The organism is Paenibacillus solani (assembly GCF_001277345.1).
Lineage (GTDB): Bacteria > Bacillota > Bacilli > Paenibacillales > Paenibacillaceae > Paenibacillus_AQ > Paenibacillus_AQ solani.
On the sequence record NZ_LIUT01000003.1, the window covers coordinates 84,285 to 141,746 of the forward strand.

At 47.5% G+C, this 57,462-nt stretch carries 57 protein-coding genes and 1 pseudogene (1 of these 58 cut by a window edge); 22 read left to right on the forward strand and 36 right to left on the reverse strand.

The window, feature by feature from the left end; genetic code table 11:
- A protein-coding gene (locus AM231_RS17685; protein WP_054403853.1) for a DNA polymerase III subunit alpha crosses the window boundary here: on the reverse strand, nt 1–149 show its 5' end (the start). Its footprint begins 3,556 nt before the window's first position; 149 of the gene's 3,705 nt are visible here — the first part of the coding sequence; its start codon is at nt 147–149; the stop codon falls past the left edge of the window.
- A 190-nt stretch (nt 150–339) separates the two neighbouring features.
- Here AM231_RS17685 and AM231_RS17690 point away from each other — a divergent pair, with 190 nt between their 5' ends.
- From AM231_RS17690 to AM231_RS17700, 3 genes are all read left to right on the forward strand, one after another.
- Nucleotides 340–666 carry a YtrH family sporulation protein gene (locus AM231_RS17690; protein WP_053491994.1) on the forward strand — a complete coding sequence of 109 codons (327 nt, stop codon included), beginning with the start codon at nt 340–342 and terminating at the stop codon, nt 664–666.
- A gap of 3 nt (nt 667–669) precedes the next feature.
- Nucleotides 670–1,173, forward strand: coding sequence for a sporulation membrane protein YtrI (locus tag AM231_RS17695; RefSeq protein WP_054403854.1), 504 nt, complete (start codon nt 670–672; stop codon nt 1,171–1,173).
- An 85-nt stretch (nt 1,174–1,258) separates the two neighbouring features.
- The gene (locus AM231_RS17700) at nt 1,259–1,576 is read left to right on the forward strand and encodes a YtpI family protein (protein ID WP_054404261.1); all 318 of its coding nucleotides are present in this window, start codon (nt 1,259–1,261) and stop codon (nt 1,574–1,576) included.
- A gap of 85 nt (nt 1,577–1,661) precedes the next feature.
- Here the strand turns inward: AM231_RS17700 and AM231_RS17705 are convergent, their stop codons facing one another.
- The 4 genes from AM231_RS17705 to AM231_RS17720 all read right to left on the reverse strand — a co-directional run bounded on the left by AM231_RS17705 (nt 1,662) and on the right by AM231_RS17720 (nt 5,164).
- Nucleotides 1,662–2,996, reverse strand: coding sequence for a DRTGG domain-containing protein (locus AM231_RS17705; RefSeq protein ID WP_054403855.1), 1,335 nt, complete (start codon nt 2,994–2,996; stop codon nt 1,662–1,664).
- 169 nt (nt 2,997–3,165) lie between these two features.
- Nucleotides 3,166–3,453 (reverse strand): hypothetical protein, encoded by a 288-nt coding sequence (locus AM231_RS17710; RefSeq protein ID WP_053491990.1) that lies wholly within the window; start codon nt 3,451–3,453, stop codon nt 3,166–3,168.
- A 134-nt stretch (nt 3,454–3,587) separates the two neighbouring features.
- Nucleotides 3,588–3,935: a YlbF/YmcA family competence regulator gene (locus AM231_RS17715; protein WP_009595776.1), complete on the reverse strand. Its 348-nt coding sequence runs from the start codon at nt 3,933–3,935 to the stop codon at nt 3,588–3,590.
- Between the two features lie 62 nt (nt 3,936–3,997).
- A complete protein-coding gene (locus tag AM231_RS17720) occupies nt 3,998–5,164 on the reverse strand; it encodes a DUF445 domain-containing protein (RefSeq protein WP_054403856.1) in 1,167 nt (388 codons plus the stop codon).
- 137 nt (nt 5,165–5,301) lie between these two features.
- Here AM231_RS17720 and AM231_RS17725 point away from each other — a divergent pair, with 137 nt between their 5' ends.
- From AM231_RS17725 to AM231_RS17750, 6 genes are read left to right on the forward strand one after another with little or no spacing between them, the layout of a single operon-like run.
- Nucleotides 5,302–6,696 carry a YheC/YheD family endospore coat-associated protein gene (locus AM231_RS17725; RefSeq protein WP_054403857.1) on the forward strand — a complete coding sequence of 465 codons (1,395 nt, stop codon included), beginning with the start codon at nt 5,302–5,304 and terminating at the stop codon, nt 6,694–6,696.
- A 13-nt stretch (nt 6,697–6,709) separates the two neighbouring features.
- Nucleotides 6,710–7,846 carry a YheC/YheD family endospore coat-associated protein gene (locus AM231_RS17730; protein ID WP_054403858.1) on the forward strand — a complete coding sequence of 379 codons (1,137 nt, stop codon included), beginning with the start codon at nt 6,710–6,712 and terminating at the stop codon, nt 7,844–7,846.
- Complete coding sequence (locus AM231_RS17735; protein ID WP_053491986.1) at nt 7,843–9,216, forward strand: YheC/YheD family endospore coat-associated protein; 1,374 nt, start codon at nt 7,843–7,845, stop codon at nt 9,214–9,216. Before AM231_RS17730 ends, AM231_RS17735 begins: the two co-directional genes overlap by 4 nt.
- Nucleotides 9,213–10,319 (forward strand): YheC/YheD family endospore coat-associated protein, encoded by a 1,107-nt coding sequence (locus tag AM231_RS17740; protein WP_082341736.1) that lies wholly within the window; start codon nt 9,213–9,215, stop codon nt 10,317–10,319. The genes AM231_RS17735 and AM231_RS17740 overlap by 4 nt, the downstream gene beginning before the upstream one ends.
- A 50-nt stretch (nt 10,320–10,369) precedes the next feature.
- Complete coding sequence (locus AM231_RS17745; RefSeq protein WP_054403859.1) at nt 10,370–10,909, forward strand: N-acetyltransferase; 540 nt, start codon at nt 10,370–10,372, stop codon at nt 10,907–10,909.
- Nucleotides 10,891–12,039, forward strand: a complete 1,149-nt coding sequence (locus tag AM231_RS17750) for a YheC/YheD family endospore coat-associated protein (protein ID WP_054403860.1) — start codon at nt 10,891–10,893, stop codon at nt 12,037–12,039. Before AM231_RS17745 ends, AM231_RS17750 begins: the two co-directional genes overlap by 19 nt.
- A 67-nt stretch (nt 12,040–12,106) precedes the next feature.
- Here AM231_RS17750 and AM231_RS17755 read toward each other — a convergent pair whose 3' ends face one another.
- The 11 genes from AM231_RS17755 to AM231_RS17800 form a co-directional block, all read right to left on the reverse strand.
- Nucleotides 12,107–12,802, reverse strand: a complete 696-nt coding sequence (locus AM231_RS17755) for an HAD family hydrolase (protein WP_054403861.1) — start codon at nt 12,800–12,802, stop codon at nt 12,107–12,109.
- 274 nt (nt 12,803–13,076) lie between these two features.
- Nucleotides 13,077–13,646, reverse strand: coding sequence for a manganese catalase family protein (locus AM231_RS17760; RefSeq protein WP_053491982.1), 570 nt, complete (start codon nt 13,644–13,646; stop codon nt 13,077–13,079).
- 90 nt (nt 13,647–13,736) lie between these two features.
- Nucleotides 13,737–14,012 (reverse strand): spore coat protein CotJB, encoded by a 276-nt coding sequence (locus tag AM231_RS17765; protein WP_054403862.1) that lies wholly within the window; start codon nt 14,010–14,012, stop codon nt 13,737–13,739.
- A 6-nt stretch (nt 14,013–14,018) separates the two neighbouring features.
- The gene (locus AM231_RS28335) at nt 14,019–14,240 is read right to left on the reverse strand and encodes a spore coat associated protein CotJA (RefSeq protein ID WP_082341737.1); all 222 of its coding nucleotides are present in this window, start codon (nt 14,238–14,240) and stop codon (nt 14,019–14,021) included.
- Between the two features lie 150 nt (nt 14,241–14,390).
- Nucleotides 14,391–15,422, reverse strand: a complete 1,032-nt coding sequence (gene ytvI, locus AM231_RS17770; RefSeq protein ID WP_054403863.1) for a sporulation integral membrane protein YtvI — start codon at nt 15,420–15,422, stop codon at nt 14,391–14,393.
- Between the two features lie 34 nt (nt 15,423–15,456).
- Nucleotides 15,457–16,782 (reverse strand): hemolysin family protein, encoded by a 1,326-nt coding sequence (locus tag AM231_RS17775; RefSeq protein ID WP_054403864.1) that lies wholly within the window; start codon nt 16,780–16,782, stop codon nt 15,457–15,459.
- 26 nt (nt 16,783–16,808) lie between these two features.
- Nucleotides 16,809–17,948 carry a radical SAM/CxCxxxxC motif protein YfkAB gene (yfkAB, locus tag AM231_RS17780; protein WP_054403865.1) on the reverse strand — a complete coding sequence of 380 codons (1,140 nt, stop codon included), beginning with the start codon at nt 17,946–17,948 and terminating at the stop codon, nt 16,809–16,811.
- Nucleotides 17,949–18,097: 149 nt separating this feature from the next.
- A complete protein-coding gene (locus AM231_RS17785; protein ID WP_054403866.1) occupies nt 18,098–20,350 on the reverse strand; it encodes an MMPL family transporter in 2,253 nt (750 codons plus the stop codon).
- 18 nt (nt 20,351–20,368) lie between these two features.
- Nucleotides 20,369–21,466 (reverse strand): HD-GYP domain-containing protein, encoded by a 1,098-nt coding sequence (locus tag AM231_RS17790; RefSeq protein ID WP_053491976.1) that lies wholly within the window; start codon nt 21,464–21,466, stop codon nt 20,369–20,371.
- Nucleotides 21,467–21,569: 103 nt separating this feature from the next.
- Nucleotides 21,570–22,394, reverse strand: coding sequence for an undecaprenyl-diphosphate phosphatase (locus AM231_RS17795; RefSeq protein WP_054403867.1), 825 nt, complete (start codon nt 22,392–22,394; stop codon nt 21,570–21,572).
- 70 nt (nt 22,395–22,464) lie between these two features.
- Nucleotides 22,465–23,898 carry a bifunctional metallophosphatase/5'-nucleotidase gene (locus AM231_RS17800; RefSeq protein WP_242615228.1) on the reverse strand — a complete coding sequence of 478 codons (1,434 nt, stop codon included), beginning with the start codon at nt 23,896–23,898 and terminating at the stop codon, nt 22,465–22,467.
- 74 nt (nt 23,899–23,972) lie between these two features.
- Between AM231_RS17800 and AM231_RS30540 the strand changes: the two genes are divergently transcribed.
- Both AM231_RS30540 and AM231_RS17805 read left to right on the forward strand, forming a co-directional pair.
- On the forward strand, nt 23,973–24,305 hold the full coding sequence (locus tag AM231_RS30540) for a MoaD/ThiS family protein (RefSeq protein WP_082341738.1): 333 nt from the start codon (nt 23,973–23,975) through the stop codon (nt 24,303–24,305).
- Between the two features lie 316 nt (nt 24,306–24,621).
- Nucleotides 24,622–25,668 (forward strand): HD-GYP domain-containing protein, encoded by a 1,047-nt coding sequence (locus AM231_RS17805; RefSeq protein WP_054403869.1) that lies wholly within the window; start codon nt 24,622–24,624, stop codon nt 25,666–25,668.
- A gap of 238 nt (nt 25,669–25,906) precedes the next feature.
- Here AM231_RS17805 and AM231_RS17810 read toward each other — a convergent pair whose 3' ends face one another.
- From AM231_RS17810 to AM231_RS17840, 7 genes are all read right to left on the reverse strand, one after another.
- Nucleotides 25,907–26,524 carry a YhfC family glutamic-type intramembrane protease gene (locus tag AM231_RS17810; protein ID WP_082341739.1) on the reverse strand — a complete coding sequence of 206 codons (618 nt, stop codon included), beginning with the start codon at nt 26,522–26,524 and terminating at the stop codon, nt 25,907–25,909.
- 72 nt (nt 26,525–26,596) lie between these two features.
- Nucleotides 26,597–27,994 (reverse strand): Fe-S cluster assembly protein SufB, encoded by a 1,398-nt coding sequence (gene sufB / locus AM231_RS17815; protein WP_054403871.1) that lies wholly within the window; start codon nt 27,992–27,994, stop codon nt 26,597–26,599.
- A gap of 28 nt (nt 27,995–28,022) precedes the next feature.
- Complete coding sequence (gene sufU, locus AM231_RS17820; RefSeq protein ID WP_053491970.1) at nt 28,023–28,442, reverse strand: Fe-S cluster assembly sulfur transfer protein SufU; 420 nt, start codon at nt 28,440–28,442, stop codon at nt 28,023–28,025.
- Nucleotides 28,432–29,652, reverse strand: coding sequence for a cysteine desulfurase (locus AM231_RS17825; protein ID WP_053491969.1), 1,221 nt, complete (start codon nt 29,650–29,652; stop codon nt 28,432–28,434). The genes sufU and AM231_RS17825 overlap by 11 nt, the downstream gene beginning before the upstream one ends.
- Nucleotides 29,649–30,953, reverse strand: a complete 1,305-nt coding sequence (sufD, locus tag AM231_RS17830; RefSeq protein WP_054403872.1) for a Fe-S cluster assembly protein SufD — start codon at nt 30,951–30,953, stop codon at nt 29,649–29,651. The genes AM231_RS17825 and sufD overlap by 4 nt, the downstream gene beginning before the upstream one ends.
- Nucleotides 30,954–30,975: 22 nt before the next feature.
- On the reverse strand, nt 30,976–31,758 hold the full coding sequence (gene sufC, locus AM231_RS17835; protein ID WP_053491967.1) for a Fe-S cluster assembly ATPase SufC: 783 nt from the start codon (nt 31,756–31,758) through the stop codon (nt 30,976–30,978).
- Nucleotides 31,759–32,036: 278 nt separating this feature from the next.
- A complete protein-coding gene (locus AM231_RS17840) occupies nt 32,037–32,513 on the reverse strand; it encodes a Dps family protein (RefSeq protein WP_053491966.1) in 477 nt (158 codons plus the stop codon).
- Between the two features lie 306 nt (nt 32,514–32,819).
- On the opposite strand from AM231_RS17840, the gene mtnK reads away from it, so the two are divergent.
- Together mtnK and mtnA are read left to right on the forward strand one after the other, a co-directional pair.
- Entirely contained in the window at nt 32,820–34,043 is a 1,224-nt protein-coding gene (gene mtnK / locus AM231_RS17845) for an S-methyl-5-thioribose kinase (protein ID WP_054403873.1), read from the forward strand.
- Entirely contained in the window at nt 34,040–35,119 is a 1,080-nt protein-coding gene (gene mtnA, locus AM231_RS17850) for an S-methyl-5-thioribose-1-phosphate isomerase (RefSeq protein ID WP_054403874.1), read from the forward strand. Before mtnK ends, mtnA begins: the two co-directional genes overlap by 4 nt.
- Nucleotides 35,120–35,218: 99 nt before the next feature.
- On the opposite strand, the gene AM231_RS17855 is transcribed toward mtnA, so the two are convergent.
- On the reverse strand, nt 35,219–35,521 hold the full coding sequence (locus tag AM231_RS17855; RefSeq protein ID WP_054403875.1) for a YunC family protein: 303 nt from the start codon (nt 35,519–35,521) through the stop codon (nt 35,219–35,221).
- A gap of 223 nt (nt 35,522–35,744) precedes the next feature.
- Between AM231_RS17855 and AM231_RS17860 the strand changes: the two genes are divergently transcribed.
- Nucleotides 35,745–36,299 carry a hypothetical protein gene (locus AM231_RS17860; RefSeq protein WP_053491962.1) on the forward strand — a complete coding sequence of 185 codons (555 nt, stop codon included), beginning with the start codon at nt 35,745–35,747 and terminating at the stop codon, nt 36,297–36,299.
- Nucleotides 36,300–36,380: 81 nt separating this feature from the next.
- Here AM231_RS17860 and AM231_RS17865 read toward each other — a convergent pair whose 3' ends face one another.
- Nucleotides 36,381–36,761, reverse strand: coding sequence for a DUF423 domain-containing protein (locus tag AM231_RS17865; RefSeq protein WP_054403876.1), 381 nt, complete (start codon nt 36,759–36,761; stop codon nt 36,381–36,383).
- Between the two features lie 216 nt (nt 36,762–36,977).
- On the opposite strand from AM231_RS17865, the gene AM231_RS17870 reads away from it, so the two are divergent.
- The 5 genes from AM231_RS17870 (at nt 36,978) to AM231_RS17885 (ending at nt 42,386) form a co-directional block, all read left to right on the forward strand.
- Nucleotides 36,978–37,400, forward strand: a complete 423-nt coding sequence (locus AM231_RS17870; protein ID WP_053491960.1) for a hypothetical protein — start codon at nt 36,978–36,980, stop codon at nt 37,398–37,400.
- A 169-nt stretch (nt 37,401–37,569) separates the two neighbouring features.
- Nucleotides 37,570–38,730, forward strand: coding sequence for a sporulation protein YhbH (gene yhbH, locus AM231_RS17875; RefSeq protein WP_053491959.1), 1,161 nt, complete (start codon nt 37,570–37,572; stop codon nt 38,728–38,730).
- A gap of 330 nt (nt 38,731–39,060) precedes the next feature.
- Nucleotides 39,061–39,189 (forward strand): hypothetical protein, encoded by a 129-nt coding sequence (locus AM231_RS30260; RefSeq protein ID WP_278044640.1) that lies wholly within the window; start codon nt 39,061–39,063, stop codon nt 39,187–39,189.
- Nucleotides 39,173–41,383: an acyltransferase family protein gene (locus AM231_RS17880; RefSeq protein ID WP_054403877.1), complete on the forward strand. Its 2,211-nt coding sequence runs from the start codon at nt 39,173–39,175 to the stop codon at nt 41,381–41,383. The genes AM231_RS30260 and AM231_RS17880 overlap by 17 nt, the downstream gene beginning before the upstream one ends.
- Nucleotides 41,384–41,549: 166 nt before the next feature.
- On the forward strand, nt 41,550–42,386 hold the full coding sequence (locus AM231_RS17885; protein ID WP_054404263.1) for a sulfurtransferase: 837 nt from the start codon (nt 41,550–41,552) through the stop codon (nt 42,384–42,386).
- A gap of 107 nt (nt 42,387–42,493) precedes the next feature.
- On the opposite strand, the gene AM231_RS17890 is transcribed toward AM231_RS17885, so the two are convergent.
- The 8 genes from AM231_RS17890 to AM231_RS17925 all read right to left on the reverse strand — a co-directional run bounded on the left by AM231_RS17890 (nt 42,494) and on the right by AM231_RS17925 (nt 51,422).
- Nucleotides 42,494–42,724 (reverse strand): helix-turn-helix domain-containing protein, encoded by a 231-nt coding sequence (locus AM231_RS17890; RefSeq protein WP_023959480.1) that lies wholly within the window; start codon nt 42,722–42,724, stop codon nt 42,494–42,496.
- Between the two features lie 19 nt (nt 42,725–42,743).
- On the reverse strand, nt 42,744–43,361 hold the full coding sequence (locus AM231_RS17895; RefSeq protein ID WP_053491956.1) for a DUF2975 domain-containing protein: 618 nt from the start codon (nt 43,359–43,361) through the stop codon (nt 42,744–42,746).
- Nucleotides 43,362–43,877: 516 nt separating this feature from the next.
- The gene (locus tag AM231_RS17900; protein WP_054403878.1) at nt 43,878–45,008 is read right to left on the reverse strand and encodes an alpha/beta fold hydrolase; all 1,131 of its coding nucleotides are present in this window, start codon (nt 45,006–45,008) and stop codon (nt 43,878–43,880) included.
- 94 nt (nt 45,009–45,102) lie between these two features.
- Nucleotides 45,103–45,696: a TetR/AcrR family transcriptional regulator gene (locus AM231_RS17905; protein ID WP_054403879.1), complete on the reverse strand. Its 594-nt coding sequence runs from the start codon at nt 45,694–45,696 to the stop codon at nt 45,103–45,105.
- A 239-nt stretch (nt 45,697–45,935) separates the two neighbouring features.
- Nucleotides 45,936–46,961, reverse strand: a complete 1,026-nt coding sequence (locus AM231_RS17910) for a leucine-rich repeat domain-containing protein (protein ID WP_054403880.1) — start codon at nt 46,959–46,961, stop codon at nt 45,936–45,938.
- A 312-nt stretch (nt 46,962–47,273) separates the two neighbouring features.
- On the reverse strand, nt 47,274–48,458 hold the full coding sequence (locus AM231_RS17915) for a multidrug effflux MFS transporter (RefSeq protein WP_053491952.1): 1,185 nt from the start codon (nt 48,456–48,458) through the stop codon (nt 47,274–47,276).
- 242 nt (nt 48,459–48,700) lie between these two features.
- Nucleotides 48,701–49,708 carry an ABC transporter substrate-binding protein gene (locus AM231_RS17920; RefSeq protein WP_053491951.1) on the reverse strand — a complete coding sequence of 336 codons (1,008 nt, stop codon included), beginning with the start codon at nt 49,706–49,708 and terminating at the stop codon, nt 48,701–48,703.
- A 94-nt stretch (nt 49,709–49,802) separates the two neighbouring features.
- A complete protein-coding gene (locus AM231_RS17925; protein ID WP_054403881.1) occupies nt 49,803–51,422 on the reverse strand; it encodes a helix-turn-helix domain-containing protein in 1,620 nt (539 codons plus the stop codon).
- A gap of 262 nt (nt 51,423–51,684) precedes the next feature.
- Between AM231_RS17925 and AM231_RS17930 the strand changes: the two genes are divergently transcribed.
- Nucleotides 51,685–52,023: a VOC family protein gene (locus AM231_RS17930; protein WP_054403882.1), complete on the forward strand. Its 339-nt coding sequence runs from the start codon at nt 51,685–51,687 to the stop codon at nt 52,021–52,023.
- 164 nt (nt 52,024–52,187) lie between these two features.
- Here AM231_RS17930 and AM231_RS17935 read toward each other — a convergent pair.
- A pseudogene (locus AM231_RS17935) lies at nt 52,188–52,555 on the reverse strand (SMI1/KNR4 family protein); the annotation flags it as partial.
- A 108-nt stretch (nt 52,556–52,663) separates the two neighbouring features.
- Entirely contained in the window at nt 52,664–53,428 is a 765-nt protein-coding gene (locus AM231_RS17940) for an SDR family oxidoreductase (protein WP_054403883.1), read from the reverse strand.
- Between the two features lie 297 nt (nt 53,429–53,725).
- On the opposite strand from AM231_RS17940, the gene AM231_RS17945 reads away from it, so the two are divergent.
- On the forward strand, nt 53,726–54,562 hold the full coding sequence (locus AM231_RS17945; RefSeq protein ID WP_054403884.1) for a YitT family protein: 837 nt from the start codon (nt 53,726–53,728) through the stop codon (nt 54,560–54,562).
- 13 nt (nt 54,563–54,575) lie between these two features.
- Here AM231_RS17945 and AM231_RS17950 read toward each other — a convergent pair whose 3' ends face one another.
- Nucleotides 54,576–55,472, reverse strand: a complete 897-nt coding sequence (locus tag AM231_RS17950; protein ID WP_242615230.1) for a hypothetical protein — start codon at nt 55,470–55,472, stop codon at nt 54,576–54,578.
- 389 nt (nt 55,473–55,861) lie between these two features.
- Between AM231_RS17950 and gdhA the strand changes: the two genes are divergently transcribed.
- Nucleotides 55,862–57,241 carry an NADP-specific glutamate dehydrogenase gene (gene gdhA / locus AM231_RS17955; RefSeq protein ID WP_054403885.1) on the forward strand — a complete coding sequence of 460 codons (1,380 nt, stop codon included), beginning with the start codon at nt 55,862–55,864 and terminating at the stop codon, nt 57,239–57,241.
- The last annotated feature ends 221 nt before the right edge of the window (nt 57,242–57,462 follow it).

Sequence of the window (57,462 nt, forward strand, 5' to 3'; positions counted from 1 at the left end):
GGAATAGCACCATACATCACACCATGATCCGTGAGCGCCAGCGATTTCATGCCGAGCGCGGCCGCTTCCCGCACCAGGTCACCGATACGTGCCGCTCCATCAAGCAAACTGTATTCACTATGCACGTGCAAATGCACGAAAGAGCTCATCGTAACGCCTTCCTTTCGCAGGTACATGTATATTTTCAAGATATTTCAAAAATATCTTCATAGCTCTAAAAGTCTATATACCATTTTATCATAATCCTGATAGGACCGCCCATAGAATGAAACAAGGGAGAATGTGGACAGGCGAAAAGCCATGCACACCCCCACTGTCAGAAGAGAGGAGACAAAATGCATGAGCGTTTTTTTATCAAAAGCAATCCTGGACTTTTTTATAGCCTTCGGCATCGTGCTTGGAGGGGCCATGGTAGGGGGGGTAGGCGCTGTGCTGTCCCTGCAGCCCCCCGCACTAACCATGATTGAAGTGGCTGATCGAATTAAAATCTGGGCGCTTGCGGCTGCTATTGGAGGCACGATTGATCCGATGCGGGTTATTGAGAGCAATGTAGTAGTAGGCAATTTATCTCCTGCCATCAAGCAGGTTTTATATTTAGGCTTTGCATTTCTTGGAGCACATATGGGCAGCGAGCTGGTCAAATGGGTGTGCAACGGGAGGAGCTGAGCGATGCGCGTACCTCCAACCCACCGCTTCCGTCCCTTTTATCAGGTCGCTTCGATCTTCGTGCTGGGTATGGTCGTCGGGAGCATCGTATACAACTCGCTCTACCATGCCAGCTACAATAAATTATGGTTGATCAATGAACAGCAGCAGCTCAAAATTGCGCAATATGAAGAAGATATCAAATCGTTAAAAAAATACAGCAAACAATCCACGGTGATCAAAGAGATTAAGATTCGAAACGAACAAAACGATAAACAACCACTGGATCCTTTAATCATCAAGGAGCTCGTCAGGCTGATGGGTGAGGATCTGGCAGCCCTTCGCGGGAGAAACGTGTTTGATATCGACACGGACAGTAAGCTGACACGCTCCCTCCTCAGCGACAAAATTTATACAGTCCGTGAGAAAGATTACAAGGTTCAAATCAAGACCATGCTCGTCATGGAAGGCGTGCTTCAAATCTGGGTTAGCATCGATCATGTAGATGCAAAGTCAACCGGAGCATGATACAATACCGATAGCATAAATGATTAAAATCGGCATGCTTGACGCGAGCATCGTTAAGCTAGTAATGAAAGTAAAGGAGCCTTCCATGTTAACTGTCATCCACTATATCCTATATATCATTCTGGTACTGTCCGTAATAGCAGCCGCGCTGTACAGTATTCGCGCCCGACGTACGGCTGATCCGGCCGACCGTGGTATATACATGTCCATGATGAACATCTGTATGGGCATGATGCTGATCTCTCTTTCACTTGTGTGCATGTTTCTGTTCAGCGGCTCCACGCCAGCTGTCATTGTAGAAGCGGTATTTCTGGTGCTTGGGGCATTTAATATATTTGCTGGCATCCGAAGCCGCACCTATTACTCGAGACTGAAGAATTCACAGGCAGCCAAAGCCAACTGAATGATTTATACGCAAAGAAAGGGCATCCCGGAAAGGTCTATAAATACCTGCGGGATGCCCCTTTTATATATAATGTGCTGATTACCTAACCATGATCAATTGCCTGCAGGGTCATTACCGCTTTAGCAATCAGGCTGGACTGATGCTGAATCTCAATCTCCATCTTGCATGTGCGCCGGCTGTTCTCCAGGAGTTTAGGCATAATAACAATCGGATCCTCAATCTGTACAGGACGAATGAAATATGTCGATAAATGGTCCAGCACATGATCCCAGCCGCTGATATCCTTGGCCGCCTTAACGGCAGCTTGACTCATCACGGTCGTGAGCACCCCTTGTGAGATCGTTCCAAGTTCAGAGGCCATCTGAGGTGTGATAAAGCCGTGAAAAAACAATCGGCCTTCCTCGTCCCGATCCTCTGCAATTCCGTTCCAGATCAGCTGATCAAAAGTCTCGCCAAGCTGCGGCTGGTTCCGGGCATCCCGAAGCGCCCCAAGCACCTCTTTTCGCGTGATCGTAGCCAGCAGCTTGCGGTTCCGATCGACGATCGGCAGAAAATCGATTCCTTCCCACATCATAATCTGCGCCGCTGATGCCAAGGATGTCTTCATGCTTGCCGTAACAGGATTGCGAGTCATCGCTTTCTCAATCGGCTGGGATTCAGCCATTCCTTCCACATCCCGGACCCCGACGATGCCAATGACTCGGTTCCATTCGTCCGTAACCGGATAACGGATTTCCCCGCTCTCCTGCGATATCCGTTTAAATTCTTGAACGGTAACCGAGTTTTTCAACTGATGGCTCTTCGGCTTGTCACGGGCAATATCCTCCACCAACATAATTTTTTTCTTGATCAATCGGTCAAATATGGCACGGTTAATCATCGAAGCTACTGTAAAGGTATCATGCCGGGAGGAAATGATCGGCAGATGCAGCTGGTCAGCCAGCTGCTTTACTTCCCGGCTCGTACCGAAGCCGCCCGTAATCAGCACGCCTGCCCCCTGCTCAAGCGCCAGGGAGTGGGCATCTTCGCGGTTACCCACAATCATAAGGCTTCCGGCGTCGATATATCGAACCATTGCCTCTACCTTCATGGCACCGATCACGTACTTATGCAGGCTTTTATTGAGCCCTTCCGCACCGCCAAGCACATGCCCTTCCACGATTTCCACAACATCAGCAAAGGTGAGCTGCTCAGAGATGTTCCTCGGCTTCCGTTCCACGCGCACCGTGCCGATCCTCTCTTTTGTAATCACGATACCCAGGCTCTCAGCTTCCTTTACTGCCCGGTATGCAGTTCCCTCGCTCACGCCCATCTCTTTGGCTAACCGACGAACGGATATTTTGCTGCCAACCTTCAAACCTTCAATATGCTGAACCAACTGCTCATGTTTAGTAATCGTATCATCCCGAACGTCCAACTGTTACACCCCCATAACACTATCTGTACTATGCTGTATCTATTATATCACGTACTTCTATCCTCCCATACCGTCCAACACAAAAAAACCTCCCCACTAAGGATACGGTTGCATATAGGCAGCCATTCCTTAATGGAAGGTTTAGCACAGCTCTACTGGAATTCTTATCTTAGTTGGCCTCCTGGCTCTTCTGTTCCTCAGGCCATTTCAGTTCCCATTGACTCAATTTCTCCTTACGGATCGCATCCAGCGCTTTCTGCTTTGCTTCATCTACACCGATGAGATAATACAGATGCGAGCCGATGACGAGCAGGGCAAATCCCGCCCAGACTGCCCCAAACAGCGAAACCCATGAGAATCCTGCAGAAAAGGTGATGCTCGGCAGGGCGTATATCAACATACCTAGTGCAACTAATAAATAAGCCGTGTGTTTAAACTTGTTCTTCTTCTTTTTCATAATCAACGCAGCTCCTCTACTCTCTGAAATCTATATTTCTACTCTATGAGGAACGTGCGTAATTTATGAGACAAGTTTGCAAAAATATCTTAAAATCAATGAAGCTATCGGTAATGCCAGAATAGAAGGATCTATTAAGACTGGGCTGGCCCATATAGATGCTGCAGGCTATCCGATATAATCTTGTTCACATCTTCAATGATAACACTCAGACGACGCTCGGCATCAAACAATCGACGGATATTCAGGTTCAGACTCAGCACTTCAAATTGCTTCTCCATCTTCTCCATTTCTTCCTGTGCCGGCATATCGCCTGACATCATGCGCTGTTGAAGCTCCATTTGACGCTGACGGAAGTCATCCAGCATTCGTCTGCTCTCCGGGTCAGCATCCACAAGTTTCATCGCAGAGGTAATTTCCTCTACCTCCTGGCTTTCCTTCATCGCTTTTGCCAAATCATGTGCCTTGTCATAGATATTCATTCCTGATTCCTCCATTATGTTCGGCTTATTCGCCGTAATTGATATCATTCTTCATTCATTTCTCATTTCCAGAGCATGGTCACCAGGGACTGGAACAATCCGATCATTCCGCCCAGAAGCACTCCCAGCCAGGTGATAGCCCTGAACTCGCGGCCGGATACACTGAGGATGACCTCCTCCAGCCGCTCAATCGGGAATTTCTCCACCTGCTCCTGGACAAGCTGCGGTAAGTTGACAGCTTTCATGGCTGCGGGAATGCTTCGCTCAAGGAAGCCAAGGCCCTTATCAAGCAACCCAGGCAGCGCCGCCTCGATAGCAGGCACACGCGGTCCGATAACTTCGGCAAGGCGCAGATCCTCAATTCGCTGGAGCCACTTGGACCAAGGCAGCTTGTCATCCAATGTGCGAGTGACCCATTCAAGGCCCGGTTCTCCAGCTGCATTTTCGATAACATCACCAAGAGGCATCTCACCGTACTGGTTTATTTTACCGGAAATGATCTCCGTGATGGTCTGCCGGACCTTCTCGCCCTCCAGCTGTTGGATTAACATGGGCGTCAGCTTCTGAATCAGTTTATCCTCATCCACAAATATCGAAGCCATGGTTCCCAGAAACCCGCCAGCCTTATCCATTAACGAGGAAGCCAAGCTCGACAACATCAATTGACCCTTTGCCGACAAAAGAGTATTACCCAATTCCTTCAATACGACATCGGCTGCTGCGGAGCTCCACTGCTGAATCGTTTCCTCAGACCAGCCGGGAACAAGTTCCTTCAGCGGTTTAGCCTCCAGCCCATAACCATGCCACACGGCTGCCGCACCTTGAGATGTAAGCTGACGTGCTGATTGTTCGGCTTGAAGCTTCAAGCGTTCCCACTGCTCGGGACTCCATACCTTCAGCGCCAAATCACCAAAACTCAGCTCTGACTGGCTCCATTCCTCCAGCTTATGACGAAGGCTGTCCTCCATCTTACTTCGAAACACCGGCTTGCGGATGAGATCTTGAAGCCCCTCGCTTGTCACCAGGTAATCCGAGACCACGTGTCCGAGCGACTCTGCGATTTCGTCTTTACGCTTTGGAATAAGACCAGGCGTAAAGGGAAGACGGCGACCCAGAATCCTTTTTTCTTCCCGGGGGTGGAACAGCATTTTTATCGCAAAATGGTTCGTAATGCCGCCAACAAAGGCAGCAACGCACACATTCACCAAAATAAACAGCCAGTTCGGCATTTACAGCACTCCTTTTTCCCGAACAGTACAATCACCAAGGGATATATGTCCTCATATGATGCATTACATGCAATGGTCAGACGATGTCTTTAGTCTGCTCACTTAAGTATCCAGTTGTTGTCGGAAGGAGATCCACCATGCGCAAACCGAAGATCAAATCCAACACCAAATCCAAGATATCGGTTCAAATCATCCGCTCAGCTCAGCTTCCGGATTACGATATCAAGCTTGGTGACCGGCTCATAAGACAGCTCCGTATCCCGACAGATTCACCGGTACAGCTCGCCTTTGGCTCCTTCAAGCAGGAAATCCAAGTTACTTCAGGAGGAAAATCGAACTCACTTGCCCTCAGTCCTTCCATCTTCAGTAACACGGGTCTTCTTCCTCGTACCACCATGAATGTCAGATATTACCCGGCGGAGAAAACTCTGAAGCTTGGTCCCCTTATCGGTGTCATGGTTAGCCGCTATCAGCCGGATGAACCTGACAAACCTTTCGGGTCAATCTCGGCCTTCTGCCTGGAAATGGTAAATGCAGCCAAGAAACAAGGTGCATATGTATACTTCTTCACCCCTGACATGATCGGTACAAATCCGTCAACACTTGAAGCGATTGCCTATGACACGGGTTGGATAAAGCTCAGCGTTCCAGCTCCGGACGTCATTAATAACCGGCTGTCTACCCGCAAACTGGAGAATAGTCCTAGCGTACAGCATTTTATGAGAGAAGTAAAATCGCGATACAGCACCCAAATCTTCAACGAGAAATTTCTCGATAAATCGGATGTCTTTGAGGCGCTGGGAACCAATGCAAAGCTCCAAAAGTATTTACCTGAATCTTATTTACTCAGCGGTTATCCGACGCTCAAAAAAATGTGTGCAGCTTATCGAACGGTTTTTCTTAAACCGGTGCGAGGAAGCTTGGGTAAAGGAATCATCCGGATATCCCGCCAGGAGAATGGCCATTATCAGACGATGACCACTTCTCTCGAGGGAATCAAGAAGCATACCTACTCTTCTTTAACGAACCTGTTCAGCAGCTTATCCGGGAAAATCAAAAAAACTCGTTATCAAATTCAGCAAGGGCTGGATTTGATCCGAATCAACAAACGAAACGTAGACTTCCGCGCGCTTATGCATAAAGACAAAAGCGGAAAATGGGCAGTAACCTCCATTGTCGCCCGAATCGCTGGGGGAAATCACTTCGTGTCCAATCTCGCAAGAGGCGGCACACTATCTTCTGTTAAAGATGCTCTTGCCATGAGCGTAATTCCATTATCCGCCAAGCAAACGGCTCCTGCGAGAATGAACCAGGCCGCGCTTGATATCGCCGATGGCCTCGAAGCTGCCATTCCCTATCATTTCGGTGAGCTGGGCATTGATCTTGCAATGGATACAACAGGCAGAATTTGGCTTCTGGAAGTCAACTCCAAGCCTTCCAAAAGTGAAAATGCGCCGTTGAATGCCGACTCCAAGGTAAGACCCTCAGCCGTACGTCTCATCCAATACTGTCAATACTTGACGGGTTTGTAAAAAGGAGAACCCTATGTCCTTAAATATGATAGGCACCATGGGTGTCATGGTATGTCGCAGACCGGGCTTTCCCCCTTTTGCCGAGAAGGAATATCTCGGCAAACTAAGTTCACAGGCCAAGGGACTTGGAGTGCAGGTATTCGTATTTTGCCCAGAGGGCGATTCCACCGTCGGGAGAATAAGAGACCCTGTAAACCAAATACGAGGGTATCATTACAATCCAGCAGATGGATGGAGCACCGGCACCTTTTCTGCGCCTGAGCTCATCTATGACCGATGCCTGCACCGAAACGGTGATGAAACCGCTAGCGCCAGTGAGTTTCTGAACAGGCTGCTGCAGCAAGGCTCCATGCTCTGGTCGCGGGGTCTGCCGGGAAAAATAAAAGTTCATCAATTCTTGAAACGCTTCTCTGCCTTAAAACCTCATCTGCCAGCCACTATTCGATATACAGGCGCTGAGTCACTAAACCGGGCTTTGCTGACTTTCGGAAGTGGAATTTTCATGAAACCAAGCGGGGGTTCACATGGTCGTCATACTCTATACCTGTCTTTTATAGAAGATCAGAAGATCAAACTGCATGGAAGAGACCGACGAAACTGTACGTTCGAGCAGACGATTACTCTCCAGCAGATGGACGAATGGGTCCGGCATTTTACCGGTACTCGCCGATTTATCATTCAACCTTTCCTGAGACTTCTTAACCGAAAAGGGAATCCGTATGATCTTCGGTCTCTCGTTCAAAAGAATGATCGCGGCTTATGGTCCATCACCGGAATTGCAGTTCGGCAAGGAGCAGAGCATGGATTGACTTCTAACCTTCATGGAGGCGGTACAGCTTACCCTGCCTTGCCTTATTTAACCTCCGATTTCGGAGATGAGAAGGCTTTGAAGATCATTCGGACCATCCGCCATTTATCCGATCAGCTTCCCCCCTTGCTGGAAGAAGGCTTCGGCCGACTGGGCGAACTGGGGATCGACTTCGGCATAGATACCCAAGGGCGGGTATGGATTCTGGAGGTCAATTCCAAACCTGGCCGACGTGCATTTACTTTAACGGGAGATGCTCACGCAGCCAGACTGTCCATTGAACATCCGATTCAATACGCCCGTTATTTATTGCTTCGACAACTTAGGAGGGTAAATACATGAGTTTGAATTTCGGAAATATTCACTTCTCGCAGCAGCCCGAAAAAGTCGTCTTTTTATCCGGTTCGCTGTTCCGAAGCCTAGGGCTATCAAGCAAAAAATCGATTCAGCTTCGAATAGGCACCCAGACCATATCAGCTGCGGTAAAACCGATAGAGCGATCTGGAAAACACATCTATTTAAGCAGCGGTGTCCGAAACAATATACCTGTACCAAGACAAGGACCCATCTATATTCATTCTTCTCGTGAGGGAGAAATTGAATTGGGGCCTGTTGTCGGAATTCTATCGGATGGGCCGCATAATTCGTCCAATCCCTTTGGAGCTCGTGCCTCCTATATCCGGCAACTGCTTCGCGAAGGCAATAAAAAAATGTTTGTGTATGCCTTTGCTCCGCGAGATATAAACTGGCAGCGTGGGAGCGTGCAAGGTTATATACTCGGCGCTAACGGCGGCTTCGTTCGCAGAACCGTCCCGCTTCCTGACGTCGTCTATAACCGTCTCCCTAGCCGTAAAACGGACTTTTCCCCTTTTACCAATCAGCTGCGGGACCGTTTTGGCAAACGTAATATCAAGTTTTTTAACTGGGCCTTCTTCAACAAATCCGATATATATTCACTGCTGGACGGCGATGTCCAGGCGGGAAAATACTTGCCGGAAACCTATAACAATCCGAGTCCTGAACAGATCAAAGATATGATGGAGCGTCACAATTTTGTATATTATAAGCCCTCTGCCGGTAGTTTAGGCCTCGGCATCTACCGCTTAACCTACCTTCCGAAAAAAGGCTACTACGCGCGTTATCACGGCAACGAAGGCAACACACTGCTTAAATTCCCCAATTTTAATAGCCTAATGCGGATGCTCCAAGCCAAACACGGCTCCAGGCTGCGGAATTATGTCATTCAACAGGGAATACGTCTCATCGAAATTGATGGGTGCCCGATCGATTTCAGATTCCATATGCATAAGAACAGCAAAAATCGCTGGGCGGTAGTAGGAATCGGTGCCAAAAAGGCTGGCCGGGGCAGCGTAACTACGCACATCAAAAATGGTGGATCATTGTTGACGCCGGAACACGCTCTTTCTCGAGCATTCGGCTCCAAATCGCGGGAAGTACTGGAACGTGCCAAGCAAGCTGCCATCACGATGTCGGAAGCCATCGAGAATCATCATCCACATCTTTTGGGAGAACTCGGATTTGATATCGGAATTGATGATCAAGAAAGAATCTGGATGTTTGAAGCAAATTCGAAGCCAGGCCGATCGATCTTCAACCATCCTGCGCTAAGAGGGGAAGGAAGAGCATCGGTCGAGCATATTTTTGACCATAGTATGTATTTGAGTGGCTTCCACAGGGGGAATGATTCGTGATCAGCCGAGTGGAAAGTGATGAAAAACCTATTGTGGCAATCCTGACCATGCACGATTCGCATACGATGTTTAGAGGCAATAGACAAAATTTCCAGGAAATTATCAAAACGGGAAAAGAGATGGGCTTTCTGGTCTATGTAGTGACCGTGCGCGATCTGAAATTGAACTCGGATACCGTCAAAGGCTATATGCTGCAGCGCGATCATACCTGGGAGCAGAGACAGTGCCCGCTGCCCCTGGTGATATACAACCGAATTCCAAACCGGGAGGATGAATCCCTCCCCTGGGTTCGCCGCAAAATTAAGGAATGTCAACTGCATCCCCGCATCGACATCTACAATCCGCATTTTTTTAATAAAAGACAGCTTTTTGTATGGCTGACTAAGTCAGGCTTAACCAAGAAATGGGCTCCCTTAACGAAGCGTATGAAGGGATTTCCTACTTTATACGAAATGATCAAACGAAAGCCTTATCTGTACCTCAAGCCTGAGGATGGCAAAGCCGGCCAAGGCATCATGAGGGTGCGTTATCAGAAGAGTAAACCGTTGCCCTACCGCATTCAAATTCAGAATAACAAAAACAGTACTACCTACAAAGCAGCTTCCCTGGAGCGGCTTTGGAACCGGGTCTATCAGGAAACCAAAGGGAGCTCTTACCTGATCCAGCAGGGAATTGAATTGGCTCAGGTCCATGGGCGAGCTTTTGACCTTCGTATTCTTGTACAGAAAAACGAGTCCGGACTGTGGGCTGTTACCGGCGTCGGTGCTCGTATGGCCGGTGCCAAAAGCATAACAACTCACGTTCCTCGCGGCGGAACGATTGAGGATCCTGAGAAATTACTGCCCATCGTGTTCGGCCAGGAGCGCTCCGATGCCATTCTCAGCGAAGTTAGAAAAGCAGCCATCCATATAGCCCGGCAAATCGAGAAAAGCTCAGGTCATCCACATGGCGAAATGTCCATGGACCTTGGCATTGATAACGAAGGTGTCCTGTGGTTCTTTGAAGCCAACTCAAGACCAATGAAATTCGATGAACCCGGGATTCGCAAGAAATCTTTGGAGCGAATTTTCCAATATTCCGACTACCTTATCAATCAAAGGTAAGCAGGAAGCGAGTCCCTTATTCATAAAAACCCAGGAAAGGAGAGGATCCTATGAAGATCTCATCCCTCTCTCTCTCAAGCCCGGATGAATGGCCGCATGCCAAGCAACAATGCAGTGATTTCTTCCGGCGATACAGCAACGAGCAACTAACCCATGAAGATCATCAGTGTCTTGCAACGCTTTCCTACGATGAGCTGCTGAAACCTGGCACCTCCATTGTTGCGGCAACGGTTCGAAGCGATGTCGGCCATATACCGGTAGGGATTTGCTTTGCAGCGAACTATGGAGAAGATGCCTGTATGGTTGCTGTACACCCTCTATATCGTAATCGACGTATCGGATCTTCTCTGATCCGCTCGCTATTGATCCGATTTGGCCGACTGCGATGCGAAGTGGCTGCTGAGTATTCAGCCAGTTTGAAAATGTGCTTTCATGCAGGGCTGCAGGCCGTTGCACTCGAGCAAGGCCCGACAGGTAACCCTACATTCATCATGAGCACAGCCCTGCCCTCAAACCAATTCCGAAGTTCTTTAACAACTAGTGCTGACTCTATTCAAGAAGGTGAGCTTCCGTGTCAAAACCCGTCTTAGGCATTATGACGCTATACTTGGATGAACGGAGAAAACTGGAGGAACGGCATATCTACGAGCATATGATTAAGGAAGGGAAAGCGATGGGGCTGGACGTCTATGTCTTTACCCCCGCCGATGTAAACAACTCTCAAGGCTTGATCAATGCTATGGAGTACGATCCTGATAACCGGAGATGGAGCCGAAGATGGCGCTCGTTTCCCAATATGATCTTTGATCGATGCCGCATTCAAAAGAGTCCTCGCTTCCAACAGCTGTTAAAATTTCGTTCACGTTACCGACATTTGCTGTTTTTAAACAGACCTTTACGCAACAAATGGACGATTCATCAAATACTATCCACCAAAAAACGCTTCAGGCCCCATTTGCCGGTCACTCGAATTGTGACTAGCACAAGCGACATTCATCGGATGCTGGATAACCATCCTACTGTCTATTTTAAGCCGATCAACGGAACAGGCGGTCGTGGAATTCTGCGAATCACCAAGATTCCGGGCGTGGCGGGTACGTATGAAGTCCGGGGACGCAATCACAATCGAAGCATCATTAAACCGAAAAGAATGCCTTCAGGCCATCTGGCACAATATCTGTCAGCCTGGGGTCATAAAGATAGATACCTGGTACAAGAGGGAATACAGCTGGAGCTTCCCGATGGAAGAGTACATGATTATCGGATGCTCGTACAGAAAAACGGTTCCGGACAATGGAAAGTTACCGGATGTGTAGGACGCGTTGGCGCACAAAGAAGCGTTACATCCAACCTGCATGGCGGCGGGCGCGCAACCATGATGGATGAATTGCTGAGTAAATGGATCGAGGATCCGATACAATGCGCCAATATCCGAAAGGAAGCCGATGCCCTTGGGGTAGATATAGCCCAATTTCTTGACGGACAGTATGGTGGCTTATGCGAACTAGCTCTGGATCTGGCCATAGATAAAAAAGGGAGAGTTCTTCTCCTTGAGGTGAATCCCAAACCATCAAGGGAAGTTTTCTCACAAGTGGGCGATATAGCAGCCTACCGCGATTCCATGGTAAAACCGTTAGAATATGCCCTGTGGTTATACAATCAGAAAAAAAATACCAAGAATGCTTATGCCAAATCAACGAATACCGGTTTAGAATTATAGAAAACACAAAGGCTGTTTCCAAACGGGTCGATTGCTACCCTTCGGAAACAGCCTTTGTGACTCCTATCTATCTACTCGGCATGGTCTGGTCATAGTGCTTCAACAATTGTGAAAAAGATTGGATAATTACATCCGATCCTTTCAGCTCCTGTTTCCCTCCGAAACCTGCATATTGACAGCCAATGACCGTCTGGCCGTTCTCTTTACCTGCCTCCACGTCGGATGATCGGTCCCCTACCATCCAAGCGTCTTGGATATTATGCTGCTCCAGCAGCAAACGAACCAGATCCACCTTCGAAGCCGTCCCATGCTCCCCGGCACTGTAAATCCCTTCAAAAAGCGGCATGATCCCTCTCGCTTTGGCTATCCCTTTCACGTAATGCTCCAGCCCGTTACTGGCAATAAACAATCGAACGCCGCGTCGATGAAGCTCCTCCAGCGTTTCTTTTACCTCAGGATACAGAACTGCAGCTTCATTGTTCAATCCCTCAAGCTCCAGCAGCAGCAGCAGCTCGTCCGCACGGCGGTGTGCCGCGGGTGTCCCATTGGGAATGACTTTTTTCCAGATGTCATCAAGCAGCATCCCCAAACATCCAAGCATAAGTTCCTCATCCGGAGTTTCCCCCTCATAATGCCCCTCTTCACGCAAAATGTCGAATAATTGGTGATAAGCGGGCAACAGGAGGGTTTCCGTCTGAAACAGGGTTCCATCCATATCAAATATCATCGCTACCGGCTTGGTCAACGTTGCAGTGTTCTCCACTTGGGTTCTCCCTTCCCTTCGCTCCATATACGCTAATTATAGTCTAGTCTTCCCTCATCATATAGGAACGATATCACAACTGCAAACCCCGTTTGCCCGCAGCTATTGACAAATAATGTGTTTCCTTCCCAGGCTTGTCCACTTCAACTTGCATGCCTGGGCTGGAAACTTGCTTCCAATGTGGCCCCTTACATGAATATGACAGGCCCGGAATCCCATTTCATCCTGGCCTGTCATTGTATATTTCATTAAGCTCAATGAACGCTGTCCTATCTTAATATATCTTCTTCGTGGCGCGGTCATCCTTAATTATTTCTACGGCTTCACGGAAGCGGATGGAATGAATGATTTCTCGTTCCCGCAAAAATTTAAGACTGTCCTGCAAATCCACATCATCCGTCATGTCGATGAGCCATTGATATGTAGCGCGCGCTTTCTCTTCTGCCGCAATGTCCTCATACAAATCCGCAATCGGATCCCCTTTTGCTTGAATATATGTTGCAGTCCAAGGTACGCCGGCGGCATTCTCGTAATACAGTGCATTATCATGATTCGCATAGTGAGGGCCAAGGCCGGCAGCCTCCAATTCGGCGACGGTCGCATCTTTCGTCAATTTGTACACCATGGCAGCAATCATTTCAAGATGTGCCAATTCTTCTGTACCGATATCGTTCAGTAATCCGATGACCTTGTCTGGAATGGTGTACCGCTGATTCAAGTATCGGAGCGCAGCCGCGAGTTCCCCATCGGCACCTCCATATTGTTCCATCAAGAACCTTGCCATTCTGGGATCACATTTACTTACGCGTACAGGATACTGAAGCTTTTTTTCATATACCCACATGGGCTCCTCCGCCTCCTTGTTTTCGCTTTTCCTCCTCAGGGGGGCTGCATGCAAGTCGTAAACAAAGCAGCAGCCCGCTAGCCATCACAATTAAACCTGCCAAGGCCATGGACCTTGCGCCCATTCAAACGGATATTTGGAAAAAGCCCGGCCAAAATTTTGCAGCGGTCCATAACACTCTTGAAACTGCTTTGCGAGCACTGTCCGTTCCTGTGTCAGTTTGTTGAACTGCTCGATGCTTTTGAGATCATCCGGATGGGTATCCAAAAACAAATTCAGCTCCACCAGGACAAAATCCAATGCCTGAAGCTGCTCTAGCATTTCGTAATACTTCAGATCTCCAACCTGGGGTCTAGCTTCATTCACGGCCGATCACTCTCCTTTAAATTTTCGCGAGGTATACGGACTGTACAAGGATGGCCATAACGTTCCGTGTCTCAATGCTTCAGCAGGACTAAACTGTGGCAGGCCTGGGGGTTGAAATACGATATACTGGTTAATAGGGACTACATACGATCTGTATAGTTTGGGAGGGCAGGGGTCAAACGGCGAATGAAAGACTGGGTATACGCGTACCTCGGGATTCTCCTTCAAAGGTATTCCTCCTTATCATCGCTAACCATAGTTATCTAAGACTCTTCGTAACTAACATATGTCTTTCGCCCAGAAAGTGAACTTTAATTTTGACAAAAAAAACCCTTCCCCCAGAATTTTTTCCGGGAAAAGGGTTCTCTCCATTTTGTTTTAAAATTTGATTTTGATTTGAAACAAGCCTGCTTTCCGCATAGCAGAATAGATAATGACAACCAAAGGGCCGATAAAAAATCCGATCACGCCAACCAGCTTGAAGCCGACATACATGCTGACGAGCGCAGGCAAAGCACCAATTCCGACGGCATCTCCTATAACCTTCGGTTCCAGCACCCGGCGTATCACCGTAATCAGAATGAAGAGGATGATCAAACCAATCCCCGTAAAGATATCGCCTACCGCGAGCAGATAGATGGACCATGGCACCAATACGGAGCCAACGCCCAGAATCGGCAGGATATCGACAATCGTAACAAGCAGGGCAATCGCCAGCGGATAATTAATACCTAATACGAGCAAGCCCAGCAGCGTAATTACATACGTAAAGAGACTGAGAATCAGCTGTGCCCGCAGAAAGCCGAAGATCGACTTCTTCAGACTCAACAATACTTCGTTCACCTGTGACTGTGAAGTTTCATCGAACAGGGACAGCACTTTTTCCCGCATCGTATCAAGGCTGAAGGCAAACAGGTAAACCGCCACGCAGAATACGATGAACGTCACAAACAGGTTCGGAAGTACTTTGGCAAATGACAAAAAGGTTGAAGATACTGAATTGACAAACGAGCGGATATAGGAAGAAATATTCGACATGAATTCTGTAAGGCTGTCGGCAAGCCCAGGAGAAATGCCGTTCAGCATGTCCTGTGCTTGAATAATTGTATGCTGAAGAAATTCGTTGGCCCCTTCAAAATACTGCGGAGCCCGGCTCCAGTATTCAACCAGCTGATTAAATACCTGCAATCCGATCAAATACGCCAGAAGCAGCATTAGAAGAAGGAATAGCGTACTGGTCACAGTTGCAGCCGCAACGCGGTTCAACCGCAGTCTTTTCATTAAGAGTCGATTTAACGGCTCCAATGCAATAGCAACTACAATAGCCAACAAGAAGGGAGCTCCGACCGTAAACATTCCATACAACAACAGGAGCCCCAGACCGATAAATATCAGCTGCTTAATCGACATAACCCACTTCCTAACCGATAGAGTCTTGCAAGTTCTAGATGAGACGGCTCTCCAACTTGTAATGAATCTTAACGCGAGTTACACGTAAACGTGTAGATTCCTCTACTTCAAAGTCCACTCCGTCAAAGGTCGCCTTCTTGCCAATTGCAGGATTGCCTTCAAGCTCTTTGAATAGCCAGCCGCCGATGGAATCTACGTTATGTTCTTCAATCATTAAGCCAGTCAAATCATTCACTTCTTCAATGAGCATCCGCCCGTCCACCGAAAAGTACTCGTCATACACTTCTATCTCCGGTCGTTCATCCTCAAATTCATCATACAAGTCTCCAACAATCTCTTCAAGAATCTTCTCAGCTGTAAGTATGCCGGCGGTCCCGCCGTACTCGTCTACGACTAGCGCAAGCTGCTCATGCTTTGCCTGCATTTGCCGCAGCACACGACTGATCTCCGTCGATTCCGATACATCCATAATAGGTCTTACCAAGGAAGCCAGGTCACGCTGCTTCTCAGGATCGGCAAGCAAAAGATCCGTAATATGAATAAATCCAATGATGCGATCCTTATTGTCCGTGGCTACTGGATAACGGGAATGCTTTGTCTCACTTACAATCTGCAAATTCTCTTCCAAAGTAGAGTTGGTGAAGAGAACGTCCATATCCGTTCGCGGCAGCATGATTTCCCTGGCTCTCAAATCAGAGAAATCGAACAGGTTGTCCATCAATTTCATTTCATTCTCGTCAATTACCCCGCTCTTTGCACTCTCGCTCATCAGAATTCGAATTTCCTCCTCGGAATGGGCAGCTTCGGACTCATTCGCAGGCTCGATGCCGACCATCTTCAGAATACCGTTGGCAGAAGTGTTCAGCACCCAAATCACTGGCAGAAAAATACGATAGAACCAGAGAAGTGGAGCCGAAAGAAGCAGGGCTGTTCCTTCCGTCCGCTGGATGGCTAAAGATTTTGGTGCAAGCTCCCCTAATACAATATGCAGGAAGGTAATAATACAGAAGCCCACCGCAACCGAGATCGTGGTGATCAAGGCTTCATTCGTAATACCAAGACTATGCATGACCGGAGCCACCAGCAAATCGGATATCGCAGGTTCCCCGATCCAACCAAGACCCAGGGAAGTTAAGGTAATTCCGAGTTGAGTCGCAGATAAATAAGCATCCAGCTTCTGATTGACTTTAAGGGCAATGCCCGCCAGCCGATTCCCTTCGCTAACCAACTGGGTCAGCCGGGATTGACGCATTTTGACCAATGAAAATTCTGCTGCTACAAATACACCATTCAACAATACGAGTAGGAAAACCAAGAGCAAATTCAAAATCAGTTTCCCGACCTCAAATTCCTCTGCCATGATGACACGCCTTCTTTCCTAGGGTTCTAGTTTGTCTTTGCTTGTCTTGACTTAAAATCCACACCCCGGTAGTACATGTCGGCTACCAACAAATTCGGTCCACAGCAGCTCACTGCATCGCAGTGGCAATTGACCGTTTGATTTAACGGGTGTCCTGTTGACCATTTATCAAAAATATCGTCCAGTGTTTGTTCCTTAATATTACCAAAAGCCTCAATATCAGCAAAATCCGTTACATATACATCACCAGAAAATAAATTTACATTCACCCGGTTCCTTCCATCCGGATCATTCCGAACGGTAACGTTCGGTTCATGCCGCAGGCGGCGAATAATTTCCTGGTCTTGATCATCGGAGCTGCAGGCATAGAATGGCAGCGTTCCAAACAGCATCCACATATCCGGATCACGGACATCCAGCAGATGATGGATAGCGGTTTTCATATCCGCCAAGGATAACACCGGCAGAGCCGAAGCAAAGTTCGAAGCATACATCGGATGGACTTCATGACGTTTGCAGCCCATGTCTTTGATCAGCTTGTGTATGCCGCCCAATTTGGTATGTGTCCGGTAATTAATCATGGATTCGGCGGATATGTACATCCCTGCTGCGCTCAGCTTCTCCGAGTTGACCAGCATCGTATCATACATCTTGTATGCCGTCTCCCTAGAAACGGGACGTGCACTATTCGCAAACCCAACCTCATAGAAATCATCCCCGTTCAAATAATTGAAAGAGATGTGCATCACATCCAGGTAGGGCAGCATTTTCTCATATCGACTAATATCAAGCGTCAGATTGGAGTTGATCTGGGTACGGATTCCCCGCTCCTTGGCATACTTCAGAAGGGGAACAATGACATTGTCCACGGTCTTGCCTAAGAATGCCGGTTCACCGCCAGTCAGACTGATCGTCTGCAAGTGCTCAACCTCGTCCAGCCGTTTAAGCATCGTATCCAGGGGCAGCATCGGGGCTTCCTTCATGACCAGCATATCCCCAACAGCGCAATGCTCGCAGCGCATATTACATAGATGGGTCACGGTCATCTCCACACTGGTCAGCACATGGCGGCCATGCTCGCGCAAGGAGGTGATGGGATCCCACGGATCATAACTCGGCGAAATCTGCCTTACGGCTGCTGGGATTGGCTGTGCTGTATTACTCATATTTCACTCACCTTATTTCATTGAATTACCGAATCAAATAGTACAACTTAGTGTGAATGTACTCTACGGTTTTGGATTAAAGTCCATTATATGATTATAACATACCCAATCAGAAGGCTTTTGCTTGATTGGAATGAAAGTTCGGCCGTTTACTTCCCTTTTTCGGACCACTCTAAGGAAGATGTCTTATGCCTAGGAAACATCCAGCGGGGGCTCCACCAATTCGCTTTGCCCATGATTTTCATGAATGCAGGAACTAGCAGCACACGGATCACTGTGGCATCCAGCAGAATGGCGGCGGTCAGGCCTAACCCAATGGCTTTCATAACTTCATTGTCCGTAAATACGAAGGCTCCTACAACAACAGCTAGAATCAGAGCTGCGCTTGTAATCAGTCCCCCCGTACTCTCCAGCCCTTCGGCTGTACTGAATTCGTTATCTCCTGTCCGTACATAGTTCTCCATGATTCGCGAGAGCATCATTACTTCATAGTCCATCGATATACCGAATACGACACAAAATATGAGTATTGGCAGAAGGGCAAAGATAGATCCCGTAGAGGATACACCGAGCCAATCAGCGCCTATCCCCTCCTGGAATACCCACACCACGATCCCAAGCCCTGCCCCCAAGCTAAGCATGTTCATCGCACTCGCTTTTAATGGAAGCACGACCGAGCGAAACGCGAGGAGAAGGATGACATAGGTAACAACAAATACAAACACCAGGACTAGCGCAATATTTTGATGGATGGCATCTATAATATCAAGTTTATAAGCTGGGCTTCCCGTGACATAGGTAGTCAATTCCTTTGTATCCATCTTCCGCAGCTCCCTGACAAGCTCCGCGGTGAGTGCATGAGATTCCCCATATTCCGGAATTACAGCGACGGCGGCCACATTATTCTTGACGAAATGATGCCGCTCCAGCTGCTGCCGGATGTCATCACGGGACAAATAGTTGGTTACTTCCTGGACCGAGCCTCTGCCAATGCTCAAGTAGCTTTCCACCCTATTCACACCTGGCATTCCCCTGACTTCATCGGTATAAGCCTTCATCAGCTCGATAGACCTTATATTGTCATAGGAAGCTGGAAGCTCAACCGCCACGACGATGGAATTCAGTTCTCTTTCATCATAAGCCTGTGTGAGCAGGTCGTAGCCATATCGAGATTCATAGGTAGGCGGAAGCACTTCAGCTGCAGGGATAGCAATATTCATGTTTCGAACAGGAAAAATGGCCACCATGAGTAATCCGATGACAGCCAGAGAAATGGTTACGGGATGAGCCATCACAAATCTGGAGATCCTTCTCCACATGCCGGAGGATTGCCGTATCCGATGAGCCCGGTATTTGGCCGGAAATAATGGAAGTGTATCGATGTGCGTACCCAAAAGTCCCAATAAAGCGGGAAGAAGCGTATTGGCCGCAAGCACGGACAATAGCACGACGGTAATACCACCAATGCTAAAGGAACGGAAGATCGGCAGATCTATAAAATTCATCGCCACAAAACCTATCAACACAGCGGCTCCCGAGAATATGACAGCCTTACCGGAGGTAGCACATGTGACGGCCAGTGCCGTCCTGACATCCCCGCCGAATCTCTCCATTTCTTCTTTAAAACGGCTTACAACCAACAGGGCATAATCGATTCCTACAGCGAGCCCCAACATCGTGACGACATTTGGAAGGAAATTGCTGATCGAGCCATCAGCCAGCGCAACAAAATACAGAACACCCATCGTAACCACTACGCTGGTGACTCCTGCTATCAAGGGAAGAAGTGCAGCTGTCAATGTGCCGAATACGATGGCCAATATGAGCAGCGCTGCTGGAATGCCGATCATCTCCGCACGGATAATATCACTTTTGACGGCCTGGTTCATATCAGCAAATATGGCGGTATTACCGGTTATGTATGTATCCGCTCCCGTAATGTCGGGAACGGAGTCTCGTATTTCTTCAAATCGTTGCAAGGCTTGTGAGGCATCCAAGTTCAGCAATGCCGTCACCGACACGATATGGTCCTCACCTGTCTTATGAGCAGCCATATTCATATAAATGTCCCTGACATAGGGAAGGGCCCGGAACGGCTCCAATTCGGTCATGATTCGCCTCTGGGATGTGCCTGTGGTAAGATTCTCATCATCTTGGCTAATGATGACGATATCCAGCGATGCCGCCGACAACCCCAAACCCTCTTCCAGTTTCTCAACCCCCGCCTGGGAAGGGCTGTCCTTCGGGGTAAACCCATTATGCTGGAGTAGGGAAGGCAGCTTGAAGGCAAAGGGAATCAACCCGCAAAACAAAAGACACCAGGCCACAACAAAGGATTTACGGTGGCGATAAATGAACCGCCCCCATGAATGCAGCCATGTTGTATGGTCGTTACGTCTCACGAGTCAACCTCCTTATCATCAAGTATGTTCTTGGTTAGTGTGCCCGATGCCTGTAATCATGGTGGTCAGCGTTTGGGACAAATCCAATTCATGTGGTGCGGGGAGCGGAACGCCTTCGGCATCAGTTAATACACGTACAACAGGCCGATGCGGAACGTTCGCGTGAATTTTGGATACGACCCCACTTTCTCCTGTATGTAATTTCACAGTGATTCCAGGAGGATAGATCGCGACACGGTCTCGAAACGTGGCCAGGAATGACTGTTCAAACAGCTTTCCAGAACCTGCATACATGACCTCCACTGCCTCATGCGGCAATAAAGCAGGCTTGTACACTCGCTGTGTTGTCATGGCATCATAAGAATCGGTGATAGCGATCCATTTAGCATATTCGTGGATGTCAGGTCCCTTTAAAGCCCTGGGGTAGCCGCTGCCATCCAAGCGCTCATGATGGGATAGAGCACAATGAGCCGAAAGCAGCGGAATGTTGGGCTCATCCTTCAAAATCGCAAATCCGATCTCGGTATGCTTCTGAACCTCGCGGAATTCTTCATCATTCAAGCGGCCAGGATGCTGAAGAAGCTTCTGGGAGATCCGCGTCTTGCCTATATCATGAAGTAATGCCCCCAAGCCCAGAACCTTTAGCTCATCTCGGCTATAACCGTGAGCCACTCCGAGGACCGTGGTATAAATGCATACGTTAAGCGAATGACGATAAAGATTATAATCATTCGTATTCATCTCCGTCAGCAGTACCATACACTCATCGTGCTCCGAAATTTCATCCATAATCGATTCCATCATCCCGGAAAAAGTTTTGCCAAGATGATGGAAGCTACCCTTCAGAGCGGGCTGATTCTCCAGATTCTTAAAGCTCGTCCGAAGCGAGCGAAGCGCCTGCTGCTGGGTTTCTTCAGTCAACAACTCTGGAACGATAATATCGTCTGTCATCCGATCCTCAATATACACATACCCGATTTCTAAAGTGCCCAGTCGGCGGATAAGTCCTGCTGTCAGCTCCACTCCTTCGGCAAGCAGAATCAAGCCCTCGCTACTGTAAATTTTTTTACCAAGAACCATTCCCGGCCGCAACGCGTTGATAGGTATAAGACGCAAAATCCGTCACTTCCTCTGCTATTTTCAAACTTGTGTAGGATATAGCGTTCAATCTTCAGTGGAGTCCTATACGACGAAGCCGATTCCCTTCTTGTGACGACTGCTATTGCATGATAAACAACCAAAAAATGGCAGCGAGAACAAAACGGTAGATCGCAAAATGAGTAAGGCGAATCTTCTGTATAAGCTTCCTAAAGGCTAAGACGACAAAATAAGCAACTACAAATGAAACGATAAAACCAGTTAGAAACACACCGACCGTCTCTGAAGTAAAATATCGGTACGAGTCCAGCAATTCGTAACCGGACGCAGCACACATAATCGGAATGGCGATAATAAACGAAAAATCGGCCGATGCCTTGTAGCTTACGCCGCTAAGCATGCCACCGGAGATCGTGGATCCCGAACGGGAAAAGCCCGGCCATAAAACGGATATAATCTGATAGATGCCAATCTGAAGCGCCTGCTTATATGTCATATCGTCCAGTTCTTGAGAAGTCACTTGAACCTTGTGCTTATTGAACCATTCTGCAAATATCATAAAAATACCACCGGCAACGAGTGCAAACAATACAGTCTGGACATGGAACAGGCTTTTGATAAAATCCCTTGCATAATAAGCAACGAGCAGGGCTGGAGCGATGCCCAATAGGATATGAATGAGATTCAGCCTTTTGCGGGATTCCTTCTTATTCAATGGTTCGCTCCGGCTCCAGCCAAGCAGGTTCAGAATCCGATTCCAGTAAACGATCGCAATAGCCAGGATGGCGCCAAGCTGGATAACAATCTCAAACGTCTTCATCATGGGTGTCTGATCATCGTACCCAAGCACCTTGGTCGTCAAAATCATATGGCCTGTGGAAGACACCGGGATGAATTCCGTTAACCCTTCTACGATGCCAAGAATAATAGATGTGATAAAATCCATGTCTTACCCCTCCCTAACCTTTGTCCTTCTCATATGTATGCTCGGACAAAGCAAGTTAGTCGAGAAGGGGTTAGGATATCCAACGTGGAATCATGGATGCCTCAAGCGAACCGGGACGGGCAAGCTCGGTCCGCAGTAAATCTCTGATTAACTCAGGCAGCATATATACCGTATCCTTGCCTAAGGCCAACGTTTCATATCCTATCTTAAAGGTAAACATATCGAGAGTTCCCACTGTGTATTCCCGTTTCCGGTCCAGCGGTTGTCCCTTCAAGGAGATATCCGTTATTTTCTGATAGGGTTCTCCGTCCTTGTCATACCGAATCTTGCAGCCATCCACAGCCAGTCCGCCTAATATATATCCGCGGAAACCAAAGCCCAATATCTTCTTCCCGCTAAACTCTTCAAGAAGACTTTCTTCAAGCGCCTGGTAGATATGCTCTCCAAGCAATTTCACAACACAGGGATTAATTGGGGAAGGGCATAGGCTATGAAGCATTCCTGTACTAATTTCACCTTCCGGCAAAGGTCCAAGCAGCTGTCCTGAATTGATGATGGCAATCTCCGCACCTGTATGCTGCAGCACGGCCTGAGCTAGGAGGTTCGCAAAAGGTGACTCCTTCTCATAATTAATCGGCAGCTGACGGTCAATTACGGCCACCGCCTCCGATAATTTCTCCTTAGCCAGCTCATGGTGCTTCATAATCGCTTGCTCAACGAGCGGCTCCATCAAGCTTTTGTCCACGGGCAGCAAGCTGCCTTCTATACAGGTAAAGCGTTCATTCTCATGGTTCCTCTGCATGTCGAGACGACCCACATATTGTCCGAATTTGCCTGCCCCACACACCGTTGTCTGCCCGATGATCATCGGCTCCTCCAAAATATGATGAGTATGACCGCCAAGTATAACATCGATGCCGGCAATTTGTTCTGCTAATCTTTTATCCATCGTTAGACCTAAATGAGATAACACCACAATAATATCGCAGTGGTCCTGCAGCTCATGTACTTGTTCAGCAATGGCCTGCACTGGATCCCCAGCTTCCCAGCCTAACAATTGATAAAATCCTGCAAAAGCTGCAGTTGCACCAGTAAGTCCGATGCGTATGCCTTCCCGCTCAAGAATCACGTGCTTTTTCATCCAAGAAGGGGGATTGCCGCTCGTTATCTCATGAATGTTGCAGCAAACGATAGGGCACTGCAATCCAGCATATACATGTTCCAGTACATCATACGAGATGGTTAGCCCTTCATTATTACCGATCGTAATTGCGTCGTATCCTGTCAAATTCATGACATCGACGTTGGCTTGACCCATGGACCCTTCGGTTTCCATCGATGCCCGGTCCATATGGTCACCAATATCCAGCACGACCACCTTCTCACCGGCAGCTTCCTTTTCCCGGGAAATAAGTGCCGCCACGCTACTCATTGTGTCAAAATGGCTGTGTATATCGTTCGTGTACAATAGGGTCAGCTTCTGATTTGTCTCCCCTGTTACCACCTGGCGGCCCCCTCTCATAAGTCCGTTATACGGATAATTTCCGGTCTTACAAGCATAACATTTTAACAAGGAATATGGTATATTGCAGCCCACAAGAATTACGAAGTGATGCAGTATTCGACAGTCATTCTATACTGCTATTCCGGATTAACCGAACGATCGGAACGGCTTCCCTACATTCAACTTACCTGCTCTCCCACTTACGCTGGAGAATTAAGTCGCTTCTTAGCAAAGCTTATCCGCATACCTCCCCCAGATTGCCCACCGTTTTCGTGACGGTCAATCAAAACTATGCACTTTCTGCTCGCCTTATTCAGCACGGTGACGAGGTTGCACTTTTTCCACCTGTGTCCGGTGACTATCTGACGGCCATGCAAAACTCCCGCCTTCTGCCAGCCTTGCATTAAACAATTGAAACGTATCTTCCGATATAGAACAAGAGGGTATAGGACGATAGAACGGAGTTTGAAGGACAAGAAGCAGGTTCCTGAGATCCAACTGATAGGCTATAAGACGCAATTTCACATTGTAAAACCATAATTTTCTTGCTAAGATAGTTTTGATCTTTTACTTCAGTATTTTGCCTTATTCTATCTCGCATATTCCATAACATCTATATTGACGAATACATATTGATCTGATTATGCATCAATTATTCGCCAATTGGTTTAAAAGAATTTTATGCAAAATGCTCACTTTTATAAGGGCAAGAGGTGCAATGATTTGAGAGTACATGTCACAGACCTGATACCCGGAGATCAAATACAGCACGATGCTTACAACGATAAGGGCGTTCATGTTCTACAGGAAGGGGCAACACTTCGTTTAGAGGACATATCCAAGCTTGGCCAGCATGGAATCGATTACGTAGAAATAAAACCGCGGACATTGTCATTATCCCTTGATCCTTTATCTGAAATCTCAGATTCATTCAACAAGGTGAAGCCACAATTCAATCTTGCATTTGATGGGTGTTCTACCTTATTCACAGAAGCTTCCCAAACGGGTAAATTCAATCAATCGGTTGTTGACGATGTCTTCAAACCACTGGTTGGCTCTTTGGATGTTCATACGGATGTTGTATCCCTGCTTCTGCTTTTTAATGGGAAAGACGATTATACATACAGACACTCCATTCAAGTCGGGATGTTATCGTATTATATCGCCGATTGGATGGGCTACTCCAAGAAAGAAGCCTATGAAATTGGCAAAGCCGGTTATCTCCATGACATCGGCAAGAGTAAGATTTCCAGAGATATACTTGATAAGCCTGACAAACTGACAAGCGAGGAATTTGAGCAAGTGAAGCTGCATACCGTCTACGGGTATGAGATGATCTCTGCTTCCATGAATGACAAGATTACCGCCATGGTTGCGCTGCAGCATCATGAACGGGATGACGGTTCCGGGTATCCGCGGGCGCTCGGGGAAGAACAAATCCATCCCTATGCTCATATTTGCGCTGTAGCCGATGTATACAGTGCGATGACTACGAATCGGGTTTACCAATCCAAACAGCAGCTCTTGACGGTTTTGCGGGAGCTATACAGCCTCAGCTTCGGGAAACTGAACGGCAAACCGACGCATGCGTTCATCCAGCAAATGCTGCCGAACTTTATCGGCAAGAAAGTCCTGCTGACAACAGGTGAATCCGGCATAATCGTCATGAACCATCCTTCCGATTATTTCCGTCCGCTAGTTAAAACCGATGATCGATTCATTGATCTTTCCAAAGAATATCATACCTCGATCCAAGAGATCCTTTTGTAGCGAGTAATCTGCTATTTTCATATAAACGTCGCAAACGACAATAATTCCTGTTACCTGTATGAGCAATTGACTTCATGCCAGGAATTTGTGAATCGTTAACATAACCGTCAGGCTTAATGCCGGCGGTTTTTTGTCATTTGCTTCCACCTCATAAATGTCTCCCAAATCTAAATAGCGGCCAATCATCCCAGAGGCATCGATGTATGGCCGCAATATATAACCTATGTATATTTCTGATTTAAATTGTCTTCGTATCGCCGTCTAACTTCACTTTTTTATAGATAATAAAAGCTATTGCAACAGCAAGAAGAGACATACTCACTCTGAACATATTGCTGTCATTTATACCTGCAGAAATATAGCCAATCTCCATAGCATATAGACCGCCATTCAAGATCGCGTGAATGATGATTGCCAATCCGCACAGCCATTTGAAACGATGTATTCTTGATGCCGTATAGTCCATGATAGATAGTCCAAACAATCCGATATTAGATACAAGCACTATAACTACCGACAATAGAATTTGATTCGTTGAATATCCAATGGCTATAATGCTGGATATATCGAAAATCAAATGTAATCCGCTTCTTCCCACTCCAAACAACAAGGGGGTTTTCCAGCCCTTCCACGTTTTTAAATGGCGGCTAAAAACATAATAATAGCCTGCTTCTTCACAGATTCCCTGTATCAGTCCTACAAATATGCATAAAATTAAAGGAGTTGCATATAAGAATTGACTTACTGGCCAATCGACCAAAAGAAACAAAGCTTGAATTCCGTTTGACAAAACCAACCCGAAAATGATCAACGAAATTATGCCAAGCAGTATTGGATACCACTTTTTATGCTTCACTTCCTATCAAATCAGACACTTCATTTCATCAAAAAAACCCGCCACACTCATGTGGCGGGTTCATAATAATGCTTAGCCGATAGAACCTTCCATTTCGAACTTGATCAGTCGGTTCATCTCAACCGCATATTCCATCGGAAGTTCTTTGGTGAACGGCTCGATAAAGCCCATAACGATCATTTGCGTAGCTTCGGCTGCGCTAAGTCCACGGCTCATGAGGTAGAACAATTGTTCCTCGGATACCTTGGATACGGTCGCCTCATGCTCCAACGTAATATTATCGTTCTTGATTTCGTTATAAGGAATCGTATCGGACGTTGATTCATTGTCGAGGATGAGCGTATCACACTGGATGTTGGCTTTTGCGCCCTCTGCATTGCGGCCAAAGGAAGCAAGTCCCCGGTATGTTACTTTACCACCGTGCTTACTGATGGATTTGGATACGATCGTAGACGTAGTGTCCGGTGCCAGATGGAGCATCTTCGCACCTGCATCCTGGTGCTGGCCTTTACCTGCTACCGCGATGGAGAGTACGGAACCTTTAGCACCGCGACCCTTCAGAACAACGGCAGGGTATTTCATCGTCAGCTTAGAGCCGATGTTGCCATCCACCCATTCCATCGTGGCGTTCTCTTCAGCAACCGCACGCTTCGTAACCAGGTTGTAGATGTTTGGTGCCCAGTTCTGGATCGTTGTATAACGAACGCGAGCATTCTTCTTACAGATGATCTCAACTACCGCACTATGAAGCGAGTTCGTGCTGTAGATTGGAGCTGTACAGCCTTCTACGTAATGTACGAAGCTGTCCTCGTCCGCAATGATCAATGTACGTTCGAACTGACCCATGTTCTCGGAGTTGATACGGAAATACGCCTGCAGCGGAATTTCACATTTTACACCTTTTGGAACATAGATAAAGCTTCCGCCAGACCATACGGCACTGTTCAGCGCAGCAAACTTATTATCAGCTGGAGGAACGACCGTCGCAAAGTATTCTCTCAGGATTTCCGGATGCTCTCTAAGAGCCGTATCGGTATCCATGAAGATAACGCCTTGATCCTCAAGATCCTTCTGCATGTTATGGTAAACGACTTCGGACTCGTACTGTGCGGATACGCCCGCCAGGAACTTCTGCTCTGCTTCCGGAATACCCAATTTATCGAAGGTTTCCTTAATCTCGGCAGGTACTTCCTCCCAAGTCTTGCCTTGTTTCTCGGATGGTCTTACATAGTACTGGATATCATTGAAATCCAGATCATCGAGGTCGCCGCCCCAGCGAGGCATTGGCATTTTCTCGAACTGCTCCAGAGATTTCAAACGGAATTCCAGCATCCACTCAGGTTCATTCTTAATCTTGGATATTTCCATCACGACTTCACGCGTCAAACCTTTGCCGGTCTGAAAAATAGCTTTGTGCTCGTCACGGAAACCGTATTTATACTCTTCCATTTCTGGTGCCTTTTTAGCCATTTAACTTACCTCCCTATCGATCTATTCATTACTTTGCGTCTATTCCTTTTCGGAGTGCGTTCCACGCAAGTGTTGCACACTTAATGCGGGCAGGAAACTTGTTAACACCGGATAGGGCTTCAATATCCTCGTACTCTTCAAATTCTACATCCTCGCCTTGCATAAGAGAGGAGAAACGGTTTGCCAGACTGATGGCTTCATCCAGCGTTTTTCCCTTCACTGCGTCTGTCATCATCGATGCGGAAGACATGCTGATGGAACAGCCTTCCCCCGTATATTTAGCATCGGCTACAACGCCGTTCTCTACCTTAAGCTGCAAGGAAATTCGGTCTCCGCAAGTCGGATTGTTCAAATCGATCGTGACTGCATCAGCTTCAAACTTTCCTCGGTTGCGGGGATTCTTATAGTGATCCATAATGACACGTCTGTACAAATCGTCAAGTTGCATCGCCAAAATACTCCTTTGTCTGGATTAAGGCGCTAACTAATCGATCAACGTCCTCTTCTGTATTATACAGATAAAAGCTCGCACGTGCCGTGGAAGATACTTTTAACCAACGCATAAGCGGTTGACAACAATGATGTCCTGCGCGAATCGCAATACCTTGGGCATCGAGCACGGTCGCGACATCATGCGGATGAACGTCACCTAAATTGAATGTGACAAGCCCCACCTTGCGCTCCCGAGGACCATAAATGGTTATGCCTTCGATCTCTGACATACGGTTCATGGCGTAAGCTGCCAGCTGCGTCTCATGCTGTTCGATGGCGTCCATCCCGATTTCCTCCAGGAAATCGATCGCTGCGCCAAGCCCGACAGCTCCTGCGATGATAGGCGTTCCGCCCTCAAACTTCCAAGGCAGCTCTTTCCAGTTGGATTCGTACAGTCCAACATCATTAATCATCTCTCCGCCGAACTCGATCGGCTCCATTGATTCCAGCAGCGCCTTCTTGCCGTATAATGCGCCGATTCCTGTTGGAGCACACATCTTATGGCCGGACAAAGCGTAGAAATCGCAATCCAGGTCTTGAACATCGACTTTCATATGCGGCGTACTTTGCGCTCCGTCAACCACAATGACAGCACCGTGGCGATGCGCAATATCCGCAATTTCTTTCACGGGATGCACAACACCCATCACGTTGGACACATATGCGATAGCTACAACCTTCGTCCGTTCTGTAACCAGTTGTTCTACATCCTCGACACGGATCGTGCCGTCAGGCTGCAGAGGTATATATTTCAGCGTAGCGCCGGTGGCCAAAGCCGCCTGCTGCCACGGAATGAGATTGCTGTGATGCTCCATTTCCGTAAGGACGATTTCATCCCCGGGCCCGCAAACCGAGCGGGCATAGGATGAGGCGACCAAATTCAAGGCCGTCGTCGTTCCCCGGGTAAAAATAATTTGTTCCGAACTCTCGGCATTAATGAATCGAGCAACTTTCTCCCTGGCTCCTTCATAAGCATCGGTAGCACGGCTCCCGAGTGTATGAACCCCGCGGTGAACATTGGAGTTTTCCCACTCATAATACCGCTTGATCGCATCTATGACCACCTGCGGCTTCTGAGATGTCGCGGCATTATCGAGGTATACCAGCGGATGTCCGTTGATCTCCTGGTGAAGAATGGGAAATTGCTCACGGACAGAGGCGATCATTGCCCCAGCTTCCTTTCAACGAGCCCTTGCAGTTGGTCGCGCAGTCCCTCAAGCGGAATTTCGCTGACAACCGGAGCCAAGAAACCGTAAATAACCAAGGATTCCGCAACGCTGCGGGAAATCCCCCGGGACATCAGATAGTAAATTTGCTCTTGATTCACTTGTCCCACGGACGCCGCGTGTCCAGCCGTTACGTCATCCTCATCAATCAACAGAATTGGATTCGCGTCTCCGCGGGCTTTCGGGCTGAGCATCAGAACACGTTCGGTCTGTTGACCGTCTGCTTTGGTTGCGCCCTTCTCAATCTTGGTGATTCCGTTGATAATGGCCTGTGCCTCTTCACGCATAACCGCACGCGTAATCATCTGGGAAGCGGAACTCTTACCATAATGCTTCGCTTGCGTTGTGTAGTTGATCTTCTGAGATCCGGAACCTACCGCAATGACTTTCGCATCAGATGTCGAACCGTTACCCTTCAGTATACTCATGGTATCGCTCGCTGTATCGCCATCGTTCATCTCACCAACGATCCATTCGATCGAAGCATCGTTGTCGAGCACCGCACGGCGGAACGTAACATCCGTTGCTTCTGCGGTCAACTGGTGAACGGAAGCATAACGAACTTTCGCACCATTTTTGGCAAAGATCTCTACCGCTCCGTTATGGGTTACCGGCGCAGACAGAGAATCCGATACATAGTTGTCTACGTATGTGATTTGGCTGTTAGCTTCGGCTACAATCAGCACGTGCGGAGCGAATGTCGCTTCGGCATCATCAGTCAGCATAACCGCTTGAAGCGGAACATCAACCTCAACATTCTTAGGAACATAAAGAAACACTCCGCCGTTCCATACTACAGCGTGGAGAGCAGCCAGCGCGTGCTCGTCATTCTTAAGCGCTTGATGCAGGTAAGGTTTAACCAAGTCCTCATGCTTTCTCACCGCTGTTTCCAAATCCGTGAAAATCACGCCTTTGGCAGCAAGTTCCGAAGCCAGACTTGTATATACCGTTCCGGAGTTACGCTGAATTACCAGTCCGCCTTCTCTCGAACCTTCGACAAGCTGTGCTGCCCGCTCAGGCAGTTCATCGAGGGAAGCAAGTTTCTTGCTTTCTTTATATTCACCGTAGCTTTGGATGTTCCAACGCTCGATGCGTTGTTTCTCCAGCTTCGGCAATTCCAATTGGCCGGCAAGTTCCAAAGAAGCCAAGCGGCTGTCTGTCAGCCAAGTTGGTTCCTGTCTACTCTCGGACAAAGCCTTCAAAGCCTCAGCGTTGACCGGAAGTATGGTTTGTGTAGTCATATCGTTTCCTCCTCCCGTCAATTTACGCGTCTTGACCTACAGTTTCATCCGTAATGCCCAGCTCTTCCTTAATCCAGTCATAACCTTCTGCTTCCAAACGCTCAGCCAGTTCCGGTCCGCCGGATTTCACGATACGTCCTTGCATCATAACATGCACAAAATCTGGAGTAATATAGTTAAGCAAACGCTGGTAGTGGGTAATAATCAAGAAACCGCGTTCTTCGGATTTCATCGTATTCACACCGTCTGCTACAATTCTTAATGCATCGATATCAAGACCGGAGTCTACTTCGTCAAGAATGACGAGTTTTGGATCCAGCAGCATCATCTGCAGGATTTCGTTACGCTTCTTCTCACCACCGGAGAAGCCTTCGTTCAGGTAACGGTGCGCGAACTCGGGATTCATCTCAAGTTCTTTCATTTTGCCTTCCATTTGACGAATAAACTTAATCAACGAAATTTCATTGCCTTCACCGCGACGAGCGTTGATAGCACTGCGCAGGAAGTCGGAATTCGTTACACCAGCGATTTCACTTGGATATTGCATGGCCAGGAACATACCTGCGCGCGCACGCTCATCCACTTCCATCTCCAGCACGTCTTCATCGTTAAGCAAAACTTTACCATCTGTCACTTCATATTTAGGATGACCCATCAACGCGGAAGCCAGCGTACTTTTACCTGTACCGTTCGGTCCCATGATGGCATGAACTTCTCCGCCTTTCACCTCAAGGTCGATTCCCTTAAGAATCTCCTTGCCTTCGATTGTTGCTTTCAATCCTTCAATGACAAACTTTGTTGACATATTAGATTCCCTCCGTTGAATAGGTAGTGTATTGTTGTCCTATATGATAACAGGTTTGACTCCCTGATTTCATAAATTAAAAAATAATTATTTGTTTATAATCATTCTAAACTGATTATCACTGATTCTCAAGCCATTTTATAATAAAATATGACGTATTTCAACCGGACAGGCTTTTTGAAGACACTATCAGACAGGTAGAGCTATCAAAAAACAGGCCTAGCCATTGAACGGCCAAGCCTGTTTCATACACGAGTTCATCCTTATATGTTTCACTCTTATCCAAGATAAGCGCGCAGCATCCACATATGTTTCTCAAGATCTGCCTTGAAGCCGGTAAACATATCCGCTGTAGGCATGTCTCCCGCTTTCTCAGCCATCTCAATGCCTTCGCCCATCTCCTCGGAAACGGTAGCAAAGTCTTCAATCAGCGCTTGAACCATACCGCGAGTATCTTCATTGCCGGAGGCCTCTTGCACGGTTGCAAGCTCCAGATACTCCTTCATCGTTGCAGCAGGTTTGCCTTTGATCGAGAGCAGACGCTCGGCAATTTCATCCATTTTAAGTGTAACTTCATTATACAGTTCTTCAAATTTCACATGAAGGGAGTAGAATTGTTCCCCGGTTACATACCAGTGATAGTTATGAATTTTGACATAAAGCACGTTGAGGTTTGCTACTTGCTGATTCAACAACTGCTCCAGGCTGGAGTTTTTGGTTTTTCCCGCAGCTTTGCCAGATGTAGTTTTTGCCATGATTAATCCCTTCCTTTTCTATATGAAATGCACCCTGTACTGCCTCCAAGGATATGCTGCACCAGCGGTGTAATCCCATTGTAACTGGAATCAACTGCTATTGCTATTCCTTCATTAATATATGAGTACATGCTGTGCTTGGGCGTCTATTTGTAGTTTACCCTCACAAGTACGAAGCGAATCAAGTTCATTAAACTTGTCTTTCACCCAAAAAATGATACAAAATTTACGAAAAAACGTTATACTAGATAATACCAAGCAAAAACGTTGGCTTTTTTCTTTTATATTATTTGGGGGTGACTAAACATGTCTACATATCATCCGCTGAACGCGGAGAAGGCGATACAATTAGCCAAGAGCTTACCAGGCCGTTTTCCGGACCATACTGAGCTTGAATGCCATGAAATCGGGGATGGCAATCTCAATCTGGTGTTTCATGTCACCGCCAAAAACACGAACGATAGTATCATTATCAAACAAGCGGTTCCTTATGCAAAAGTCGTTGGTGAATCCTGGCCGCTTTCTTTGGAACGTGCACGTATTGAACGCCAGGCACTGGAAATGGAATATTCGCTCTGCCCGGATCTTGTTCCCGCAGTATACGGATATTCGGATGAGCTCGCTTATACCATCATGGAGGATCTGAGCGAGTATACCATCATGCGCAAAGGCTTAATTGAAGGAAACGCTTATCCTAAGTTCGCTGAGCATATTGGTCTATTCCTGGCCAGAACCTTGTTTTACACTTCAGATTTGGGGATGAACCAGCAAGAGAAGAAAATACTTGCCGGCCGCTTTGTGAATCCGGATTTATGCAAAATCACAGAAGACCTCATCTTCGAAGACCCTTACCGAGAATCAGCTAATAACAATTATGAGCTGAGCATCGCCGATGAAGCGGAAGCCCTACGCGCCGACCTGCCCCTTCACTTCGAGGTGGCGCTGCTTCGTGAAAAGTTTCTAACCCACGCGCAAGCTCTGCTGCATGGGGATCTGCATACGGGCAGCGTCTTTGTCACATCGGAATCCACCAAGGTGATCGATCCGGAATTCGCTTTCTTTGGTCCGATGGGCTTCGATATCGGCGCTGTAATCGGCAATATTCTGCTCAACTATGCAGCACAACCGGGATGGAGTCAGGATGAGCATGCGCTGGCGGCACGTGAAGCCAGACTCCTTGAGATGGCGAGCGATGTGTGGACCCACTTCGAGAGCAACTTCCGCAAGCTCTGGAATGAAGATCTCCTGGATGAAATGTCTCGAACGCCGGGCTATCAGGATTATTATGTATCGCAGATTTTGAAGGATACCGCCGGGTATGCCGGTTGTAAAATGATCCGCCGCATAGTAGGATTGTCCCATGTAGCGGACATTGACACGATCACGGATGATAACGCCAGAGAAACGGCTCAGCGCAAAGCGCTTGCCATCGGTAAACAGCTCGTGCGCCATCACCGAAGCATCAAATCCTTTGAGGATATTTTGACACTAATCACACAAGCAACTAAAGGAAATGAGGTATCCATATGAGCGGTATGACTTCCGGCAATGCTAACACTTATGCACCGCTAAGTTCGGTTTATTGGGAAGGAGATCATCTGGTTCTGCTGGACCAGCGTTTGCTTCCGGAAGAAATTGTTTATCTTCAGCTTTCTACACCCGAAGAAGTATGGGAAGGCATTCACTCCATGAAGGTCCGCGGAGCACCAGCGATTGGAATCGCGGCAGCATTCGGCGCTGTGCTTGGCGGCATGCAGTACGAAAGTGTCGACAGCAAGGGCTGGCTTGAGCAAGTTGTAAAAACCTGCGCTTATCTGGCTACTTCCAGACCGACAGCCGTCAATCTGTTCTGGGCCCTGGACCGGATAAAGCTTGCTGCTGAACAACTCGCAGCTTCAAACCTTGAGGCAGCCGGACTAAATGCAGCTCTGCTGGCAGAAGCAGAGGCAATCCGGGCCGAGGACGAGGATGTGTGCCGCCGCATCGGTGAAAACGCACTCCCGTTCTTCGAGGATGGCATGGGCGTGCTTACCCACTGTAATGCGGGCGGACTGGCTACAGCCAAGTACGGCACGGCATTGGCACCGATGTATCTAGCTCATGAGCAGGGCCTGAACATTAAGGTATTCGCAGACGAAACCAGACCGGTACTCCAAGGTGCCCGCTTAACCGCTTTTGAACTCCAGCAGGCCGGTATTGACGTTACGCTTCTCGCTGACAACATGGCTGCTATGGTCATGTCCAAAGGATGGATCCAGGCGGTCATCGTCGGTACCGATCGCGTAGCCGCAAATGGCGATGTTGCCAACAAAATTGGGACATACGGGGTAGCCGTTTTGGCTAAAGCTCACGGCATTCCTTTTTACGTTGCGTGCCCGCTGTCGACGATTGATCTGAATACGGCGTCAGGAGCCGATATCCCGATTGAGGAGCGCCCTGGCGAAGAGATCACGGAAGGTTTCGGAAAACGTACGGCACCGCAAGGCATCAAAGTGTACAATCCTGCCTTTGACATCACCCCGAATGAATATGTGACTGCGATCATTACGGAAAAAGGCGTCGTGAAAGCACCTTATCACGAGAGCTTGAAAAGCCTGTTTGAATAGCAGCCCTGATATGAATAAGCCTTGACACCAAAGACGGACAGCCGATTAACAACCGATTGTCCGTTTTTTGGTGAATGTTTTGTAGTGCATCCATTGTGTTCAAAGCATTCTCAGTATGGCATCCTTGCCGGCCAAGCCAGGATGGATTCCCCACTTCTCTGCCTCCAGGGTTACGGATTCCAGAGGTGCTTCCAGCAGCTGCTCTAGTGTGCGGACCCCGGTAGCCCTCCCTGCAATGATCTTCCGGTCAGCCAGTCGTTCATTCAGCAGTCCCACATCGAGTGCACCGCACATGATATAGCCACGGGAAGTATAAACAGCCAGGAGCGTTGTTTTCGGCAGCTGAACCTCCACGCCCATAACGGTATGTCCTTCGATATTAATCGGCAGTAAAGTCACCAATTCACACACCTCCCCTCGCTTTTCGCTTAGAATTATGTTTATTCCTCATGAACCGACATGGTGCAAATGTCTCGTTAGTACATGCATTTCCTTCGATAATAAATGGGGCTAATGTCTCTTAAGTAGATAGAGTAATAATGAAATCGATATGACATTAGGACTATCAAAATTCGAAAATTATGGTATATTAGATTCAGTGAAAAAACAATGTGAAAGCTGGTGTATGATAAAAGCTATGAACACAATTCCTGTCACCGATGAGAACGGCTTTTTATTCAACGTTGATATTCTGGTCAAGAGTTCTTCCAACGCACTGGCTCTGCAATATTTGCTAGAAATGCTGAACGAAAAGGCTGAAGTCATCGATTTCCGGGTCAAGTCCGGAATGGAGCTTGGAGAAATCATCAACACCTTGATCCAAGCCAAAAAGAATTCTGTAATTAGCAAAGCTTCACGCAAATCGAATTCTGAAACCTCTCCAAAAGAGAAGCTTGTTACTCCTGCTACATCTTCGATACCGGAGAAAAAGATCACTGCAAGCGCTCCCCCTGTGCAAACACCAATCATCGGAAGTGATCCCTTTGAATGGATAAAAGTATACAGTAAGGATAATCGCCTTGTTCGCCTGACAACAAACCGCAACGGAAAGCAAACAAGCCTTCCCTGTCGTATTCTTAACTACGACGAAAGCAATTTCCTCGTGAACGTTTATCATGTCGATGAGAAACAGGTTTATACTTTCAAACTCAATGAAATTGATGAATTTAGTGTCAGCTAATACTCCACCGTGATCCATTAAAAAAACGGCTTCGCCGCCCCATAAACAAGGGTTCGGTGAAACCGTTTTTTTTCTTTAGAATCAAGCGCGTTTAGAAAACAGCGCCGAAGACATCAGCATCAGCCAGCCTACTATAAAGCATACTCCACCTATCGGCGTTATAGCGCCTAGCCACTTGATACCTGATATACTTAATACATAGAGACTGCCTGAGAAAATAATCGTTCCGGCGATGAATAGAGCGCCCGCCCAAAACAGCTTGCGGGATTCACCCAGCACCTTCGCCAGGATACCTGTAATCAATACGGCTAGTCCGTGTATCATGTGATAATGGACTCCTGTCTCGTATGTAGCCAGCTCATCAACCGTAATGCGATCCTGGAGCATATGTGCACCGAATGCTCCGATGGCTACAGACAAAGCCATCAGAATCGAGCCCCACGCAATGAATGTTCGACTCAAGCCTGTTCAACCCCTTTTTATCAACGGACCATCCTGTCCTTATGTCATCATGTTAAGTTTAACGGATTCTCTACAGCTTTTCCACAGGGGTATAAGTGCTTTGGACTTGATTTCCAATCTATTTTGTGAAAGATTAATAAGGAAGCATAACTAACTTTGGTAGACACCAACAGAAATGATTAATGAATGTATCCCAAGTAAGGAGAGATTATGTAAATGGATCAGCAATCATCCTCCTCACCATCCGAGGAACAAGCATCACCCAAAAGACCCAAAACCACCTTCATCCCACCTGAGGACAGAAAACACTCCCGCTTCGGTATAGCATCTTTCATATTATCCATCGTGACCCTGCTAGGATATATTCTGCTTGGGGCGCTCGGCACGACGATGATTGAGCCTTTCATGACTGAAAATGGTCCGCTTCTGGAACCGAATCAGGAAACACTCGAAGCGATGACCACATTAGCGGCTGTATTCATCCTCGTCATGATTATTAATATCATCGGACTGGCTCTTGGCATTGTAGGCTGCTTTAGCAAAAATCGCAAAAGAGCCGTCGCTGTCATTGCCACCATCGTGAATAGCATTGTCATCGTTACCATCGCTGCTCTGTTCTTCTTCGTATTAAACGCTTAGGACACAAGAATATGGACACCGTACTTGATCTAATTCAGGTACGGTGTCTTTTTCATACCAAACCAGGATTGACCCTCACATATCGTTCTTTCTCCCGAATATAATGAAATACTACAGCCGAAAAAAGACGGCAACAGGCGTCATGGCTGCACTTGGGAGGTGACTGTCCATGCAAAATGATGATGCTCTATCGTTTATCGTATCCCGCGAAGACTGGTCGCTGCACCGCAAAGGCTATCAGGATCAAGTACGCCACCAGCATAAAATCCGCGATGTGATCAAACGCAACCTGCCCGATCTGATTACCGAAGAAAATATAATTCTGTCTGACGGAAAACAGATTATTAAAGTTCCCATACGAAGCCTTGACGAATACCGTTTCATTTACAATTACCAAAAGCAAAAGCATGTGGGTCAGGGCGATGGCGACAGCCAAGTAGGTGATGTCCTGGGGCGTGACCCTTCGCCTTCCCAGTCCGGGAAAGGAGAATCTGCTGGCGATCAGGCAGGACAGGACATCGTGGAGACAGAGGTCAGCCTGGAGGAACTGGAAAATATGCTGTTTGAGGAGCTCGAACTACCGCTGCTGCAGCCCAAGGATCAAGAGGTGATCGACACACAATCCATCGTTTTTAACGACATTCGTAAAAAGGGTATCATGTCCAACATCGACAAAAAACGTACCATTTTAGAGAACCTGCGCCGCAATGCCAGGGACGGCAATCCCGGTATTCACGGCATCAGTCCGGATGATCTGCGGTATAAAACATGGGACGATACCGTGATACCCGAATCAAATGCAGTCATTATCGCCATGATGGACACATCCGGCTCTATGGGATCATTCGAGAAATATTGCGCACGCAGCTTTTTCTTCTGGATGACCCGCTTCCTCCGTAAACAATATGAAAAGGTGGAAATCGTGTTTATCGCCCACCACACCGAAGCGAAAGAAGTGACCGAGGAGGAGTTCTTTACCCGTGGTGAAAGCGGCGGAACCATATGCTCATCTGCTTATCAGAAGGCGTTAGATATCATCCATCATCGCTATTCTCCATCCCGATATAATATCTACCCTTTTCACTTCTCTGACGGTGACAATCTCACCTCCGATAATGAACGATGCGTCAAGCTCATAGGTGAATTGCTTAAGGTAAGCAATATGTTCGGTTATGGAGAGGTCAACCAGTACAATCGCAGCAGCACGCTGATGTCAGCTTATAAAAATATTAAATTGGACCAATTCATGTACCATGTCATCAAAGACAAAGGCGAAGTCTATGAAGCCCTTAAAACCTTTTTTCGCAAACGGGAAGGAGCTGTGAATTAATCTCTGGAGGATAATAATGGATAGGGATGGCATGGAAGTGGAGGAGGCAGCATGGCCTCCTTTTTCTTATCGCTTGTCATGTTACAGCTAACAGAGCATTACCGAAGAATGGATGAAATGATAATAAAAACTTGTATGTTCAGATGAAAATTCTGTCTTAGGTTTGACATCATAATGTAGCCGGAGGTTCATTTTTTTGTCACCTTCTGGTTTCCTCGAGATGATAGTATGTAGTAGTTATGACATTTTCTACAGGATATGACAGGTTTCGCACTGGACTTCTCCTGATCTGTCCTTATATAAGAGAAAGGAAAGGTTATCATGTTCCAAATGACACATCATTTATTAACCACCCAGACGTTTGAGAATATGTCCTACATATTATGGAAGCGGCTATTACATAGCGGCACAAGTGCAGATCCTTCGGAAGGAGCGATCAACCATGCCGGTTCCAGATAAACCACGTTCACGTTATATGCCTGGTCTGGACGGACTCAGGGCCCTCGCATTAATCGGAGTCATGGGATACCACTGGAGTTTTGGTTTTGCAAAGGGCGGTTTTCTCGGGGTAAGTTTATTCTTCGTACTGTCCGGCTATCTCATCACGGATATTCTGGCATCTCAGTGGCATCATCAGCAGCGGATCGATCTGAAGGATTTCTGGATACGAAGGTTTCGGCGGCTCTTGCCAGCCATGCTGCTCATGCTATTTATTCTGGTGGTATGGGTTACACTGTTTGACCATTCTCGACTAGCCGCACTTCGGGGTGATGTACTCGGAGCTGTTACGTACATAAGCAATTGGCAGTTTATTTTTCAGGAGCAATCCTACTTTGAATCATTTGGGCCGCCGTCTCCTTTGGGTCATTTCTGGTCCCTAGCCGTAGAAGAACAGTTCTACTTGCTGTGGCCGCTGATCATGTTAGTGGGGCTTAAACTTTTTCCCCGCAGAGGACCTCTGTTCACCTTCATTGCCATCGGGGCTGCACTGTCAGCTCTGTGGATGGCTGTTATCTACCAGCCTGGGGACGATCCTAGCCGGGTTTACTATGGCACTGATACTCGGGCTTTCGGGCTGCTTGTCGGGGCAGGGCTGTCTATTATATGGCCCAGCTGGAAGCTATCTTCTTATGTTTCGGTGTCCTCCCGGCGCCGACTAAATATCACGGGAATAGTAGCTCTGCTCATGATACTCTTCATGATGTGGAAGGTTGACCGTTATGAAACTTTTCTATATCAAGGAGGCATGCTGCTCTTCTCCCTGGCTGCGGCCGTACTCGTAGCCGTATTGGCACATCCGGCGGCTTCGATCAGCCGCTTGTTAAGCTGGAAGCCGCTCGTATGGATTGGCGTTCGCTCCTACGGAATTTACTTGTGGCATTATCCCGTGATGATCCTGACATCGCCAGATGCGGGTGCAAGCGATCTGCCTTGGCCTGCAGTAGCACTGCAAATCGCGGCAAGCATTCTGCTGGCCGCCCTATCCTGGAAGTATGTCGAAGAACCGATACGACATGGCGGTCTTAAGAAACTATGGTCCAAGGCCTATTCCCTTCGCCGTCGCCCGGCTTCGATTTCATTAAGAGGCTGGATCATATCCCTGTGCTCGCTTATTCTAATCGGCATCTTCTGCTCGGGAATGATGAGCAGCGTATCTTCGGCAAGAACGGTAAACGATATCGCTGCCATGCTGAACTTGGGTGACTCCGCTTCGGAAGAACAAGAGCTAACTCCAAGTGATGGGGCTGTTGCGGTTGAGCCGCCGGAAGAGCAGCCACATCATCCAGCTGGCGGAGACAGCCCGGCGCCGCCGACCAGCGTCCCTTCGAATCAACCAGGAGTGATTGAGAAACCCGATACTGGGAATAAAACATCTGGGACTCCGGCACAGGACGAAGAGACAGGTTCGGACGATGACGATGTTGAAGAGAAGGAATTGCCAAGCCAGCCTGCAGGGACAGACCAAAACATCGAAGAGGGGCAAACCGAAGAAGAAAGCGGAAGTACAGATAGAACCGATTCCGAAATGATGGTTCCCGATCAATCGAACGGCGAGAAAACGAGTAAGTCTAATGCAGTTAAAACGGATAAGTCATCTCCATCCAAGGACCCGGCTAGCGATACAACCAGCGGAAAGAGTGATCCTGCCAAGCCAGCGAATAAACCCTCTCATCCCCCGGCATCCAAGTCCGTCATTACGGCCATAGGAGATTCTGTCATGCTCGGCGTATCTCCTTATCTGGAACAATCGCTGCCCGGCATTCATGTCGATGCAATGATTGGCCGCCAAATGCGTCAGGCTGATGATCTGATTCCTGTTATGAAAGACCAGAACCGAGTAAATGGCGGCATTATCATCATTGGGCTTGGCACCAATGGAGCTTTCTCGAAGAAGGATCTGGATTCACTGCTGCTTCCTCTGGATTCGGCCAAACAGATTCTGCTGATCAACACGCGAGTTCCGCGCGACTGGGAACAGAATGTTAACGACATGCTGGCCGAAGCGGCTGCACAGAATCCCAAAATCACCTTAGTTGATTGGTATTCAGCCAGTAAGAATCATCCGGAATACTTCCGGTCGGACGGCGTTCATCTGGAGCCGGAAGGCGCCAAAGCCTACACCTCCATGCTGATTCAAGCCATCAAGAAATAAGCGATTCATGCTGATTCATGCCATCATTTATTCCTATACCGCCGACCTGTTCTCATCATTCTATGAGTCAGGTCGGCTTTTTACTTATATACGTATGCAGAAGCAGCAATATGATATAATTCGATTACTATTCTCATTATTTCTATTAAAGGCGGTGTCCTGGTATATGAACCATATCGTTACTATGAAATGGCTGCTGGCGAGACTCTATGAACCGGATTTGGTCATCGTCGATTGCCGTTTTGCCCTCGGTAAGCCGGAAAGCGGCAGAGCCTCATACGAAGAATCACATATTCCGCGGGCAGTTTACCTTGATCTGGAGAAGGACCTCTCCTCCCCGATTACGGAACATGGCGGACGCCATCCCCTGCCGAACCTGGAGCACCTGGCAAAGCGCCTCGGGCAGTCGGGCATTCAAGGCAGCAGCCGTGTCGTAATCTATGACGATCAAGGCGGCGCCATGGCCAGCCGTCTATGGTGGCTGCTGAAATACACGGGGCACGAAGAAGCTTATGTATTGGATGAAGGATTTACGGCTTGGAAGAACGCGTCGTATCCGGTAACGAACGAACAACCGATCGTGATCCCCGTTACATATGAAGTCAATCTAAAGCCTGATAAACTGGTCGGCGTGGATGAGGTGCGCGAGGCTTCGCTTCACGGTACCAAAGTGCTCATCGATTCTCGTGAGCCGCGTAGATATGCCGGCGCGGAGGAGCCTATGGACATCAAGGCCGGTCATATCCCTGGAGCTGTGAATTACTTTTGGAAGGGTGTCCTGGACGATTCCGGTCATTGGAAGAATGCAGATGATCTCCGCGAGCATTTCTCCAACATTCCGCAGGATGCCGAGATCATCGTATACTGCGGCTCCGGCGTTACCGCTTGCCCTAACGTTCTTGCTCTGGAGGCAGCCGGTTACAGCAATGTGAAGCTGTACGCAGGCAGCTGGAGCGATTGGATTTCGTACAGTGAGAATCCGGTGGCTACGAAGAGTGAGTAAAATAGAAGAACCCGCGCCTAACGCGGGTTCTTTTTGTTTAGATTAATCTACTCCATATCTGTGGAATATTTGCATGTTGAGCCAACGTGTAGACGTTTAGTTTCCTCTCAATCGTTTTCACAGCTATCGCTATCGGCCGGAACAAATTCCAAAATATCTCCCGGTTGACAGTCCAGAATCTCGCAGATCGCTTCCAATGTGGAGAACCGGATTGCTTTCACTTTACCCGTCTTTAGATTGGACAGATTGACGTTCGAAATTCCGACTTTGTCGGCCAAATCATTCAATTTCATTTTTTTATCGGCCAGGACCCGGTCCAGTCGTATAATAATCGGCACTTTTTGTCAGACTCCATTCTTAGAAAGTCGAATCATGCTCTTCCTGCAGAAGAGCGCCGTACTTGAAAATCTCGGACACAAACAGAACGAGTATACCGATGATAATTCCGATTAAAGAGATACTCCCCAGATTGATCGAAAAGATGCGTGTGACGAGCAGGCAGATCAAAATATTAAGTATGAGCTTCGCCAGCAAAGAATAAAAAATTACGGCAATTCCCAGCCTTCTCAGCCGGGCGGCATTCGCCAGGCTGAACGGACTGATTCCGCTAAGTATGCTTCCTATTATAAGGCGAATCTTGCCGATCGAGTAAAGGTAGGCCCAGAAAACAAGCACGGTATTGGTCAAGCTGACTACCAGATAGGCCTTCTTGGCATCGAACTTGTCGGGATTGATCGGTTGAAAATAAGTGAAGGGCACCATGACGCTCTTCGTCACCGTGTCCGATAATGGTACTGAAAAGAACCAGTGCATGATTCCCTTCTCTGCAGAGAACAACTCCTGGGGTTTTAATCCGATCCATATATTGAAACAGACGAATGCAATGAGTAGCCCGATCCCTCCCCAGTATCCGATCTTAAGCGCAGTGTGCATTCTTTTGAAACCAGGCTTGGCTTTGAATTCGATTCCGTTCATGCGCAATCTCCTTTTCATGTGAACTTACAATATATACTAAATGATTGATTTATGAAAAACAATAACTATTTAATGATAAACATTAAATAAAACCCTCTACCCTTCCGGGTTCACCTAACTTCACTGAGCCTTTTGTTGGCATTCCGTTCGGCTTGACCAGCGACAGAGGTATATTTCGCCTTGGCTCAAACAATACTGTTCCGCCAGCCCAACAGGCTTCTTCCTCCCTAAGTCATCCCAAGCTGCCAAAGGAGGTCGTTGCACAGCGCTAGCATATCTTCCGAGGCTCTACCGCTGCGCTGCTATGAACTCCTAACTCTTGGCGTAGGATTTATTCAAGCATGGGGGTTCGTGGGGGGTGTAAGAAGCGGGTTGTCTTATGTGGGCAATCCGATTGCCACCGGAAATGAGTAGAAACGAAGAACCCGCGTCGGACGCGGGTTCTTCGTGTTTTTCCTCCTTATAGCATTCGAATTCTCCTTATAACTGATCCAATCGCTCCAGCCGGCTACCGCATCAGCCTGTACCAACAGGAGACCTGTGCAGAGACTTCTTGGTCTTCGCCGTAACATTCGCTCGCTCCAAAATATCAAATAGCGCCTCGTTGAATTTCTCCTTCCGTTCAAGCATTGGGATATGGCCCGCTTCCGGAATGGAGTAAAACAGCTTGAGCGGCGCTTGAATTGTTAAAAAAAATTCCTGTGCCAGTGGATAGGGCGTTTGCCAGTCTCGCTCTCCATGTATATAAAAGACTGGCATTTCAAATGCAGCGTCCATAGTCGACAGATCGAAGGATTCACATAAATATTTCCAGATGGGACGCTGTCCGTCGCCAAATGCTCCGGATATGAAAAAATACCTCATATCCTTGAGCGTATAAAATGGTGAACTTAATGCATTGGCGATAAGCTCTGTTGTTGGACCGGCCGATAATTTATACTTTCTTTGATATTTTCGAACCTTCATAAGTTTCTTGATCATGTCGTCATCAAATGCTAGCGGAGGGTAAGGTTTCAAACGAAGTAGATCTCGATAATCGATGTCGTTTCCCGCCATTTTTGCCGCTTCCAGTACTTTTTCATATCCGACGCGTTCATTATCCTTCATATTGACAACCTGCCCGACGCCGATATAAACCTGCACAAGCTCCGGATATTGCTTGCTGAACAGGCTGCCTAACACCGAACCCCATGAATGCCCCAAAATGATAATTTTCTCTTTATGATATTTTCTTCTCAAATAGTTCACAATTTCGTACGTATCCTGAACGAGACGGTCAACCGTGACCGTTGGAGCAACTTGTTTCGGATCATTATTAAAATACGTTTTACCGCAGTTTCTCTGATCCCAATGGACAACCGTGACACGCTTCTCCCAAGGGATCTGAAATTCTTGGGCAAACGGCAATATAGGCTCGCCTGGGCCGCCATGCAAAAACAGCATCACAGGATTATCTATGTCCTCGCCCCGATGATGCAAATATTGCGAAATGCCGCCGATGGTTACGAATTCTCTGCAATCAATGCCATTACTCATGGGATTCATCCGAATTCGATGTGTCTTCTTCTTTTTCTTGTACTGAACAAAAAGAACCAAGCTAACGATGAATATAAGCAATCCCGCTAATATGATCCATATAACGCTCATCGTGTCCTCCAATAAACGATAGAACTGGGGTTCCGCTGGGCAGAATCATTGGGGGCAATCCCATACGACGTTTTGTATTTTTCAAGAGATTCTCTCATGGCTTGGCTCCCTCCGTCATATATTCGGCAATGGCATGGACGAGTATATCCAAGGCCTTCTCTCGTCCTCGCTCACCAAAAGACATATCTGTCGAACCAACAAAATGGAGCGCGTTCATTAAATATGCAAGTACCTCCATTTCACATCCCGATTCGTCAATGCCGCAAAGCGACAGCGTCCTGCTAAAATAGTCGTTTGATTTTAATGCCTCCCGATCCGCCGCCTCAGCTGGAAGCTTACGAAGCAGCAGTTCTATATCCAATGGAGAAACGTAGAGAACGATACTGTCCGCTGCCAGATAAATTTCTTTCAATGCCTTTACAAGCCTTTCTTTCAAATTTATGCGTTCGGACAATACGGCCTCCACTCTCTCAAACATTCTGCTCTCGCTCTTTTTGATAATCGAATAGAGAAGTTCTTCTTTGGAATTGTAATAAGAATAAAAAGATCCTTTGCCGATATGGGTCGCATTGGTGATATCCTCTACCGTAATCCGCTTTACGCCTTTCTTGCGAATCAGTTCAATCCCTTTTGTGAACATCGCTTCTCTCACCAGATCTTTTTCACGTTCAGTGACAATCTTAGGCATTAATCCCCCTCCTTTTTATTGACTGAAAATAAATTATATAGTCAACAAAAATATGATAACCTCTTTTCCTGTTTCTTACAAGAGGTTTTGGTGTTCACTAAATAGAGTTTCGCTATTAAAGAAATGCAGGAAAAAATCATTTATAATTTGGATCAATGTAAATTATAGTGGAAGTTTGAAATCAGCAAAAAGCCCGCTAAGATAGCGGGCTTTCTCCTTGTTATATGCCATCTTTAGTCTTACATCAAAATCCCTGACAAATGCTCAAAAGCCATCGATCTTATCTGCTTTTCCTCAGGAATATTCTCGTAGAGAAGATGCTCTTTGCCCGCTTCAGCCATTCGTTTACGGATGGCGGCAATCCGGCCTTTGCCGGTATCGATAAACCGGAAGTCTATCTGGCGCAGGCACTCCATCTTCGTTAAGCCATCCAAGGCTTCCGCCTTGATTCGCGTATGTATCTCCTTAAGTGTCAAAACCTCCAGCCGGCTTGCAGTCCACAGGTTCTCGATCTCCTGCAAGGATTTCATATAATCCAGTTCAAGCTGCCGAAGATTCTTCATATGCGAGAAATCGCACAGGCGCTCAACTTTCGGCAGCGACAAGTGAAGATAAGACAAATTGTTCAAACTCGCCAGGCCATCGATATTCATCAGATTTCGGACGGAAGATAGCCTTAGCATGCTTATATTTGAGTCGGCCAGCACTTCCAGCGGACCGTTCAGTGTACAACTGTCGATAGCCAAATATTTCATCATCGGCAATTCCACAACAAAATCCAGCTGATCAATCGCACAGTTCAGAACCAGTGTATCCAGCCGAATGCAGTCAGCAATCGGTGATAGATCTTCAAATTTACCGCTGAGTTCAAGATACTTTAAGAACTTGTAATTCCGGATAAAATCGAGATTTTGCTTTTTGGGAGAACGTATCTTAAGAAACTCCATTCGATCCAGCGCACCCAGCTTATTCAAATCCTGCTTCTGTTTAAGTTCCAAATGCAACGCAGCAACGAACTTCAATCCAGCAAGTGCCTCCAGAACTTCCTCAGTATATTGACCTGCCTCCTCTGGAATATATATGTGCAGAATCAGATCCGGACGTTTGGAAAACACCTGTTCATCCAGCTTCAGCAAATCTGCGGCGTTATCTGACCCAACAACGAACTCAAGACTAGCACGGTTCCGCAGCTGTTTAACGGCACTTTCCATTTTGTCCATGTTCCAGGGAATCCCCCTCATCGAAGCCGTCCAAGGTTCACTCATATTGCTCTCCCTCCATCCTACGAATATTGATATTCGAGTAAAAAAACGGTTTACCTTGTGCGTATAAATGCTTAAAATTGTCGCGATTATCCCGAGGCTGTCTAGTTTGTTATTTAGTGTTGCTATTAACTATAACATGATGATATTTTATGCGTGAATCCATAAATCTTGCAATTCCGCCTACGCGACGCACAAGATGTCTTTCACACTACTATTGTTTAACAAGAAAAAGCCGCCCCTTCCTCGTGTCGACGAAAGGGACAGCTTTTATAAGAAATCGTAAATAACTACTTTAAGAAAGTTGCCGGATTTCTACCGCTTATAACCAACAAGCCTCTTGCTCACAAGTACCATGAGTACGGCAAGGCCAAGAAAATACAGGGGCATCGTAACTAGCGAGCCATTGTGAAGAAGGCTCATGCCGCTGGTAATCAGGCTTACAACAACATAATAACCCAACCCGAAAATCGCTCCTGCCGTTCCAAGCACATCTCCATATTGGTTCAGCGCCAAACTAAGACAATTCGGAATCGCCATTCCGATGCCGAGCAGAAGGATAAAAATACATACTACCAATAACACCATATGCAAAATAGTAGCATCAATTCCGCCCACAACTAGAACGGTAAGGCAAAGGGCCCCCAGCATCGTAATGATCGTGCCGATCACAATAATTTGCTCAGCCTGGAGCCTGGGCAGCAGTTTCTTTGACAGCATCGCACCCAGGATGGATGAAATCGCAACAAAGATCCCGAAGAAACCAAACCCGCCCGGACTCATCCCAAAAAATTCGATAAAAATAAATGGGGCCTCCGCATAGTAACTGAACAATATGCCGTTCGTGGCTCCAATGAGAAAACCGAATCCCCATATTCTACGGTCGGAGACCAGGCGCTTGGCCACGGAGAGTGTGTTAATCTTCGAGACAGTCTTGACTCTAGTTTCAGGAAGTGAACTCCAGGTGTACGCCAGAATAGCGGCGCTCATCAAAACCAGCGTCAAGAACACTGCTCTGAAACCAAGAAATTGATCTACCCATCCGCCAAGGAGCGGTCCAACAGCAGGCGTAAACGCAAGCGCTGCCGAAATCTGGGCAAACACTGCATGACGCTTGGCTCCATCAATGCTCTCACGCAAAATAGTTTGGGTGACAACCGAGCCCGTGCTAGCACCAAAAGCCTGAATGAACCGGCTCACCAATAACCATTCGGCCGAACCGGATAGATAGCAGCCCAGGCTGCCCATTCCATAAACCAGGATGCCCCACAGCATGGCAGGACGACGTCCGATGAAATCCGAGAGCCTTCCCCAACAAAACACTCCGAAGGCAAAGCCCAGGAAATAAATGCTGAGGGTTAGTTGGATCACATTGTTGCTTGCTCCCAATTGATGGGCAATATCCGGCAATGAAGGTGTATATATTGTTTCACTAATTTGTGGGAAACCCACAAGGATAATTAATAACCATATGGATGGATTTGAGATTTTTCTTTGCACAGCTAACGTCCCCCTTATCATTCAAAAATCTCAAGTAGGCTGGCATAGAAATTACGGGATAGGGGGTTTGCATTTAGTTAGTCTAGTAAATGAAAGCATAAAGAATCACCTTTGTTATCTGATAAGGGGGTATATCTACCATGTATTATATCAGCTTTAGAAAACTGTGTGACATCATAATAAAATAAGGCGCCCGCCATGCCTGAATGTTTACAGGACAATGGCAAGCGCCTAGTTATCTATCAATTCTTCTTGGAAAGCCATTCCGCCAATTCTTCCGTCTGGGCAAGAACGGCAAGCGGATCGTAATACCAGGAACGCTCCTCAGGCCATATATACATCTGTCCCTTCTTGACCGCAGACAGTGTGCTCCAAATCGGATCGGCTTTGAAATCCTCGATCGTACGCGTATTGGCGGTCATAATGATATAATCCCCCGCATATTGGCTTACCATTTCTGCCGATAATTCTGCCCATTGCTTCTCCATGATTTCCGCAGCAATCCCGCTTGGAGGCTTTCTTCCCAATGCCTGATAGACAGGCTGACCGCCACGGCCGAAATTATCCCCGTACACCCAGGTCGACTTCTCACCGTCTTCCATAATGCTAAAGGTGGCATCCGCCGGAACAACTGCATCGACTTTGGCCTTGGCTTCCGCAATACGCCGATCGTACGCCTCCAGCCAGGTTTTGGCCTCCTCTTCCTTACCGAACAACTCGCCGAAGTACGTCAGCTCTTCTTGGGCATTCTTTAAATCTCCGTATGGAATCACAATGGTCGGTGCGATTTTGCTTAACTGCTCATAAGTTTTTTCCCCATTGCCGGTAATGATGAGATCCGGGTTTAAAGCCACGATTTTTTCGATGGATGGTTTTCCGTAATCGCCAATATCCTCAATTCCTTGCAAGAAGTCTTTGAAATAATAGTTTTGGATGGTTAATCCCGGAGCTCCGACCGGAATCACATCAAGCGCAATCAGACTACCCAAATATTCCTCAGCGACGATGCGCTGCGGATTCACCGGAATCTCGATATCACCATTGATCGTGGAGACAGTTTTCACCCCGGCTTCTTCCACTGAATTCGCCTCACCAGCTTGTGAAGAATTAGCCGTTGTTGTCTGCACACCCTCCCCGTTGCTGCCATTACCGGTCTCACCTGTTCCACAGGCGCTGATCATGAATGCCATAAAAAGCATGGTGGTGATCAGGATAAGACGCTTTCTGCTAAAATAATGTAAAGAAAACACATGAATCCCCCTTATTTATCGATAACGATAATCATTCTCAAATAAACTTTACCTCCTGTTCAGCCAAATGGCTATGCCTTTAAATGATGTCCGGTCATGCAAATTTATGATGTCCGGTCAGTACTTGCATCATTTCGTGCAATTGGGCTTGCGAAGAGATGGGGTCATACCCGAAGAATAACTCCGGTTGGTCCAGGACATAAACACGGTTGTTCCTGACCGCTTCCAATTCCCGCCACGCCTGTGATCCGAACAGGGCATCCACGCGCTTCTGACCATAGGGATGGCCAGGCAGTGATGTAATGAAAATATGATCGGCATCGTAAGAAGCGATTTCTTCAATATTGGCTTCCACGAACCCCTGAAGGTGCAAGCCCTCCTCCACCAGCCGGACCGGTGGCCGAAAACCGATATCATCATACAAAATCTGGCTGCCCCTGCCGAAGCTTCCGCTGAAGCAGTAGGCCGTGTCCGCGCAAATTTCCCAAACGACGGCGGTTCCCCGTTCTCCAAGCACTCGGTTCAGTTCAACATTCGAACGATCCACAAGTTCGTCATAACGCGAGAGCCACTCCTCCGCTGCCGCTTGTTTATTGATAGTGCAAGCGATAAAACGAAATTGTTCACGCCAGCTCATGGTCTTGAAAGGGAGTTCGAGGACAGGTGCCAACGTGAGCAGCGTTTTGTTCTCCTTGGTCGAATCGTAGCTGATGATCAAATCCGGATGGGATGAAGCTACGGCATCATAATAATGATCGGATGTGAGGATGTATGGATCAAAAAGATGATGCACGCTCAAGCCCTTGCTGTATAGGGTCTGCTGAAGCCAAGGGGTATACACACCCAGCTCCGGAACAACGTCAAGTGCCAATAGTGACGCTGTATGATTAAGGTTCAACGCGGTGATTCGCTTCGGTTTGCGTTTATAAGCCGTAGGCGACATGCCCACCGATTCCTTGAACTTACGGCTTAGGTATAAGCCCTCCTTATACCCTACCTCCTGCGCCAGTGCATTTAAATCTTGCGATCCGGTCAACAGTCGTTCCTGCGCTTTTCGAATGCGAAGCAGGGTCAAGTATTCATTAAAGGTACGACCCGTGTGCTTGCGGAACATGCGCGAGAAATGCTCCGGACTGATGCCTGCCATCGAGGTTATCTGCTCTCGCGTGACTTCTTTATGGTAATTCTCCTCAATATATTGCAAGGCTTGCTCCAGCCACGATAATGGCGATGAAGATGGCCTGAATGCTATCTCCACATGGAGCTCCTGCAATAATCGAATAAACAGATGCTGCAGTTGAAAAGGCTCCTCGCGGTTTATCGCTCCCCAGACACGCTCAAACTCTTCTGCCAATCTTAAAATCTCGAACGGAATACAATGTAGCGGAACCATGCATTCAAGCCCCCAAGAAACGCCGCCGCCATCGATATTCAAACATCGATATTCTATATAAATCCCCCGTAACGGAGTTGATCTGTTCGAGCTCACCTTCAATTCCGTAATACCGTCAGATACAAATACGCTTCCTCTGGACATCGGGTAGGTGCGGCCCTCTGCTTGCAGCACTCCCTCTCCATCCTGGATAATCACGATTCGGTAACCCGGCTCATGATGGTTCCCGCCGGTGCTCGGAATCCCTTCATCCAATCCGATTAAACGAGTCGGTACGTGAAAAAAATGAGGGGAATGCGGGGTCGCTGGAGCAAATGACATAGAGCTTCCTCCTTGATTATGATAATCATTATCAATTGATGTGATGTTATTATACCAGATGCTCTACTCCTCTGTGATGGTAAATCCGCTTCCCTACCTATTTTAATAATGCGGTCGATCGTAGCTTCATCAGAAACATTCAACCTGCGTGACGGGTTTCAATGTCCGCTTCGGGCCTAAACCGGCTTAAGCTCAGCACTTGCATCCATGTGCTACGCTTGAATTAAGTACCACTCATTCCATGGAAAGGAAGTGCGGACCTATGATACTGAACCATCTTAATCTCACTGTAACTGATGTAAGCACAGCTAAGGAATTTTTGTTAAACTATTTCGGACTCCAAATCGGGGGCGAGCGCGGCCAGTCGTTTGCAGCGCTGTTTGACGACAACGGGATGGTGCTGACCTTAATGCAAGGTACCGAGGTTAACTATCCCAAAACGTTTCATATCGGCTTTATCCTGGAAAACGAAGAAAAAGTAAATGAGCTCTACCAGCGCCTAAAGGATGATGGTTTCGATGTCACTCCGCCCCAAAGAGCCCACGGATGGACCTTCTACGTTAAGGCTCCGGGCGGTTTTACGGTCGAAGTTCTGGCGTAATTAAACCTTCATGCGACCTCCCAAAAACCACACGCAAGAGCCCATGCATGAAAGCATGGGCTCTTGTTACTGTTTTGAACTTTATAAGGCCTATAGGATGATCGGTTACCGTTTTCTCCAACGCGTCCTATGCTGCGAATTCTGATCATGTTTGCCTAGGACCCTCAATACAAACTCCACGTCTCTGTGCATAATGCCGGTAACGAATCCGCAACCCGCTCGCAATCCTCATATCCCAAATTGCCGGAATGTGCGAACAGAATCGGATATTCTCCATCTCCAGACTCTTCCCTCATATCAAACATATAGTGGTTGCCGCTTCCATCCATGGCAAACGACACAGCATTCGGCATATATTCCGGCAGCTCATAAGCCAGATTCATCTCCCTTAGATCGCCGTTATGAAGAACTGAAAATAACGTTCTCCCTGTTGGAACTCCCCTCCGTTGGAATACTTCAATAAATCCAAATAACTCATAGGAAAATGCCGCTGAGGCAGCTTCCACCCTGCGGGTTCGAGCGGTCTATATTGAACGATCTTCTCCAACATTATAAAGGAAACACGGAAAAAAGGGATCATACCGAAGATATACGATTTCATCTTACGCTTTGGAGATGCAAACCCCGATATGTATGGCGGTCACAGATGGGATCCTCCGCTGGCGTCGATGCATTGACCGGTAATCCAGCGGCTGTCCGGAGAAGCCAAAAATGCTGCAATATCCGCGATATCTCCAGGTTCTCCCCATCTCCCGAAGATCGAAAAGCCGGCCCCGAATTGATAGGAATCCGGATCCTTCAGCATAGCGGCATTCATGTCAGTAGCAACAAATCCGGGCTGTATCGCATTGATCGTGATCCCACGGGAACCGAGCTGGCTCGACAGCGATAGCGTCAGCGCATTAATGGCACTCTTCGTCATGGTATATGCCGGAATATTGGGCAAGGAAATTCGAGTCACCGCAGACGACAGATTGATAATCCGCCCTTCGTCCCGAAGGCGGGGGAGAGCTTGCTGAATCAAAAAGAACGGCATTTTCACATTCACTCGCATCACGTTGTCAAAGCTCTCTTCCGTTGTCTCCTGTATGGTCTCTATCAAGCCGATCCCTGCGTTGTTGACCAGGATGTCCAATTGCGTGCTGCCTGTCCTTGCTTTCAGGATCTCATCCAGCGACTCGTAGAGGGCACTTACTCCATCCAAGGAGTCAAGCTCCGCCCCAACCATGAAAGCCTCCCCTCCGGCCAACTCAATCTCGCTCACAACCTCTTCAGCAGCCGACCGGCTCTTGCCATAATGAACGGCTACCAAAGCTCCTTCCTGTGCCAAACGTACAGCGATGGCACGTCCGATGCCTCGGCTGGAACCTGTAACCAAAGCTGTCTTCCCATTCAAAACCTTCATCCCCATCATCTCCTCTTCTTTTTCACTTTCAGTTTTATCACAAGCACCGTTTCAAAATGTTGCGCTCCCATTCTTATAAGAATCCCCGTCGGCACAGGCGGTTGGAATCAAGCTTTTGCGCCCGGCTCCTGTGCTCGATTGGAAATTAAAATCATTTACATTCGATGTGAAGGTTATTATAATGAAAATATCAAAAGAGCTGCGCAACTTATGTTTGCATAAAGCGATTAAAGGATGAGTTTTTCCTTTAATCGCTTTTTTTGTGGGCTTATTGAAAGTCATGGAGGTATATATCGTATGAAAAAAAGAGCATTTGATATGATCATGCTGCTTATTGGAGCATTTATTTTTGCGTTGGCAGTCAATCTGTTTGTCATTCCCAATGACTTTGGTGAAGGCGGCGTTACCGGGATATCGATCATTCTCTATTATACGTTGAAGTGGTCCCCGGCTCTTGTCGGCATTATATTGAACGGAATATTGCTGCTGGTCGGTTATAGGCTGCTGGATAAAAAGACAACAATTTATACCATCATCGCCGTTGCCTTCCACTCTCTGTTCCTGCATTTGACGGAGAGCTGGCACATCGCTTCAAATGAGCCGGTAATCAACGCCATATTTGCCGGCCTGTTTGCCGGCGTCGGGATCGGGCTCATCGTCCGGGTGGGCGGCACAACGGCAGGTACGGTGATATTAGCCCGCCTTGCCAATAAATATTGGGATTGGAATATCAGCTACGCCCTGCTGTTCTTTGATCTGATCGTTGCCGGGATGTCCATATTTGTAATCGGGATCGAAAAGGCCATGTTCACGGTTGTCATTCTCTATATCGGGACCAAAGCAATGGAGTTCATTATTGAAGGCTTGAATCCCAAAAAAGCGGTCACCATCATTTCGCCACACCATGACCGGATCGCGATACGGGTAACGGAAGTTATGGATCGCGGTGTGACCGTTCTGCGCGGTTATGGTTATTACACCGGACAGACCAAAGATGTGCTCTACATCGTCATCAGCAAACAGGAAGTCTCTATGCTCAAGAAAATCGTTCGGGCTGAGGACAAAGATGCCTTTGTCACCATCCATGATGTACGCGACGTATTTGGCGAAGGATTTATCGATATTTCGAAATAAAGGAAATTTCATCTTATATCGGAGCCATATATCTTCCATACGACAAACCGAGATCGGTAATGGCTTGGTCGGTCACGGATAGAAGCGAGACATTCTCTCCTTCCGTGCCCATCCACTGAACACCTAGCACAAGACCCGATGTAGACTTAGCTGCAAATAGAAAAGTGAATAATTCCGGCTGCACTTCGCCTCCATCATCCACTCTCCACGTGGAATAGGGATCATACGTCGCCGGATAATCGTGATACAACCAAGTATCCCCGTCTTTCACGGCCAAACTTGCCAGCATATCGTCACCTAGTCTGACGAATTGCACCAGATAGACGGACTTTCCATCTGGAAGCTCAATCAGCGGCCAAGCCTGCTCTACCTCTCGTCCTTTGCTCTCCTTGATCTTCCGCAGCTCCTGTTCATCAGCGCCGGCATGCTTAGGGTCCACACGCTGTATGGTCAGGAGCGCTTCGGCCGGGAGCTGACTCTCGGGAATAATAAAATAGGTTTCGTTTGGCTCTGCTGCCCCTTCCGTCACCTCATATAATTGCCCAGCCTGATCGTTAAAATTGTGTACGGTCTGCCGACCGTCATCTTCCGGAGTTGCCTGCTGCTTGCCTGAATAGCGAACCGTAAGCAGCTTTCCTGTCTGGCCAATGGCAATGAGCGGTTCTTCACCAGCATAACTGGCTGTTTCCGGGTCAGCCAAGAGCTTTTGCCCCTTCTCATTGGCAAAAGCGAATATCCCTTTCTTCAAAGCAGCCACATTCCGGATTACCTGCTGTTTGTCTTCATTTTCCAGTTGGGGAGCTGGTTTCACTACAGATATAGCCGGCGCTTTCACCTGCTCCTTCTGACCACCTGAGCATGCCGTCATCATGCTTAGTGCAATCACAAATAGGGCACTTGAAAACTTCATTATCCCTTCAACTCCTGTCATAAGATTCCAAATTCTCCATATCTCCAGACGCAAAATACATCCGAAAAGTTTGCATTCGACGATACTTTATTTGCACTTTTTTGCAACATTTTTCATAGCCATTTGTGCCGCTTCTGCATGAAAATAAGGAGAAACAGCTTGCTGCATCAGACTTTTTGATAACTTTATAGAAATATTTGATGAGGTTATAAAAAACATTTTATTGGTAATGCGGGGCAAAATTCTATACAATTCTTTTTAACTTAAAAATGCTGAATGCAAACTTTTTAATGGTTTAGTACAAATTGTCCAAGACAGGCTTTCTCTCTGCAGTACCCATGATACCATCGCAATTCTACTTTAACGATTTGAAGGAGTGCATCGCAAAAGTGACTACGAATATTTCTGTTTCTTCACCCCTTACTGCCGCCCATGATTATGTGGAATCCATCTATAACCAAGTTGTGTCCCGGGACCCTAATGAAACTGAATTTCATCAGGCTGTCCGGGAATTCGTGGATTCCATCGTCCCTGTTTTAGCCGAGCATCCGGAATACCAAGAGCAAGGTATCCTAGAGCGTCTTGTTGAGCCGGAACGAATGATCACCTTCCGTGTACCTTGGGTAGATGATCATGGCAAGGTTCGCGTAAACCGCGGCTTCCGTGTACAGTATAACAGCACGCTTGGCCCCTACAAAGGCGGTATCCGATTCCATCCTTCGGTATATGCCGGCATTGTCAAATTCCTTGGTTTTGAACAAATTTTCAAGAACGCACTCACAGGCCAGCCAATCGGCGGCGGCAAAGGCGGTTCTGATTTTGATCCTAAGGGCAAATCCGACCAGGAAGTCATGCGCTTTACTCAAAGCTTTATGACTGAGCTTTACCGCCATATCGGACCAGATGCCGATGTGCCAGCTGGGGATATCGGTGTTGGTGCACGCGAGATCGGTTATATGTTTGGTCAATACAAACGGATCCGCGGAGGACATGAAGCCGGAGTGCTGACAGGCAAAGGCGTCATTTATGGCGGAAGCCTGGGCCGTACAGAAGCCACAGGTTATGGCTGTGTGTACTTCGTTCAGGAAATGCTCGCTTCGAAAGATCTGGATCTTAAAGACAGCCGTGTCGTTGTCTCCGGTTCAGGTAACGTCTCCATCTATGCAATCGAAAAAGCGCAGCAGCTCGGTGCTCACGTTATTGCTTGCAGTGATTCCAACGGTTATCTGTATGATCCGGAAGGCATTAATCTTGAAACCGTCAAATTGCTGAAAGAACGGGATCGCCTGCGCATCAGTGAATATGTCAAGATTCACCCGCATGCCGTATACACTGAAGGTTGTACAGGCATCTGGACTATTCCGTGTGATATCGCTCTGCCTTGTGCTACGCAAAATGAGCTGGACGCAGAGGCTGCCAAGACACTCATTTCCAATGGCGTAAAAGCCATCGGTGAAGGTGCGAACATGCCTTCTACTCTGGAAGCCATTGAACTGTTCCTCGACAATGATGTGTTATTTGGACCAGCTAAAGCTGCTAATGCCGGAGGAGTTGCCGTATCCGCCCTGGAAATGAGCCAGAACAGCATGAGACTGTCTTGGACTTTTGATGAGGTTGATGCTAAGCTCCATGTCATTATGAAGAACATTTACAACAGTGCTGTAGAAGCTGCTGAAAAATATGGTGTGGCTGGCAACCTTGTAGCTGGCGCGAACATCGCAGGTTTTATCAAAGTGGCGGATGCCATGATCGCCCAAGGAATCGTATAAGNAATTGAGTAGCCGACCTCTCACACCACCGTACGTACCGTTCGGTATACGGCGGTTCAACCGCATAAGTGCATGTTACGCAAACGCTCGTACTCCGCAGGAAAGTCATAATATCCTGCCTGTGCGAGCTTTTCGTTGGTTATGGAACGAGACAATACGGGGCTCCCGGCGATACGCCAGTATCCCAAGCGAGAATTTCCCCATTGGTAAGCCTGCCACTC

Bases quoted from the DNA above. Each gene is read 5' to 3' on its own strand.
- AM231_RS17690 (WP_053491994.1), top strand. From the start codon at position 340: ATGAGCGTTTTTTTATCAAAAGCAATCCTGGACTTTTTTATAGCCTTC.
- AM231_RS17695 (WP_054403854.1), top strand. From the start codon at position 670: ATGCGCGTACCTCCAACCCACCGCTTCCGTCCCTTTTATCAGGTCGCT.
- AM231_RS17700 (WP_054404261.1), top strand. From the start codon at position 1,259: ATGTTAACTGTCATCCACTATATCCTATATATCATTCTGGTACTGTCC.
- AM231_RS17710 (WP_053491990.1), bottom strand. From the start codon at position 3,453: ATGAAAAAGAAGAAGAACAAGTTTAAACACACGGCTTATTTATTAGTT.
- AM231_RS17715 (WP_009595776.1), bottom strand. From the start codon at position 3,935: ATGAATATCTATGACAAGGCACATGATTTGGCAAAAGCGATGAAGGAA.
- AM231_RS17720 (WP_054403856.1), bottom strand. From the start codon at position 5,164: ATGCCGAACTGGCTGTTTATTTTGGTGAATGTGTGCGTTGCTGCCTTT.
- AM231_RS17725 (WP_054403857.1), top strand. From the start codon at position 5,302: ATGCGCAAACCGAAGATCAAATCCAACACCAAATCCAAGATATCGGTT.
- AM231_RS17730 (WP_054403858.1), top strand. From the start codon at position 6,710: ATGTCCTTAAATATGATAGGCACCATGGGTGTCATGGTATGTCGCAGA.
- AM231_RS17735 (WP_053491986.1), top strand. From the start codon at position 7,843: ATGAGTTTGAATTTCGGAAATATTCACTTCTCGCAGCAGCCCGAAAAA.
- AM231_RS17745 (WP_054403859.1), top strand. From the start codon at position 10,370: ATGAAGATCTCATCCCTCTCTCTCTCAAGCCCGGATGAATGGCCGCAT.
- AM231_RS17760 (WP_053491982.1), bottom strand. From the start codon at position 13,646: ATGTGGGTATATGAAAAAAAGCTTCAGTATCCTGTACGCGTAAGTAAA.
- ytvI (WP_054403863.1), bottom strand. From the start codon at position 15,422: ATGTCGATTAAGCAGCTGATATTTATCGGTCTGGGGCTCCTGTTGTTG.
- AM231_RS17775 (WP_054403864.1), bottom strand. From the start codon at position 16,782: ATGGCAGAGGAATTTGAGGTCGGGAAACTGATTTTGAATTTGCTCTTG.
- yfkAB (WP_054403865.1), bottom strand. From the start codon at position 17,948: ATGAGTAATACAGCACAGCCAATCCCAGCAGCCGTAAGGCAGATTTCG.
- AM231_RS17795 (WP_054403867.1), bottom strand. From the start codon at position 22,394: ATGGATTTTATCACATCTATTATTCTTGGCATCGTAGAAGGGTTAACG.
- AM231_RS30540 (WP_082341738.1), top strand. From the start codon at position 23,973: ATGGTATATTGCAGCCCACAAGAATTACGAAGTGATGCAGTATTCGAC.
- sufB (WP_054403871.1), bottom strand. From the start codon at position 27,994: ATGGCTAAAAAGGCACCAGAAATGGAAGAGTATAAATACGGTTTCCGT.
- sufU (WP_053491970.1), bottom strand. From the start codon at position 28,442: ATGCAACTTGACGATTTGTACAGACGTGTCATTATGGATCACTATAAG.
- AM231_RS17825 (WP_053491969.1), bottom strand. From the start codon at position 29,652: ATGATCGCCTCTGTCCGTGAGCAATTTCCCATTCTTCACCAGGAGATC.
- sufD (WP_054403872.1), bottom strand. From the start codon at position 30,953: ATGACTACACAAACCATACTTCCGGTCAACGCTGAGGCTTTGAAGGCT.
- sufC (WP_053491967.1), bottom strand. From the start codon at position 31,758: ATGTCAACAAAGTTTGTCATTGAAGGATTGAAAGCAACAATCGAAGGC.
- AM231_RS17840 (WP_053491966.1), bottom strand. From the start codon at position 32,513: ATGGCAAAAACTACATCTGGCAAAGCTGCGGGAAAAACCAAAAACTCC.
- mtnK (WP_054403873.1), top strand. From the start codon at position 32,820: ATGTCTACATATCATCCGCTGAACGCGGAGAAGGCGATACAATTAGCC.
- mtnA (WP_054403874.1), top strand. From the start codon at position 34,040: ATGAGCGGTATGACTTCCGGCAATGCTAACACTTATGCACCGCTAAGT.
- AM231_RS17860 (WP_053491962.1), top strand. From the start codon at position 35,745: ATGATAAAAGCTATGAACACAATTCCTGTCACCGATGAGAACGGCTTT.
- AM231_RS17870 (WP_053491960.1), top strand. From the start codon at position 36,978: ATGGATCAGCAATCATCCTCCTCACCATCCGAGGAACAAGCATCACCC.
- yhbH (WP_053491959.1), top strand. From the start codon at position 37,570: ATGCAAAATGATGATGCTCTATCGTTTATCGTATCCCGCGAAGACTGG.
- AM231_RS30260 (WP_278044640.1), top strand. From the start codon at position 39,061: ATGACACATCATTTATTAACCACCCAGACGTTTGAGAATATGTCCTAC.
- AM231_RS17880 (WP_054403877.1), top strand. From the start codon at position 39,173: ATGCCGGTTCCAGATAAACCACGTTCACGTTATATGCCTGGTCTGGAC.
- AM231_RS17885 (WP_054404263.1), top strand. From the start codon at position 41,550: ATGAACCATATCGTTACTATGAAATGGCTGCTGGCGAGACTCTATGAA.
- AM231_RS17895 (WP_053491956.1), bottom strand. From the start codon at position 43,361: ATGAACGGAATCGAATTCAAAGCCAAGCCTGGTTTCAAAAGAATGCAC.
- AM231_RS17900 (WP_054403878.1), bottom strand. From the start codon at position 45,008: ATGAGCGTTATATGGATCATATTAGCGGGATTGCTTATATTCATCGTT.
- AM231_RS17905 (WP_054403879.1), bottom strand. From the start codon at position 45,696: ATGCCTAAGATTGTCACTGAACGTGAAAAAGATCTGGTGAGAGAAGCG.
- AM231_RS17910 (WP_054403880.1), bottom strand. From the start codon at position 46,961: ATGAGTGAACCTTGGACGGCTTCGATGAGGGGGATTCCCTGGAACATG.
- AM231_RS17925 (WP_054403881.1), bottom strand. From the start codon at position 51,422: ATGTCATTTGCTCCAGCGACCCCGCATTCCCCTCATTTTTTTCACGTA.
- AM231_RS17930 (WP_054403882.1), top strand. From the start codon at position 51,685: ATGATACTGAACCATCTTAATCTCACTGTAACTGATGTAAGCACAGCT.
- AM231_RS17940 (WP_054403883.1), bottom strand. From the start codon at position 53,428: ATGAAGGTTTTGAATGGGAAGACAGCTTTGGTTACAGGTTCCAGCCGA.
- AM231_RS17945 (WP_054403884.1), top strand. From the start codon at position 53,726: ATGAAAAAAAGAGCATTTGATATGATCATGCTGCTTATTGGAGCATTT.
- AM231_RS17950 (WP_242615230.1), bottom strand. From the start codon at position 55,472: ATGAAGTTTTCAAGTGCCCTATTTGTGATTGCACTAAGCATGATGACG.